Source organism: Scytonema sp. HK-05 (assembly GCF_963872035.1).
Lineage (GTDB): Bacteria > Cyanobacteriota > Cyanobacteriia > Cyanobacteriales > Nostocaceae > Kalymmatonema.
Genome location: NZ_CAWMYC010000116.1, coordinates 1 through 57,671 on the forward strand (window position 1 = coordinate 1; position 57,671 = coordinate 57,671).

48 protein-coding genes and 3 pseudogenes (1 of these 51 running past the window's edge) are annotated in these 57,671 nt (G+C 43.7%); 24 read left to right on the forward strand and 27 right to left on the reverse strand.

Going from position 1 to position 57,671, the window contains the following annotated elements; all coding sequences use genetic code 11:
- Positions 1-52 precede the first annotated feature (52 nt).
- From AACT52_RS23930 to AACT52_RS23960, 7 genes and pseudogenes are all read right to left on the reverse strand, one after another.
- Positions 53-289: pseudogene (locus AACT52_RS23930) on the reverse strand (SDR family NAD(P)-dependent oxidoreductase); the annotation flags it as partial.
- 498 nt (positions 290-787) lie between these two features.
- Complete coding sequence (locus AACT52_RS23935; protein WP_073633561.1) at positions 788-1,387, reverse strand: DJ-1/PfpI family protein; 600 nt, start codon at positions 1,385-1,387, stop codon at positions 788-790.
- Between the two features lie 234 nt (positions 1,388-1,621).
- Positions 1,622-2,071: a nitrate reductase associated protein gene (locus tag AACT52_RS23940; protein ID WP_073633562.1), complete on the reverse strand. Its 450-nt coding sequence runs from the start codon at positions 2,069-2,071 to the stop codon at positions 1,622-1,624.
- Between the two features lie 16 nt (positions 2,072-2,087).
- A complete protein-coding gene (locus AACT52_RS23945; protein WP_073633616.1) occupies positions 2,088-2,543 on the reverse strand; it encodes a phosphate-starvation-inducible PsiE family protein in 456 nt (151 codons plus the stop codon).
- 812 nt (positions 2,544-3,355) lie between these two features.
- Positions 3,356-5,569, reverse strand: coding sequence for a molybdopterin oxidoreductase family protein (locus AACT52_RS23950; RefSeq protein WP_073633564.1), 2,214 nt, complete (start codon positions 5,567-5,569; stop codon positions 3,356-3,358).
- Positions 5,570-6,059: 490 nt separating this feature from the next.
- Positions 6,060-7,562 carry a NarK family nitrate/nitrite MFS transporter gene (locus AACT52_RS23955; protein WP_073633565.1) on the reverse strand — a complete coding sequence of 501 codons (1,503 nt, stop codon included), beginning with the start codon at positions 7,560-7,562 and terminating at the stop codon, positions 6,060-6,062.
- A 176-nt stretch (positions 7,563-7,738) separates the two neighbouring features.
- Positions 7,739-9,313 (reverse strand): ferredoxin--nitrite reductase, encoded by a 1,575-nt coding sequence (locus tag AACT52_RS23960; RefSeq protein ID WP_073633566.1) that lies wholly within the window; start codon positions 9,311-9,313, stop codon positions 7,739-7,741.
- Between the two features lie 380 nt (positions 9,314-9,693).
- On the opposite strand from AACT52_RS23960, the gene AACT52_RS23965 reads away from it, so the two are divergent.
- The 4 genes from AACT52_RS23965 to AACT52_RS23980 all read left to right on the forward strand — a co-directional run bounded on the left by AACT52_RS23965 (position 9,694) and on the right by AACT52_RS23980 (position 13,405).
- Complete coding sequence (locus AACT52_RS23965; protein ID WP_083630507.1) at positions 9,694-9,891, forward strand: QcrA and Rieske domain-containing protein; 198 nt, start codon at positions 9,694-9,696, stop codon at positions 9,889-9,891.
- Positions 9,892-9,961: 70 nt separating this feature from the next.
- Entirely contained in the window at positions 9,962-11,182 is a 1,221-nt protein-coding gene (locus tag AACT52_RS23970) for a HEAT repeat domain-containing protein (RefSeq protein WP_073633617.1), read from the forward strand.
- 103 nt (positions 11,183-11,285) lie between these two features.
- Positions 11,286-12,236, forward strand: coding sequence for a LysR family transcriptional regulator (locus AACT52_RS23975; RefSeq protein ID WP_073633567.1), 951 nt, complete (start codon positions 11,286-11,288; stop codon positions 12,234-12,236).
- A gap of 80 nt (positions 12,237-12,316) precedes the next feature.
- A complete protein-coding gene (locus AACT52_RS23980; RefSeq protein WP_073633568.1) occupies positions 12,317-13,405 on the forward strand; it encodes an anthranilate phosphoribosyltransferase family protein in 1,089 nt (362 codons plus the stop codon).
- 115 nt (positions 13,406-13,520) lie between these two features.
- Here AACT52_RS23980 and rpsU read toward each other — a convergent pair whose 3' ends face one another.
- The 5 genes from rpsU to panD all read right to left on the reverse strand — a co-directional run bounded on the left by rpsU (position 13,521) and on the right by panD (position 16,510).
- Positions 13,521-13,706 carry a 30S ribosomal protein S21 gene (rpsU, locus tag AACT52_RS23985; protein ID WP_041040619.1) on the reverse strand — a complete coding sequence of 62 codons (186 nt, stop codon included), beginning with the start codon at positions 13,704-13,706 and terminating at the stop codon, positions 13,521-13,523.
- A 345-nt stretch (positions 13,707-14,051) separates the two neighbouring features.
- Positions 14,052-14,279 (reverse strand): hypothetical protein, encoded by a 228-nt coding sequence (locus tag AACT52_RS23990; protein ID WP_143172867.1) that lies wholly within the window; start codon positions 14,277-14,279, stop codon positions 14,052-14,054.
- A 211-nt stretch (positions 14,280-14,490) separates the two neighbouring features.
- Positions 14,491-14,817 carry an RNA recognition motif domain-containing protein gene (locus tag AACT52_RS23995; RefSeq protein WP_073633569.1) on the reverse strand — a complete coding sequence of 109 codons (327 nt, stop codon included), beginning with the start codon at positions 14,815-14,817 and terminating at the stop codon, positions 14,491-14,493.
- A 397-nt stretch (positions 14,818-15,214) separates the two neighbouring features.
- A complete protein-coding gene (locus tag AACT52_RS24000; RefSeq protein ID WP_073633570.1) occupies positions 15,215-16,114 on the reverse strand; it encodes an MBL fold metallo-hydrolase in 900 nt (299 codons plus the stop codon).
- A gap of 12 nt (positions 16,115-16,126) precedes the next feature.
- Positions 16,127-16,510, reverse strand: coding sequence for an aspartate 1-decarboxylase (panD, locus tag AACT52_RS24005; RefSeq protein WP_073633571.1), 384 nt, complete (start codon positions 16,508-16,510; stop codon positions 16,127-16,129).
- Between the two features lie 129 nt (positions 16,511-16,639).
- Between panD and AACT52_RS24010 the strand changes: the two genes are divergently transcribed.
- Complete coding sequence (locus tag AACT52_RS24010; RefSeq protein WP_158054758.1) at positions 16,640-16,783, forward strand: hypothetical protein; 144 nt, start codon at positions 16,640-16,642, stop codon at positions 16,781-16,783.
- 15 nt (positions 16,784-16,798) lie between these two features.
- Here the strand turns inward: AACT52_RS24010 and AACT52_RS24015 are convergent, their stop codons facing one another.
- The 4 genes from AACT52_RS24015 to AACT52_RS24030 form a co-directional block, all read right to left on the reverse strand.
- Positions 16,799-17,320 carry an inorganic diphosphatase gene (locus tag AACT52_RS24015; RefSeq protein ID WP_073633572.1) on the reverse strand — a complete coding sequence of 174 codons (522 nt, stop codon included), beginning with the start codon at positions 17,318-17,320 and terminating at the stop codon, positions 16,799-16,801.
- Positions 17,321-18,009: 689 nt separating this feature from the next.
- The gene (locus tag AACT52_RS24020) at positions 18,010-18,198 is read right to left on the reverse strand and encodes a hypothetical protein (protein WP_073633573.1); all 189 of its coding nucleotides are present in this window, start codon (positions 18,196-18,198) and stop codon (positions 18,010-18,012) included.
- Between the two features lie 925 nt (positions 18,199-19,123).
- Complete coding sequence (locus tag AACT52_RS24025) at positions 19,124-20,095, reverse strand: DUF362 domain-containing protein (RefSeq protein WP_073633574.1); 972 nt, start codon at positions 20,093-20,095, stop codon at positions 19,124-19,126.
- Positions 20,096-20,165: 70 nt separating this feature from the next.
- Positions 20,166-21,602, reverse strand: coding sequence for an aspartate ammonia-lyase (locus AACT52_RS24030; protein ID WP_073633575.1), 1,437 nt, complete (start codon positions 21,600-21,602; stop codon positions 20,166-20,168).
- A gap of 227 nt (positions 21,603-21,829) precedes the next feature.
- Between AACT52_RS24030 and pgsA the strand changes: the two genes are divergently transcribed.
- A complete protein-coding gene (gene pgsA, locus AACT52_RS24035) occupies positions 21,830-22,366 on the forward strand; it encodes a CDP-diacylglycerol--glycerol-3-phosphate 3-phosphatidyltransferase (protein ID WP_073633576.1) in 537 nt (178 codons plus the stop codon).
- Between the two features lie 104 nt (positions 22,367-22,470).
- Here the strand turns inward: pgsA and AACT52_RS24040 are convergent, their stop codons facing one another.
- Positions 22,471-23,349, reverse strand: a complete 879-nt coding sequence (locus AACT52_RS24040; RefSeq protein ID WP_073633618.1) for an SMP-30/gluconolactonase/LRE family protein — start codon at positions 23,347-23,349, stop codon at positions 22,471-22,473.
- A gap of 334 nt (positions 23,350-23,683) precedes the next feature.
- On the reverse strand, positions 23,684-24,622 hold the full coding sequence (locus tag AACT52_RS24045; protein WP_073633577.1) for an NAD-dependent epimerase/dehydratase family protein: 939 nt from the start codon (positions 24,620-24,622) through the stop codon (positions 23,684-23,686).
- A 273-nt stretch (positions 24,623-24,895) separates the two neighbouring features.
- On the opposite strand from AACT52_RS24045, the gene AACT52_RS24050 reads away from it, so the two are divergent.
- From AACT52_RS24050 to AACT52_RS24065, 4 genes are all read left to right on the forward strand, one after another.
- Positions 24,896-26,035 carry a glycosyltransferase gene (locus AACT52_RS24050; RefSeq protein WP_073633619.1) on the forward strand — a complete coding sequence of 380 codons (1,140 nt, stop codon included), beginning with the start codon at positions 24,896-24,898 and terminating at the stop codon, positions 26,033-26,035.
- 307 nt (positions 26,036-26,342) lie between these two features.
- A complete protein-coding gene (locus AACT52_RS24055; RefSeq protein WP_073633620.1) occupies positions 26,343-27,107 on the forward strand; it encodes a sugar transferase in 765 nt (254 codons plus the stop codon).
- A gap of 454 nt (positions 27,108-27,561) precedes the next feature.
- Positions 27,562-28,641 (forward strand): GDP-mannose 4,6-dehydratase, encoded by a 1,080-nt coding sequence (gene gmd, locus AACT52_RS24060; RefSeq protein ID WP_073633578.1) that lies wholly within the window; start codon positions 27,562-27,564, stop codon positions 28,639-28,641.
- 23 nt (positions 28,642-28,664) lie between these two features.
- The gene (locus AACT52_RS24065) at positions 28,665-29,609 is read left to right on the forward strand and encodes a GDP-L-fucose synthase family protein (RefSeq protein WP_073633579.1); all 945 of its coding nucleotides are present in this window, start codon (positions 28,665-28,667) and stop codon (positions 29,607-29,609) included.
- 114 nt (positions 29,610-29,723) lie between these two features.
- Here the strand turns inward: AACT52_RS24065 and AACT52_RS24070 are convergent, their stop codons facing one another.
- Positions 29,724-30,197: a GNAT family N-acetyltransferase gene (locus tag AACT52_RS24070; protein WP_073633580.1), complete on the reverse strand. Its 474-nt coding sequence runs from the start codon at positions 30,195-30,197 to the stop codon at positions 29,724-29,726.
- Between the two features lie 80 nt (positions 30,198-30,277).
- On the opposite strand from AACT52_RS24070, the gene AACT52_RS24075 reads away from it, so the two are divergent.
- Complete coding sequence (locus AACT52_RS24075) at positions 30,278-30,865, forward strand: 5-formyltetrahydrofolate cyclo-ligase (RefSeq protein WP_073633581.1); 588 nt, start codon at positions 30,278-30,280, stop codon at positions 30,863-30,865.
- A gap of 4 nt (positions 30,866-30,869) precedes the next feature.
- Positions 30,870-31,700, forward strand: coding sequence for a carbohydrate ABC transporter permease (locus AACT52_RS24080; protein WP_073633582.1), 831 nt, complete (start codon positions 30,870-30,872; stop codon positions 31,698-31,700).
- Positions 31,701-31,873: 173 nt separating this feature from the next.
- On the opposite strand, the gene AACT52_RS24085 is transcribed toward AACT52_RS24080, so the two are convergent.
- Entirely contained in the window at positions 31,874-32,161 is a 288-nt protein-coding gene (locus tag AACT52_RS24085; RefSeq protein WP_073633583.1) for a hypothetical protein, read from the reverse strand.
- A gap of 450 nt (positions 32,162-32,611) precedes the next feature.
- Between AACT52_RS24085 and AACT52_RS24090 the strand changes: the two genes are divergently transcribed.
- Together AACT52_RS24090 and AACT52_RS24095 are read left to right on the forward strand one after the other, a co-directional pair.
- Positions 32,612-35,275 (forward strand): U32 family peptidase, encoded by a 2,664-nt coding sequence (locus AACT52_RS24090; protein ID WP_073633584.1) that lies wholly within the window; start codon positions 32,612-32,614, stop codon positions 35,273-35,275.
- A 154-nt stretch (positions 35,276-35,429) separates the two neighbouring features.
- Entirely contained in the window at positions 35,430-36,371 is a 942-nt protein-coding gene (locus AACT52_RS24095) for a tetratricopeptide repeat protein (protein WP_073633585.1), read from the forward strand.
- Between the two features lie 71 nt (positions 36,372-36,442).
- On the opposite strand, the gene AACT52_RS24100 is transcribed toward AACT52_RS24095, so the two are convergent.
- Both AACT52_RS24100 and AACT52_RS24105 read right to left on the reverse strand, forming a co-directional pair.
- Entirely contained in the window at positions 36,443-37,168 is a 726-nt protein-coding gene (locus AACT52_RS24100; protein WP_073633586.1) for a Nif3-like dinuclear metal center hexameric protein, read from the reverse strand.
- 504 nt (positions 37,169-37,672) lie between these two features.
- The gene (locus tag AACT52_RS24105; protein WP_073633587.1) at positions 37,673-38,110 is read right to left on the reverse strand and encodes a hypothetical protein; all 438 of its coding nucleotides are present in this window, start codon (positions 38,108-38,110) and stop codon (positions 37,673-37,675) included.
- 591 nt (positions 38,111-38,701) lie between these two features.
- Here AACT52_RS24105 and AACT52_RS24110 point away from each other — a divergent pair.
- The 6 genes and pseudogenes from AACT52_RS24110 (at position 38,702) to AACT52_RS24130 (ending at position 42,855) form a co-directional block, all read left to right on the forward strand.
- Positions 38,702-39,715 carry a DUF389 domain-containing protein gene (locus AACT52_RS24110; protein ID WP_073633588.1) on the forward strand — a complete coding sequence of 338 codons (1,014 nt, stop codon included), beginning with the start codon at positions 38,702-38,704 and terminating at the stop codon, positions 39,713-39,715.
- 362 nt (positions 39,716-40,077) lie between these two features.
- The gene (locus AACT52_RS24115) at positions 40,078-40,932 is read left to right on the forward strand and encodes a transposase (protein WP_233154059.1); all 855 of its coding nucleotides are present in this window, start codon (positions 40,078-40,080) and stop codon (positions 40,930-40,932) included.
- Between the two features lie 70 nt (positions 40,933-41,002).
- A complete protein-coding gene (locus tag AACT52_RS41505; RefSeq protein WP_443216666.1) occupies positions 41,003-41,140 on the forward strand; it encodes a hypothetical protein in 138 nt (45 codons plus the stop codon).
- Positions 41,141-41,168: 28 nt separating this feature from the next.
- Positions 41,169-41,648 (forward strand): annotated as a pseudogene (locus tag AACT52_RS24120) (mechanosensitive ion channel family protein); the annotation flags it as partial.
- A gap of 41 nt (positions 41,649-41,689) precedes the next feature.
- Positions 41,690-42,127, forward strand: a pseudogene (gene iscB, locus AACT52_RS24125) (RNA-guided endonuclease IscB); the annotation flags it as partial.
- Positions 42,128-42,309: 182 nt separating this feature from the next.
- Positions 42,310-42,855, forward strand: coding sequence for a hypothetical protein (locus AACT52_RS24130; protein ID WP_073633589.1), 546 nt, complete (start codon positions 42,310-42,312; stop codon positions 42,853-42,855).
- 450 nt (positions 42,856-43,305) lie between these two features.
- Here the strand turns inward: AACT52_RS24130 and AACT52_RS24135 are convergent, their stop codons facing one another.
- A complete protein-coding gene (locus AACT52_RS24135; protein ID WP_073633590.1) occupies positions 43,306-44,451 on the reverse strand; it encodes an extracellular solute-binding protein in 1,146 nt (381 codons plus the stop codon).
- A 781-nt stretch (positions 44,452-45,232) separates the two neighbouring features.
- Between AACT52_RS24135 and AACT52_RS24140 the strand changes: the two genes are divergently transcribed.
- On the forward strand, positions 45,233-45,613 hold the full coding sequence (locus tag AACT52_RS24140; RefSeq protein WP_073633591.1) for a hypothetical protein: 381 nt from the start codon (positions 45,233-45,235) through the stop codon (positions 45,611-45,613).
- Between the two features lie 200 nt (positions 45,614-45,813).
- Here the strand turns inward: AACT52_RS24140 and cobT are convergent, their stop codons facing one another.
- The 3 genes from cobT to AACT52_RS24155 form a co-directional block, all read right to left on the reverse strand.
- Positions 45,814-47,058: a nicotinate mononucleotide-dependent phosphoribosyltransferase CobT gene (gene cobT, locus AACT52_RS24145; RefSeq protein ID WP_073633592.1), complete on the reverse strand. Its 1,245-nt coding sequence runs from the start codon at positions 47,056-47,058 to the stop codon at positions 45,814-45,816.
- A gap of 107 nt (positions 47,059-47,165) precedes the next feature.
- Entirely contained in the window at positions 47,166-47,828 is a 663-nt protein-coding gene (locus tag AACT52_RS24150) for a DUF2232 domain-containing protein (RefSeq protein WP_083630510.1), read from the reverse strand.
- A 103-nt stretch (positions 47,829-47,931) separates the two neighbouring features.
- Complete coding sequence (locus AACT52_RS24155) at positions 47,932-48,630, reverse strand: Crp/Fnr family transcriptional regulator (RefSeq protein ID WP_073633594.1); 699 nt, start codon at positions 48,628-48,630, stop codon at positions 47,932-47,934.
- Between the two features lie 842 nt (positions 48,631-49,472).
- Here AACT52_RS24155 and AACT52_RS24160 point away from each other — a divergent pair.
- Positions 49,473-53,924 carry a hypothetical protein gene (locus tag AACT52_RS24160; RefSeq protein ID WP_073633595.1) on the forward strand — a complete coding sequence of 1,484 codons (4,452 nt, stop codon included), beginning with the start codon at positions 49,473-49,475 and terminating at the stop codon, positions 53,922-53,924.
- A gap of 393 nt (positions 53,925-54,317) precedes the next feature.
- Here AACT52_RS24160 and AACT52_RS24165 read toward each other — a convergent pair whose 3' ends face one another.
- Positions 54,318-55,034 carry a biliverdin-producing heme oxygenase gene (locus AACT52_RS24165; protein ID WP_073633596.1) on the reverse strand — a complete coding sequence of 239 codons (717 nt, stop codon included), beginning with the start codon at positions 55,032-55,034 and terminating at the stop codon, positions 54,318-54,320.
- A gap of 536 nt (positions 55,035-55,570) precedes the next feature.
- On the opposite strand from AACT52_RS24165, the gene glmM reads away from it, so the two are divergent.
- Positions 55,571-57,043: a phosphoglucosamine mutase gene (glmM, locus tag AACT52_RS24170; protein ID WP_073633597.1), complete on the forward strand. Its 1,473-nt coding sequence runs from the start codon at positions 55,571-55,573 to the stop codon at positions 57,041-57,043.
- A gap of 459 nt (positions 57,044-57,502) precedes the next feature.
- Positions 57,503-57,671, forward strand: the 5' end (the start) of a protein-coding gene (locus tag AACT52_RS24175) for a hypothetical protein (RefSeq protein ID WP_073633598.1). 611 nt of this gene lie beyond the right edge of the window; 169 of the gene's 780 nt are visible here — the first part of the coding sequence; its start codon is at positions 57,503-57,505; its stop codon lies off the right edge, out of view.

The window sequence follows — 57,671 nt, forward strand, 5'->3', positions numbered from 1 at the left end:
CACCGCCACACCAAATTAAAAATTATGGTGTGGGGACTCCCGCCTGCCTAGCTAGCGTTTTGCCGACTAGTGCTTCCACATCCTCCGCTTTTGTCACGTCAGTTTGCACAAATAGAGCTTCACCACCTGCATCTTTGGCGAGACGAACGGTTTCTTCCCCCTCTTGAGTACGCCGCGCTGCTACAACAACCGAGGCCCCCGCTTGAGCAAAAGCAACTGCGGTCGCTCGACCAATCCCGGAACTACCACCTGTGACGATCGCAACTTTTCCATTCAGTCCAAAATTCATGCTTCAAATACCTTTCATAAAGTTGCTCCAAGACCTGCTTGGAGAAAGTGCTCATGATTGTCTATTGCTCCACAGATAGGTTTGAAGCAATGCCTTCACTGATTGTCTAACAGCATAACTAGTTATTATATGGAAATTTTCTGTTTTCCCATCTGCTTGATTACCTGCCGCTTTGCGCTCAGCGCGTCCTACGCCCGAAGCACTTATTGGCTCGGTCTTGAGGACGAGCGCTTCTGTAAGCTCTAAAAGCTGCTAGAAATGGAGAATTATTAAGCACAGTAGCGATCTACGCTCCGCGCAGCAGCGAAGCTATCGCCACTAAAACTCATTGCAGTACAACTGAGCGATCACCATGTTCAATTCCCTGTTGACCACACCCTTAAAACAGTGAACAGTACCAGCCGCAGTGGATAGTGGACAGTGGACAGTGAACTGTTAATTGTTAATTGTTAATTGTCAACTGACAACTGGTAACTGATAACTGATAACTGGTAACTGTTAAACAGCAGCCAGTTCTAGATGCTCAATTTTAGTGCCAAGTACCTTGAGGAATTCTGCCAACCAACGGGGATGAGCAGGCCAAGCTGGTGCTGTTACTAAATTACCATCAACAACAACCTCATCGGCGCTTACATCCACATAAGTACCACCAGCACGCCACACATCGGGACCACAGGCAGGGTAAGCAGTGCAGTTCTTGCCTTGCAAAACATCAGCCGCAGCCAACAACTGCAAACCGTGGCAAATAGCAGCAATGGGCTTGTTTGCTTGGGCAAAGTGGCGGGTAATTTCTAGCACCTGCTGATTGAGGCGAATATATTCAGGTGCGCGTCCTCCAGGAATGACCAAGGCATCATAGGTTTCGGCTTGTACCTCAGCAAAAGAGGCATTGAGAGCGAAGTTATGACCGGGTTTTTCACTGTAAGTTTGGTCACCTTCAAAATCGTGGACAGCAGTTCTAACTTTTTCTCCAGCTTTTTTGTCCGGACAAACTGCATGAACGGTATGTCCCACCATTTGCAAAGCTTGGAAGGGAACCATAACTTCGTAGTCTTCTACATAGTCTCCAACAAGCATCAAAATTTTTTTAGCTGCCATTCCTTTGATATCCTCTGTCTTTAGTAATTCGTCATTAGTTATTTGTGAATACTAATTTATTCTAGAGTGAAATTGCACTGACTTAAGCCAGTAAAGAAATTTGGTTCCTTAGCTAAAACCTGTTAAATCTGGTTAAAACTCTTTGTCTTTTAAGGGTTTTTCAGATCCCCGACTTCGCCAAAGTTGTCGGGGATCTTGTTTTTTCACAAATCATTTAGGGCTGCTATATCCAACTTAAATCAAATGGAATTCCTTCAAAGCTTTGGGAAAATTTTGATTTTCATGACTAGGACGGCTGAGTTTAATCAGGGCAAAACGTTGTAGGGGAGTTAATTCTGCCCATTGTTGAGGCGAAAGTGTTACACCAAATTCTTTGGCTTTTTCTTGAAGGTTTATTGGTATGTTAGTATCCAACCACGCGGGATGCGGTTCAATTGGCAATTCGGCAGCCGATGTACCAATACGTTGTAGAATCAGGTTCTGAAGATATTCCCTGTAAGCTTGAATTTCGGTTTCCGTAGAGCAAGGTAATTCAACCAAAGCTTCACGATCAGCTTTTGTCAGATGGCTCCAATTAGATAACTTTAACTTGATGCCACAAGTATCAAGTTTACAGCGTACCTGCATCGGTATACAACGCAGGGAATCAACAAAATCTGCTTCAAATTCAAAGAATTCTGTCATATGTTTCTGTTGCAATTTAAGAATTTTTTTGATTACTGTACCGAATTATTAAATAACTGATTGATAAAGCAAGAATGGCAATACCCAGACCGATGATATCAATACCTGTTACTTTTCTTAGGTCAAGAATAATAATTTTACGAGCAATAGCAATTAAGGAAGTAACAATAACTAATTCAACTTGTAAAACGTGTTTTTTGAGATAACCTGTAATATTTTCTAAAATTTCTAAAGCAATTAAGATATTGAGGAATAAACCAAATATTTCAAATAATATTGCGTTAAACTTACCATGAGGTGTATCAAATAATTCTCTAACAAGAAAAAATCCTAGATCAATAATTGCCGCCACAATCACTACTACCATAAAAAGAGATAGCAATTTGGATACTACCACTTCTATGTTTTCAATGAAGTGCATGAAAATGTCATCTTTGAGGCTTTCTTGAACTCGCTTGAGTAGTTTCCTCATCTGCTGCACCCCCCTAAGAATTAAAAAGTCAACAGCAAAAAGAAAAAAGAAAAACCACCAAGATAAATCTATAGGATGGAAAAAGGATGTTTTGTCGATTTGCCCTTTGTGTTTAAAGAGCACTTTTTTCTTTTGCATAGCTCAAGCTAAGAGACCATCAAGACACAATAGTCAAGAATTACAAACACTATTAACGATTGACTAATTCTTTTTATAGCCAAACATACTCTGGTGTATTTCTAGCAGCTTAACATTCTTAGGGTGACAGTTGATAATGCTTCTTTCAATGCATAATATAATATTGATTAATTGATATCTTGCACCTATCCGTGTAAACTACGATTCACTAAAAAGCGCCGAAATAAAGATACATTTTCTTATGGGGTTTTGATCGTAAATCAGACACCTCAGGCTTAATACTTAGTGCTTAAATAACATTCAATTTTTCAGGTGCATTCCGGTGAGCGCCCCACGAGGGGGAAGTCACGCATTCAAAAGTATTAAACCCCCTCGCAACTTTTGAAAGAAGCACCTGCATTCTTGACTTTCTGAAACTCTTGCTGGATAAAGATTTTAAAATGTGCTTCTAAAGAATAAATACAGAACGGCTGCCGCAACTTAAGACTATATACTCTCCTATTCGAGCCGCCCTGTATTTTAACTAGTAATAAGTAGGTTTGTGGAATGAAAATGAACCATCGTAGGATGGAAAGCCCGATTGCGTAACCCATGCTGTTCAAGAAATTGATGCGTTACGGCTGCGCCTAACACATCCTACGTTTCATTATGTCCGCTTACTTAATCTATATGTATCAGTTCACAGATCCACTAGTCAATGACACTTGGTTACGCAACTCAATATCAACAGTAACTGGCACTAGCTGCACCGCGCAAGCTTTTAACTCCGGTTGCAGTGAGTCGGGGCAAGATTCTGGATGAGTCAGGGCGTTGGCTTCGGCATTGTCAGCCCACAGCGCACCCCAATGCATAGGGACAAACACTGTACCAGGTGCGATCGCTCTTGTGACTTTCGCCGGAAATTTAGCTTTTCCCCGACGCGATCGCACTTCCACCAACTGATTTTCTGTAATTCCTAAATGTGCAGCATCACGGGGATGAATCTCAATAAACGGTTCGGGATGTAAAGAGCGAATTTTTTCAATTCGACCAGTGCGTGTTTGGGTGTGCCAATGTCCATAAAGTCGCCCAGTTGTCAAGACAAAAGGATAATTAGGATCTGGTGGTTCTGCCAATCCCCGCGAGTGATATGCCCCAAAGCGCGCGCGTCCATCTGGGGTGTGGAAACGGAGGTTGGTGTAGAGTCGTTTGGAGTTAGGGGCACCCTTATCTCCCTCATCTTCCCCACCCCTCTGTTTCGGGTGGGGCCATTGTGTGGGACCTTGCGCCACCAGTTGCTCGTGGCTGATCCCGGTCATATTGCAAGGGCGATCGCCAGTCAGTTTGACAAACTCAGCGTAAACTTCAGATGAGTTAGCAAAAGCAAACTCTTGCACAAAACCTAGCCTACGACCAACTTCTGCAAAAATTTCCCAATCTGCTTTCGCTTCTCCTGGAGGTTGGCGGAATGCTGGACACAGCGTGACCATTCGTTCGGAATTGGTCATCACGCCAGTTTTCTCACTCCATTGGGCAGCTGGTAGCAGAACGTGAGCGTAAGCAGCGGTTTCTGTGGGGTAGTAGGCGTCTTGGTAAATGGTAAAGGGCGATCGCAACAAAGCCTTCTTAGTCCGCTCCAAATCCGGCATACTTACAGCAGGATTCGTTGCAGCAACCCACAATAACCCTACAGTCCCATTTTCTAGCCCAGTAATCATATCCCAAGCCGTCAGACCAGGATTGGGTGAAATTTGCCCTGGCTTCAGCCCCCAAAAAGCCTCAACTTCTGCGCGGTGCTGAGGGTTTTTCACGACCCGATAACCAGGTAACAAGTGCGCCAAACCTCCGGCTTCCCGTCCTCCCATTGCGTTTGGCTGACCTGTAAGCGAGAAAGGTCCTGCTCCTGGTTTGCCAATTTGTCCGGTCATTAAGTGCAGGTTAATGATAGTTCTGACTTTAGCTGTACCTTCTGAAGACTGATTTACGCCCATTGACCATAGAGACAGCACCCGCCCAGATTGACCCCAGTATTTGGCTGCTGTTTCTAAATCTTCAACGCTGATTCCACATTGATGAGCTACCACTTCTGGAGAATAGTGGCGAATCACCTCAGCGTAGGCGGGAAAGTTGGTGGTGCAGTCGTCAATGAATCCAGCCTCAATGTACCCCCAGCGCATCAACAAGTGAGCGATACCGTTCAACAAGTCGATATCTGTACCAGGACGAATCGCTAAATGGAGATCAGCGGCTTCTGCGGTGGGTGTGCGCCGGGGATCAACCACAATCATTTTGACTTTGCGGTTCTTTTTGTGGTATTTCTCCAGCCTATTGAAAACAATCGGGTGACATTCCGCCGTGTTGGTACCAATTAAAAACGCACAGTCAGTTAACTCCAAGTCTTCATAACAGCATGGAGGACCATCCGAGCCAAAACTTTGAATGTACCCAGCTACAGCACTGGACATACATAAGCGCGAGTTAGCATCAAAATTATTGGTTCCCAGACACCCTTTGAGGAGTTTCTGAGCTGTGTAGTAGTCCTCAGTTTGAAACTGACCGGAACCATACATACATATAGCTTCTGGTCCGTGAGTGAAGCGCACAGTTTGAATGCGGTTGGTGATTATATCAAAAGCTTCATCCCAACTGACGCGCCGAAACTCCTGATCCAAAGAGTCTCGTACCATTGGGTAATGCAGTCTGTTTTTGTCTAACGATTCTGCGATCGTCGCGCCTTTAACGCAAACCATACCCTGACTTGAAGGGTGGGCTTTATCGCCTCGCACGCGCCAAATCGGATTTCCTTGGCTATCTCGATGAGTCGCTTTGCCATGTTGTGCTGGCGGAGAAACTTCGAGCCCACAGCCAACACCACAGTATGGACAGAGGGTTTTGGTAAATTCCGTCATGGTAATAGCACCATGTATGTTTATAAATTGTTTAAATGTTTAGTTTGTAGAAGAGCAATTTCATCAAATTGCTATGTTTTCAAACATTTTCTATTCAGTTGACAGCAATAACACAATTGTCGAATCTTGATTGAGAAAACCTTAAATTTTAGTGAGCAAGCTTTACTTAATCTGGTTTACTTATTCTCAGTAACCGTTGGCAGAAGTATTTCTACTTAATTAAATATGATTTGACAAAATTAAAATGTTATTACAGATACATTTTCTCTTTTTTTGACTTATTAAATAGCTTTTTTAAGAAAATTCATGAATAGCAGAATTTTCTTAAAAAAGCTATTGTTGAGAAAATTAAACCACAGATGGACACAGATGGACACAGATGGACACAGATAATTTATCTGCTATAGGCTGCGGTTTCAAAGTCTCTTCAACCAGGCTTATGTAAAGATTTTGTTCAAAAAATGCAGGTTAAGGCATCAATCGTTCCGTCTTATTCCTTAGCTAAGATGCCAGTATTTTGAGGTGCTACTTCTGGTGATTCACCTTCATAAGCACCAGCAAAGGAACCCTTTGGTTCTTTGAGGAAGAAGGCACACATAAAAGCGCAGATTAGAGCAGCTACACCCATTGTGGTAAATAGTATTGGTGCATCGGTTAAGCTGAAAATTGTTAGATAAACGACGCCTCCAAAATTACCGTAAGCTCCTACATTGCCGGCAATTTGTCCAGTAGCTTCCTTTTTAATCAGAGGTACAATACCGTAGGTTGCACCGCAACCAGCCTGAGCAAAGTAAGCGGCAACCATAGTGACTGCAATTGCCACTGGAAGTGACCAACTGCCGTTAATATAATGCGCCATCAAATAGCTAACACCAATGCCAGCACTGATAATTGTCATTGTCCATTTACGAGAGCCAAACTTATCAGAAATTAAACCACCGCTGGGACGAGAAATTAAATTCAAGAAGGGATAAGTGGCGGCAATCATACCAGCTACCACGTGTTCTAAACCAAAAGTTTTTTCAAAAAAAGCAGGCAGCATGGAAACGGCTGCAAGTTCAGAACCAAAGCTAATTATGTAAGTGAATTCGAGTAAAGCAACTTGACCAAACTGATAGCGTTCGGAGGAAGCGTAAGTTTTCTTGCCAATAAGAAGTTCTTTGTTAACCTGCCAAGCTTTGTAGGTTTGGTAAGCAAATAATCCTGCCAACAGTACCCAAACCAGATACATTTGGCTCTGATTTAAAAAGTGAATGTTCTTTTGTTCCAAACGCCAAGCTAATAAACCCAAGGCGAAAATCAAACCAAAATTCGAGATAATCATTGCCCAGAAACTTTTGACACTGGTTACTTCCAAGGCACCATTTTTCTTAGGTCTTTTGTAAGCTTTGCCAGGAGGAGTATCTTGGACGCTATTGAAATAAATCACGCCGTAGATAGCAGAAATGATCCCCGTGAGGGCGATCGCAAACCGCCAGTTGGAAGCGCCACCAGTCAAAAAGCTCGCAGCAACCGCAATTGTCGGGAGGGTAAACTCTGCCCCAAAAGCACCAAAGTTACCCCAACCACCATAAATACCTTGGGCAATTCCAATTTCCTTTGGTGGGAACCATTCCGACACCATCCGAATACCGACTACAAATCCAGCGCCAACAATTCCCATCAGCAGGCGACTGATCACAAGATGGTTAAAATTCTGTGACAGCGCCGTTGCCAAACAGGGAACAGCAGCAAACATCAACAGCATTGAGTAGGTAATTCTCGGACCAAAACGATCCAGAAGCATACCGATGATGATTCGCGCGGGAATTGTCAGGGCAAGGTTGCAGATACCCAAAGTTTTAACTTGCTCTGGCGCTAGATGAAGCTGCTTGCCAATGGTTGTAGCGAAGGGCGCAAAGTTAAACCAACAAACAAATGTGAGAAAGAAGGCGAACCAAGAGAGATGCAGGATGCGATAGCGACCGTTAAATGACAATAACCCTTTAAGCATTGAGCTTTCCCAAGTACAGAACAGAAAAATTGCATAGAGAAATCTAGGGGCAATGGTTGCAATTGCCCTAAACGAATGGTGCCAAGCTGTTAATTTCCAGACAGGAACCAGCTAGGATGCTTGTAAGCATTCAGCTTCACCATTCTGAATTTTGAATGAGCGAATTTTGAATTCTTTTAGACTGTGGCTGGTTGTGGCAAGCGTGCACCAAAGTGTTCAATCAGGAGTTCGCGTAATACTAGCTGCAAGTCCTCGCAGGGAACGCCTTTGGTAACACAAGTTCCCAGTTGTGCCTCCTTGCCAACTTTACCGCCCATGTAAATATCAACCCCATCCACGGCTTTACCATTTTTGCGAGCTTTGGTGCCCATCAAGCCGATATCTGCTACTTGCGGTTGTCCGCAGGAGTTCGGGCAACCTGTCCAATGAATTCGCACAGGACGAGTCAGTTCTAACTCCGCTTCCAATGCTTTAATCATTGCCAAGGCGCGGTTTTTGGTTTCAATCAGGGCAAAGTTGCAAAATTGTGCGCCTGTACAAGAAACGAGCGATCGCGTCAGCGGTTTGGGGTTTATTGTAAACTTATTCAGTAAGTCTTCTGTTAAAAATACTTCCAAACGCGAATCAGGAATGTTGGGGATCACAAAGTTTTGCTCAACCGTCATCCGGATTTCACCGCTGCCGTAAACTTCGGCCAAACGGGCTATTTCAAACATATCCTCGGCATACAACCGCCCTACAGGAACGTGCAGTCCTACGTAGTTCAAGCCTGGTTGCTTTTGTTTGTATACCCCAATGTGGTCGCGTTTTTCCCAGTCGATTTCGTCATGCGCTGCTGCGCTGATCAATGACTTACCAAACTGCTTTTCGACTTCTGCACGGAACTTTTCAAGACCCCATTCGTCAATTAACCACATTAAGCGTGATTTTTGCCGATTGGCGCGTAAGCCGCGATCGCGAAAAACTTCCAAAACAGCTCTACACAAAGCGACGACATCCTCTGGAGGAACCCAAGCATTCAGGGGAATAGCCGCGTCACAACGCTTGGCAGAGAAAAAGCCCCCGACGAGGACATTGAAGCCGAACTTTTGTTCAGATTCTTCCCCTTGTCCTTCTTTGAAGGCGGGAACGAAAGCCAAATCGTTGATTTCTGCGTGAACGGAATTATCGCGTCCACCTGTAATCGCAATGTTAAACTTCCGTGGCAAATTGCTAAACTCAGGGTTGCCTTCACCTTGGTTGGTGATCATGTCTTGAATTTGTTGCACCAACTCTCGCGTGTCGAACAATTCATCCGCATCTAACCCAGCAAGTGGATCACCTGTAATATTGCGGACGTTATCCATCCCTGACTGCACGCTGGTTAAGCCAACTGCACGAAATTTATCAAAGATATTTGGTAAATCTTCAATTCGGATACCCCGTAGTTGGATATTCTGTCTGGTTGTAATGTCAGCGCAGGCGTCATCACCGTAACGCTGAATTACTTCAGCGAGTACACGCATTTGCTCGCAACTGAGAATACCATTAGGCATCCGCAGCCGCATCATAAACTTGCCGGGAGTGACTGGGCGAAAAAACACGCCCATCCACTTCAGACGATGATCCCGGTCAGTTTCATCCATCGCCTCCCAGCCAAGAGAGGCAAATTTTTCTATTTCTGCCTTAACGGCAAGTCCATCTTTTTCTGCCTTGAATTTCTCAAACTTGTTTAAGCTGGGTGTGGTGGTGGTAGTTGCTGCTTCTGTCATGAGTTAAACTCAACTGCAAATTGCTAGTTCCAGAAAACTTCTGGTGGTCGTTGCTCAACATCAACTTGTCACCTCATAACATCCCGCTTTTATAGGTTTATGAGGTTTATAGTAGAAGAAAGTGTATTTTATGGTGTTTACATACTTGCTAGAAACAATCTGTCTCTGCACGCTTTGCATGCAGATTGTGTAATTGCTCCGATACACATACCTTACTGTTACAAAGCTATTCAAATCGTATACTTCGTTACGAAAAATTATATAAATTGCAAAAAATGCATCAAATTGATACATTTTTTGCATAATAATAAGCGCACAACGGACGGAAAGCCCTTTATTAACTGGGCTTGCACTTCATTTCAACCGGAAGAACATTTGAAATGGCAGTTCCCAACCCTACTTGTACTCATGCGGGTTGCACGGTGGAATGGAAAGATGATGCAAAAAAATTTTCCTCTCCCTGTCATGGCTCGGAATTTGGAAATGATGGTAAGGTGCAAAAAGATCCAGCTACAACACCGTTAGCAACTTACACAGTCAAGACAGAGGAAAATTCGGTATTAGTCATGAGTCTCTAGTCATTTATTCTGGAAGAACATAGGACAAAAGCTGATAGCTTCGTAAATCTAGCGGGGGATTTTGTCAATTGTGGATAACATCAACCAGCTTTTGGTGCAGGCGCAAGCAGCATACAATGTGTGTGACTGGTCATCGCTGATTCAATGCTTGCAACAGTTGATTCAGAGAGAGCATTTAGAACATCCAGAGATATTGAACAATCGTGAACATCTGCTGGAATTAGCACTCTCAGTTTTAGAAACAGGCGATTTTCAGGAACGCTGGGAGATTGCTAAGGTGATAGTTCGCCTTAACAGTATTGCCATCCCCCGATTGATAGATATTTTGAAAGATGAAGACGCAGATGAAGAGTTGCGCACTCATGCAGCACGAATCTTGGGGGATTTGAAAAACCTAGATGCCATCCCACCTTTGGTGGAATTACTGAAAACCAATGAAAGTGACGAACTCAAGGAAATAGCAGCGGCTGCCCTAGGGCAAATGGGTAGTGTTGCGATCGCCCCCTTAACGGAACTTTTAGCAGAGGAACAGACACGGTTGTTAGCAACTCAAATGCTTTCCTTGATCCGACAAAAAGAAACTATCACACCTTTGTTGAGCGTCGTGCAAGATCCACAAGTAGCTGTACGCGTTGTGGCGATTGAAGCACTCAGCAGCTTCCACGATCATCGCGTGCAAACAGTGCTTCTCAATGCTTTGAAAGATGTCGCCGCCCCAGTGAGGCGGGAAGCAGTGCTTGGTTTAGGTTTTCGCCCTGAGTTACGCGAAACATTCGATTTGGTGGCAAAACTGCAACCGAGGCTTTATGACATTGACCAAGAGGTTTGTTGTGCCGCCGTGGTTGCCCTTTCTAGAATGGGTTGTGACGCTGCGGCACAAGCATTATTTCAGGTTTTAATATCGCCAAATACACCGAGAAAGCTGCAACTAGAAACTATCCGCGCTTTAAGTTGGGTGGGGACACTATCCGGCTTAGAGTATCTACAAACAGCACTTGCTCAACTACAAACAGCCGTTGTATGGCAGGAAATTGTTACCGTTTTGGGGCGAGTGAGTGGTTCTTTAACCGACAAAGCCGCAGAAATTTTGCTGGGAATGTTGCAAGACAACCATCCAGGAGTTGAAATTGCTAGCATAAAAAGTGCGATCGCCTTATCTTTAGGGCAGTTAGGGAAAATGCAGGCAATGAGTGCATTAACCGAGATGTTAACAGATAACGATGTTCAAGTCAGACTACACGCCAGCGCTGCAATCAAGAAACTAGATTCTGAAACCCAATCAAGTGAGTAAAAAAATTTCTTGGCAAACATTGAGCGGTAACAAACAGTACTAATTTACGCCGGGAACTAAGTTAACTTAATGAAAGCATAAGTGTAATTCAGGCTACATCAACATGCGATTAGAGCAGTTGCAAGCCTTTCTGGCGATCGCAGAAACCGGCAGCTTTCAGGGGGCAGCAAGAAAATGTGGTGTGACTCAATCGACTATCAGTCGCCAAATCCAGGCAATGGAAGAAGATTTGGGGTTGGAATTGTTCCACAGAACAAGTCAAGCAAAGTTGACATTGGCAGGTGAACGGTTGCTACCTCGCGCCCGTAAAATTTGCCAAGAGTGGCACAGTGCTACGCAGGAAATAGCTGATCTATTGGCAGGAAAACAGCCAGAACTTTGTGTAGCAGCAATTCACTCGTTATGTGCTTATTATCTGCCACCAGTTTTGCAAAAATTTTGTCATAATTATCCAGATATACAATTGCGCGTGACCTCATTAGGTAGCGATCGCGCATTAAAAGTCCTCAAAGATGGACTAGTAGATCTGGCAATAGTCATGAATAATCGGTTCTTAACCGCTGGTAAAGAAATGGTGGTAGAAGTACTGTATGATGAACCGATAGAAGTTTTAGTCGCGAACAATCACCCGCTAGCGCAATATGAACGCATCCCTTGGTCGGAGCTGATTCGTTATCCGCAAGTGGTGTTTAAGGATGGTTATGGGATGCAACGCCTGGTACAAGATAAATTTGATCGCTTAGAAGCCACACTACAAGCAGCTTTAGAAGTCAATACCCTGGATGCTTTCCGGGGAGTCGTGCGCCAAGGAGAACTCATAGCCATGCTGCCGTATTCCGCATTAGTCGAAGCACGTATTGACCCTAGCCTTGCCGTTCGTCCCTTAGCGTGCAACAGTCATAGTTCTTTAGCCGACAGTTCTAGTTTGACTCGACAGGTGGTTATGGTCACGACTCAAGACCGACTTCAAATTCCTCCAATTAAGCACTTTTGGCACTTGGTTAAGGACAATGTACCACCACTATTTGGCTCTGTTGCACCGTCGGCTTGTTAGCAGTTGTTAGTTATTAGTCATTTGTCATTTTTCATTTGTTACAAATAATAAACTTTTGACAAAAGACAAAAAATAAAAATATGAGCAAAGTATTTAGGGATTTACTGAAAAAGGTAGGTGGTGGGGAGCATACTGCACAGAACTTAACTCGTGCTGAAGCCGCCACAGCGACCAAGATGATGTTGCTAGGAGAAGCGACACCAGCCCAAATCGGGGCTTTTTTAATTGCTCACCGCATCAAACGTCCTACAGCAGATGAGTTAGCAGGAATGCTGGATGCATATGATGAACTAGGACCCTCACTGCAACGAGTCTCCTCCGAAAAACCAGTAATAGTTTTAGGCATACCTTATGATGGCAGAACTCGCACTGCACCCATTAGCCCGATAACGGCTTTGGTTCTAGCAGCAAGTGGACAACCAGTGGTTATGCATGGTGGAGATTGTTTGCCCACAAAATACGGAGTACCACTGGTAGATATTTGGCAAGGGTTAGGAGTTGATTGGACTGGGCTGTCGCTGGATAAAACCCAGCAGGTGCTTGAAAAGACTGGAATTTGCCTTGTTTATACTCCTAAGCATTTTCCCCTAACAAATAGTCTATGGGAGTATCGTGACCAACTAGGCAAGCGTCCGCCTTTGGCAACAATGGAACTCATTTGGTGTCCTTATGCGGGGGATGCTCACATCATCACTGGGTTTGTTCATCCTCCCACGGAAACCTTGTTCCAAACCACCTTAGGATTGCGAGGAGTGACGAAGTTTACAACGGTGAAGGGGCTGGAGGGTAGCTGCGACTTACCACGCGATCGCACTGCTATCATCGGCTTAGCAACAACTCCTAAGCCAGATGACACAGGGATTATACCGATAGAACGCTTACACCTAAGCCCTCGTGATTATGGCTTTACGACGAAGAATGTACCCCTCGCTACCACTGAAGAATTAATTGCGGATATGCAAGGGGTATTGGATGGCAAACCCTCCGAACTTATGCAAACAGCCTTGTGGAATGGAGGGTTTTACCTCTGGCGTTGTGGAATTTGTTCAGATATGCGTGAGGGTATAGCCAAGGTAGAGGAATTGTTAACTCGTGGTGTGATTGCTCAGAAACTACAAGAACTTTCTGGGGCAGTCAATTCAGTTTCCACAGTGTTTCAGCCCGTCTAAGAGGTTCATCTTCCTGATGGCATTGCGCTCACATGACTTTTGCTTGGTTAATGTCAACATGACAAACCTCACCGAAGCCATCAGAACAAAACACACAAGCTTTCAGTTGTTTTGATTAGCGGAAACGGCTCTTACGCTGCTTTGATCTGGCGACTGCTTTACGCTTAAGTTTTTGCAGAGGTGTTTCAAAGTGACGATGTTTCTTTAAATCTGGAAAAATTCCCGCCTTGGAAACTTGTCGCTTAAATCGACGTAAGGCTGACTCAATTCCTTCATTTTCGCCCACAACTATTTGGGTCATTCTCTCTCCTACTAAATTGAGTTAATTGGTATTTGGGTACAAATAATATAGTAACTCGTGAGCAAAAAGGGCAGACTCTTTCTCTGCTCTTGCGACCCGAAAGTTAAATCCTTTAGTCTAGGTTGACACTGCCGGTGAAGACAGCAGGGGGAATTCTTAAGATATCGCTATCTTAATATCCTGATTGCTCAGGTTAAGCGGCTCACCACATTTACCGTTTCATCGCGCGTACTGAAAAACTGCGGGGCCTCATTACGAGTTAACTGGTAAGAAGTCCACGACCTTGACGGAAAAATCGCCCCGAAAGTACTGGTATACAAAAATCACAATCTTTCATACGGCATCTTACGTCCGAGTGCAGATTTTTCGCTCGTTTTTACCCAACCCTTCAGGTATGCCTACGGTACGCCAAAGGAGAACGCAGTCGCCTGGGTCGGGAAACCCTACCAAGAGCGCTGTCTCACCAGAAGGGTGTAGTGATATCTCCGTGGCGGTTGTTCCCTTGCGTCTACTTTCGGTGCAGTCCACGGGTAGGATTTTTAAATCTGAGTCTGATGGAAAATAAGATTGCATATTTGACCCAACCCTAAAGGCACTTTCCTGGCGCTTTCATCCTTGGGCACCCATGCACAAGGTTGAAGAGCGGGAGCATCCTTATAAAACAATTGGAGAAGGAGCCAGGCAGGGTATAGCCAGTCTCCTTCTCCACGAATAATAGCGAGGGGCTAGTCTGATAACCCAAAAAACCTGGCTCCTTCTCAAAGTACATAACTTATCTCAAAGCTTAGTAGCGTCCACCACGAGAGTATCCTCCTCCTCCTCCTCCTCTATTATTTCCGCCCCGTCTATTACCACCCGAACCTCCTTCGGTCTTGGGCTTAGCTTTATTAACTTTGAGGTTCCGACCCATCCATTCAGCGCCATCTAGGGCATCAATCGCCGCTGCTTCTTCAGCCTCTGTTCCCATTTCTACAAAGGCAAAACCTCTCTTTTGACCAGTTTCCCGGTCTGTTGCTACTTGAACTCTCTTAACAGTTCCATATTCTAAAAAGACCTCTTTGAGGTCTTGTTCTTCTACATCATAAGATAGATTGCCGACAAAAATTGACATAGAACCTCTCCAGAATCAGGGGTGTAGAGATTTAGATTCGGAGAGACGACTATAATACTAGTCACACAGCCGAAAATAATTCTCACTTTTTTAAAGATAACATAGAAAACGTGATTTCACTTGCGCAACTAGGGTCAAATATAGTAAAGTTATTATAAACTGTGTACTATTATCAAATACAATTTGAAGCTACAAATTCTATGAAATAAGCGTTTTTGAAGCAACTTCTTTGCAGATGCTGAAATCCTTGCTATAGTAGCCCTACATTGTGCTGTGGTAGTTAAAAAACTGCAACCACCAACTCAATTAGTGAAGGCGGTTTCAGAATTAGTTAATATCTATAAGCTATTATTTATTATTCATTATAAATCATTAACTATTAACAACTAACAATGAATTAAAGAACAGGGAAAACTAAACCTTCTTGGGCTAGTAATCCTTTAGGAAAGATAGATTGGATTTCTAACTGAACTTGATCGAGAAAATCATCATTGTCATCTGGATGATGATGAGAGATGATTAACCATTTCACTTCAGCAGTTTTAGCCAAATCCACAGCAGTATCCCAGTGAAAGTCAGGTTCATGATGATTACGTGCTGCTGGAGGAGCGTAAGTTGCATTAGCAATCAGCAAATCAACACCTTTTGTGAGCTGTGCTATGCGTCCTCGATCCACTTCATTTGGACTTTTAGGCAAATCTGTGACATAGGCAACACTGTACTCTTTCCAAGTGACTCGATAGCCAACTGATTTTTGATGGTGATTAATGATTGCCGTTGTAATGGTAACATCATCTATCTTCACCGCCTTACCTGATGTCAAATTATGGAAGTGCAAGTCAGATTGCATGATCTGCAAAGGGTAAGGGAAGTGCGGCTGGAGCATTTGATCACACAGGCATTGTTTGATCGAGGCTCCATTTAAGGCGGCTGTCCCGTAAATGTGGAGGCAATTTTCGCTCACAAATGCCGGGCCAAAAAAGGGAAATCCTTGGATACGATTTGATTGGGAGTTGGTAAAAAATAAATGGGCTTCTAACGGCGGTTGCAGGTGCAGGCAACTTTTGCCAAGTACGCGTAAACCAGTACCCCCATCAAAAATCAAATGTTTACCGGCTACCTGCATTTCTACACAAGCAGTATTGCCACCATATCGGCTGGTGGGGCTGCCAGGTGTGGCAATTAAACCCCGCACACCCCAAAATTGCACTACAAATTCCCACCCCGGGCATAGATGCTGTAGGGGTTGCTTTGAAATTACGTGGTTATGGGAAGGCGACAGCTCAAAATTTGACATCTTTGCTCGAAACTAAGTCTGACTAAGCAGGTCATCGTAGCGTCGCACTTCCAACAGTCGATTTCTGTCGTTTACAATGACTACTGTGGGAGAGTATGTTTTTAACTCTTCCAAAGTGAACTGCCCGTAAGACATTATAATCAAGCGATCGCCAATAATGCCTAAACGTGCTGCTGCTCCATTCAGTTCAATTGCTCCTGAATCAGCTGCCGCCGGGATCGCATAAGTGATGAAGCGCTCACCATTAGTAACATTCACTACTTGCACTTGCTCGTAAGGTAAGATACCCGCTTTATCCAATAAAACTTGGTCTACGCTGATGCTTCCTACATAGTTGATGTTTGCCCCTGTGAGCGTGCAGTTGTGAATTTTTGCCAAAAGAAGCGTGCGCTGCATTGAGTTTCAGTTATCAGTTATCAGTTATTAGATACCAGTCTAGACAATAATTAACTCATTACCCTTCGGGTATGTCCTATGCCCAGTGGGTACGGCCACGGCTATCGCCGTAAGTCCTAAAGGAGGCTTGTGCCAACACGTAGTGTGCGCTTGCGCTTACGGCAGGCAACAGCAGCGCAATTCGCAGTTCCTCATGTGCGGAGGCACACCAGCACCTACGGCGGGAAAGCCACCGTAGGTGCTGGTTCAGTGTTCACTGTTTACTGGCTTTAGGAACGTGGAAAGGTTTCAGGTCGTTTTTTCGCGACCAGCTTTAACGCACTTTTCTACTAAAGGTAAGACTTGATCAACATCTTGCCACCCACGAATCTCCGTCACCTTTTTCTCTAAATTTTTATATGTGCGGAAAAATTCGGCTATTTCTTCTAGTCGGTGTGGTGCAAGGTCTTTCAAAGATTTGACCGCAGCGTAACGCGGGTCTTTGTCAGGAACGCAAAGGATTTTCTCATCGCGATCGCCACCGTCTATCATCTCTAGCATACCGATTGGTCTTGCTGCTATGACACATCCTGGGAAGGTTGGCTCATCGATAATTACCATACCATCCAATGGATCGCCATCATCCGCCAAGGTGTTGGGTACAAAGCCGTAGTCATATGGGTATTGTACTGACGAGTAAAGTACTCGGTCTAGGGCAAAAGCTTGCAGTTCTTTGTCGAATTCGTATTTGTTTTTACTCCCGCCTGGAATTTCAATCAGAACGTTAATCAGACCTGGTTTAGGTTGGGCAGGAATACGGGATAAGTCCACAACAAAACTCCTCAGATAACAGTGAATTATGGTAGCTCCATGCTTAGCTCCCCGTGTAGAATTTTAGGCTAAGATGGGCTGCTGCTATGTAAAACTTATACAAACGCCCTACATTATTGCATTTTTTGAACGTTAAGTTGACACTTATCGGAATTAGCCCCCCCCTTTTTAACAGTGAACAGTAAACAGTTATCAGTTAAATCCTTGGGTTTAAGTCCCCCACCAAGAGCACCAGAGAGCGTTGGTGGCGGTGAGCGCATCCCCCACCATACGCCGTCAGGACTCAGGACTGATAACTGATAACTGATTTAAGCAGCCTTGGGGGGAGCAAGTCTTCTCCCAACCGTATCGCGAGAGGAGGATTTCCCCTGACGAAAGCAAAGTGTCCATTGTTTCGTCGCCAAGGACGCAAAAAAATGAGAAAACAAGAGAAAAAGATAATGACACAACTCCTGCTCGGATTTTTGTCTCTTATTTCCCTTGTTTTCCTTTTTATGTGTTTATTTTTCCCGAATTAATTAACACGAATGCAACTCTACTTGATGTAAAGTCCTACTTTTAACGCAAAACAAAATCTCACATTGGATTATTCCTGATTATCTCTCTACAAGCTCTTTGGCTGAAAATTCTGTTTTCTGTTTTTGCTTTCAATACTTTCCTTGCTGAGAGTTCATCTTTTCAACTTTTATTTAATCTGCATTTGTTTTTACATTATATGTAATGGGTAGCTGGTCATTCTGAACACTGCTTGAAGAGTAGTGCCCAATCACAAACAAGGGTAGCGTCAGAGTTAAAAGACCGATTGCAGTTCCCACAATCTCTGCCAATCTATGGGAATATGTATCAGCAGAGTTGGCAGATTGGGTATTTGAATGCATAGAAAATCGAATTTCGTTCCCTGAATTTTAGTTTGGCTCTCTTTAAAAGAGTCTTGCTACTATTTTAGCTATTTTTTTAGCTGATACTGTTTATTAATAAATAATCTCAATCATTTTTACAGTCAACTATATTATTTTTTTTATACATCCTACACTTGATAAAAAGTTGGCATGAAACATTTTATTTTTCACTTTTTAATTAATTTCCCAAGCTGCTTTACTATGCAATTTCATGATAATTCTACGTATTTTTTAAAACTATTTAGTTAAAGTTTACACTTAATTACTTTTGATTATATTCGTTGTGGAATTAGAGGTAGGTCATATTTCCTCCCCCCATTTCAACATCCCCAAACTCGTAGATGAAGCAAGTTTTGCTACCATTATTGGTTGTTTAATACCTTAAATGCCTACCGAATAATCACTCTGTAAGCATACGTAGAGTGAAAAGATTTTAAGTAAATATACTTAAAATCTTTTAGACTTTGGGATTCTGAGGCTATTAATGAGTTTTTTGACTGCAGGTCCACACAGAATAAGTACAGATAAATGAGCGATCATATTAACTATTTGTCAGTAATAGCACCTAAAAAATATTTTTAACTATAGATGAATAAATTTGATAGTTCGTCACACAAACATTGATGGGTCAAGAGTAGGGTGTAGAAGGTAGTCAGAATTGATGATTTCCCGTGCACCCCACGCCCTACGTCTAGAGAATGACTCCACACCCAAATATATGTCATTTAAATGTGCTTTGACTCTAATCACCAATGACTCATGATTAATAACTCATGAAAAAAACCGCCACTTAATTAGGGCGGTCTGGTTAAGCAATCGGAGGGTATTTATAGCTTACTGTGCCAATTTTAAAATTGTTGTAACAGAGTTTGCACTTGTTGCTAGCATGAGGCGCTGAGTGCAACTATCGCCTGGCATATGCACTCATGCGTTCTTTAATAAATCTTATGTAAAGATGTTTGAACGTAGACTTAATCACGCGGGGCATTCCAAAATCGATGGGTAGGAACTTGTCTGGTAGCCGCCAATCATCAATTTTTAGTAAGTCGGGATGCAGGTGAGGAAAGTGGATGGCGTCCAATTCACCAACTAACCCCAACCGCATTGATGCAGCCACGGTGGGTACTTGTTCTGGTGGAACATTGAGGATTTCCACCATTGCCCGATCCAAGGCAAAAACATCTGATGATGCTGCCAAAACACCGAGTGGACGAGGTTCACCGCCACTGGGACCATTGCCTTCATGACCAATGATCCCGTCTGTTATGGTTAAGTCGGGATCAATTGCCCTGGCGGTTTCCACCAACATCTCACCAAATCGGTTCGCGTCTTTTCCTGCTTCCATGTGCCACCAAGCTTTCATCTTGCCTGGAACGCAACCAAATAGGTTTTTTACCCCCAAGGTTAGCACCAGTTGGGCATGGGATTTCACCTTGGGCAAGTTAATCACCATATCCGCCTCCATCGCCTCTTTGCACAGCAGCAGATGGTTAAAGCCTTCGTTGACTGTTTCGTAACGCTGACCGTGAAATTCGATAATCGGGAGATTGAGTTCTTCTAAAATAGGCAGATAACCATTTGCCACTGCAACTCCCTTGGCACTACCAAAAGCAGGACTATCCCCCAAAAATGGCTTTCCGCCTGCTTGCATTACCATCTGGGCGATCGCGTAAACGAGTTCTGGGCGAGTCGTACACTCTTTGCCAGGACGTGCGCCTGTCAGCAGATTTGGTTTGAGTAAGACGCGGTTTCCTGGTTTCACAAACGCCGCCATTCCTCCCAAAGGTTCCAGCAGCGTTTCTAAAGATTCCCGGAGTGCTTCCTGTTCGTAAGAAGTAGCGCGAATAAGACTGACAGACGGTGTTTGGGTTTGCATGATTAAGTAAAGAACAAAGAAGAAAAATAAAGAAGGAAGAATTCTTTCTTATATCTTCCTTCTTTGTTCTTTAATCCGATATGCCGTCGTCTATACTTAGAGGCAAAATCGCACTCATTTGTTCCAGGTCTAACACTTTGGCTAATTCTGCTTCACTCATGAGTCCGCGTTCCAAGACAATCTGCCGTAGAGACTTGCCAGTTTCCAAAGATTCTTTGGCGACAGCAGCCGCATTCAAATAACCAATGTGGGGATTTAATGCCGTTACTAAAGCTAAACTGCCTTCAGCATATGCCAAACAACGTTCCTGGTTGGCGGTAATTCCCTTAATACAGCGTTCGGTGAGTGCAGCAATGGTATTGCCCAGAATTTCGATACTGTGAATCAGGTTATAGGCAATCAGGGGCATCATCACATTCAGTTCTAGTTGTCCTGCTTGTGCGGCAAGGGCGATCGCACTATCGTAACCCATCACCTGAAAGCATACCATTGATGTCATCTCTGCCATCACTGGGTTGTACTTCCCTGGCATAATCGAGGAACCTGGTTGTACTGGCGGTAGTTGAATTTCTTTTAAGCCAGTTTTTGGTCCCGAATCCATCAGACGCAAGTCATGAGATATTTTGACTAAGTCTTGAGCTAAGTTGCGTAAAGCACCGGAAACATTAACAAACGGTGCCATACTCTGCATTGCTGCCATAAGATGGGGTGCGGGTTCTAGAGGGAAATTAATTAAATCTGATATAGTTTTTACCACACGCACCCGATACTGGGGATGGGTGTTTAACCCCGTACCCGCTGCACTCCCTCCCAAACCCAGCACCATTAAGTCAGAAGAGGCTGTGTAGATGCGGTTTTGGTGTTCTGTGAGGATGTACGCCCAAGCGCGGAAATTCTCACCCAAACGCACGGGTACGGCATCTTGCATATGGGTTCTGCCTGATCTAACGATATCTTTGAATTCTTCGGCTTTTTCTTCCAGTGCTGCTATTGCCTTTTCTAAAGCTGGGTGTAGCGTTCTTGATAATGCCAATAAGCCACCAATACGAATTGCTGTCGGAATCACATCATTGGTAGACTGCCCATAGTTAACGTGGTCGTTGGGACTCACGCGCTTGTAATTGCCTTTTTCTTCGCCGAGAATTTCTAAAGCGCGATTTGCCAGGACTTCGTTGACATTCATGTGATGGGAAGTCCCAGCACCAGCTTGATAGACATCTACCACAAATTGGTCGCGAAACTTGCCAGCAAGCACTTCATCTGCAGCTTGTACAATAGCCTGACTAATATCTTGGGGGATACAGCCCAGTTCACCATTGACTATTGCTGTAGCTTTTTTAATAATTATGCCAGCGTCTACGTAAGTAGGTAAAGGCTTAATGCGGCTAATGGGGAAATTTTCTGTTGCCCGCAGCGTTTGAATACCGTAGTAAGCAGTACTAGGTAGTTGGCGATCGCCCATCGAATCGCGTTCTATTCTCACTCCAGAATCCGTTTGTTGTGTCATGCTATTTTTTGGAATTAGTCATTTGTAGAGACGCTTCAAACAGCGCGTCTGTACATCTTCTCATTAGTCATTAGTCAAGAGGTGTGGTCATAAGTAGTTGGTTAAAGAAGGCTTCCTTGTCCTCCCTTGTCCCCCTGTTCCTAACCTCTTACACCTATAGTTAGCAACTAGACGCATTATCAGCATTGGGTTTTCTAATTTCTCATTTTGCGAATTTTGAATTGCTTATGACTTTACCTAACTGGATTACCTTCTCTCGCCTTTTGGGAATACCATTTCTGCTGTATGGTTTACACAACCCAACACCCGAAGCTAGGTGGATTTGTTTAACAATTTTTCTCATCGCCTCGCTGACGGATTGGTTAGATGGCTATTTAGCACGGAAACTTAACCAAATCACCGACTTGGGTAAGTTTCTTGACCCTTTAGTTGATAAATTACTGGTGCTTGCGCCGTTACTGGTTTTAATAGAACTAGGGCAAATTCCTGCTTGGGGAGTGTTTCTGATTTTGGCGCGGGAGTTAGCGATCGCAGGTTGGCGCGTCAGTCAACCTAAGATTACGGGAGCAAATATTTGGGGTAAGCTCAAAACTGTGAGTCAAATTGTGGCGATCGCACTTTTGATTGCACCATTACCTCAAGCGTGGCAATTACCTTCTGTGATTGCCTTCTGGATTTCTGTGATCCTCACTTTAATTTCTGGGGCAATTTATCTTTTGCCCGAAAAAGATAACATGACTACCCCAAAAGAAGAAAAAATTTAACATTGGGTAAGGGACACCAAAGAAAGAATCAACCACTTATGGAACACTTATGCGACACAAATAAATAATTACTTCATCCAAACGAGAAGTGCTATATTGCTGTTCTAGCCCAGAAAATCATATGTGGGCAATCCAGCAATATCGGTCTGGAGAGCAAACAAATCACCAGAGTAGAAACTCTTTTGGATCTCCTCTTCACTCAGTCCGACTGAGGCAGTAGTGATGTAAAGTGTCTGCAAATCTTCACCACCAAAGGTGCAACTCGTGGGGCGCTGCACGGGTAATTGTATCCGCAATATCTCCTCACCTTTGGGGTGAAAGCGAATCACACACCAACCATCCCACATGGCAGACCAGATATATCCTTCACTATCTATAGTCAGCCCATCGGGATAAAAAGACTCACCAGTTAAATCTACAAAAATCCGGCGATCGCTAATATTGCCTGTGGCTGCATCAAAGTCATAAGCATAAATTTTTTGGTGGGCAGAATCCGTCAGGTAAAATGTCTTTTCGTCAGGACTCCAACCCAAACCATTAGAAATAGTCAGTCCCGTTTCCATCATATGCAATGAACCATCAGGGTCATAGCGATAAAGGCTACCCTGACTTTTATTAGGACACATCGAACCAAACCAGAAACGACCTTGAGGATCACATTTGCCATCGTTAAAGCGATTCTCCGGCATACCTGCTTCCACCTCGATGATCGGCGTTACCTCACCTGTTTGTGTATTGAGAAATGCCAGGCGATCGCGCTGTCCCATAATCAAGCGATTTGCACCTGCTACGGCAATACAACCGACCACGTCCTTGACATCAAAAAACAAGTTTTGTCCAGTGGCAGGATTGAATTGGTTAACCCTGTGGTTATAGATATCCACCCAGTAAAGCAGCTTATCGGTTGAATCCCAAGTTGGACCTTCACCCAGACGGGCACGCGCCGCTAAAACGTTATCGAGGTGGTAGTTAGGTGAACTCATATCAGCAAAATCGTTCCAAGTGCGAGTTAAAATGTGCGACCGTTTGCCCACTCACAATTTACACCAGCACCGCAACGGGCGAGCGCCTACTTCCATTTGCACAAATTCAAATCCGCAATTTGTCAAGATTATTAATTGCCTTTTCTGAGATCAAGCCTCGAGTTGCAACAGTGAGTCGTCAGAGGCTCCAAACCCTCGTTACCAGGTTGAACCTGGTAACTTTGATATTAGAGCCAGAGGCTCTTGTTGGGTGCAAAATCTGAGTTTTGGCTTTTTACTTTTAACCAAAGAAGTCGTGCTAGTACGGAGACAGTTAACTGTCAAGCGTCAACAATTAGCTGTTAGCTTGCAAAATCTCGTCATCGACTGAAAAATCAACTTCGGCTTTATCCCGCCCAGAGGCAAGATAGTCATTTTCTAACGAGTCTTTTAAACCAGAAATCAGGTCATACTCGGGTTGCCAATTTAATTCTGTTTTCGCTTTATCCACTGAAGCAAAGAAGTGTTGCGCCCGCAGGGGAAAAGCTTTACGCTTGCCGAAATCAAATTTTTTCGGGTCGTAATGCACAATTTTTATTTCATCAGGAGATTTGCCAGCAGCCACAGCACAGGCGCGGGCTAAACCATCAAAAGTGACGAAGCGATCGCCGGACACGTTGTAAATTTGTCTAACCGCCGTAGAATTGCCCAAAACTTGCGACATTGCCCTTGCTAAGTCTTTTACATGACCAAGTTGCGTGATGTGCAAGCCATGACCTGGAATCGGAACGGGACGATTACGTACAATTCTGTCAAAAAACCAGGCTTCCAAATCGTTATAGTTCAACGGACCGTAAATGTAGGTGGGACGAATTGAGGTGAAGGGCAATTTCTGTTGGGTTAAGTAGGCTTCGGTTTCATGCTTACCTAAGTGGCGACTTTTTGGATCGATAGCATCGCCTTCCACATGAGGCATTTGGTCTGATTTGAGATACACCCCAGCAGAACTCATGTACACAAAATGTTGTACGCGGTCTTGAAAAATTTCTGCCAATGGTTGAGTATCAGTAAGTTCCCGTCCATTGTTATCAAAAATGGCATCAAAATTTATTGATGATAATTTTTCTTTTAACTGGGCAGCATCAGTGCGATCGCCTATAATTTGTCCTACCCCTTCAACGGGTGTAGGATGATTTCCACGATTAAACAGTACCACTTCATGTCCTTGTTCTACCAGGAGTTTAGTTAGGTAGACACCAATAAACCGCGTGCCACCCACAATTAGAATTCGCATAAATTCCCAATCTTAAAGTTGCCTTATCAAGGGGCTAGGGACTGTAATGGTGGTGAGTAGCAACTGGAATCAATACCCAGTACTTACTACCCAAGACCTAGTATTCAGTCCCCACTTTGAGGTTATCAGGTTGCGGCATTTCCTTGGAACCTCTTTAAAAAGGATTACGTCTTCCGTTAAAAGTGGGGCGTTGCCCATTCATTCAGTGGGAAACTTTCAGTCAACAAACCTCTAACTCCCGCCTTGCGTGTTCTCTACCAACTACAGTTAGCTGTGTCCTTGAAATGTGCCCTTGTTCATGAATGGCTGACACCTAAAGCCACTGGTGGTTCAGAGCTCGTTGTGCGAGAAATTCTCAACCACATCGATGCTGATTTGTTCGCCCTCATCGACTTTGAATCAAGTAACCCAGAAAGTTACTTATATCAGCAGAAGATTGGCACAACGTTTCTTCAGCACTTTCCTTTCGCCCGTAATGGCGTACAAAAATACTTACCTTTGTTGCCATTGGCAATCGAACAACTAGATTTACGGGCATATGACGTCATCTTGTCTTCATCCCACGCTGTTGCTAAAGGAATCCTAACCACTCCTGAACAGTTACATATTTGCTACTGTCACAGCCCCATGCGCTACGCCTGGGACATGACTTTTGATTATCTGAGGCAAAGCAAACTGGGAAGCGGTTTAGCTGGTTGGATGACGCGGTATGTACTGCATCGTCTGCGTCAGTGGGATGTATTGACAGCAAATCGAGTTGATTACTTTATTGCTAACTCAAAGCATACTGCTCGTCGTATTTGGCGCTGCTATCGAAGAGAAGCAACAGTCATTTACCCGCCAGTTAATATCGAGAGTTTTCCATTTGTACCTCAAAAAGAAGACTATTATCTAACCGTTTCCCGGTTGGTCAGTTACAAACAAGTATGTTTAATAGTCAGGGCTTTTAATAAATTGCAACTACCTTTAGTAGTAATTGGGACAGGACCAGAGATGAAAAAAATCCGGAGGATAGCAAAATCGAATATACAAATACTCGGGTGGCAACCTAATGATATGGTAAAAAAATATATGGCTAATGCCAAAGGTTTTGTATATGCAGCTTGTGAAGATTTTGGCATTGCCTTGGTGGAGGCGCAAGCTTGCGGCACTCCGGTGATCGCCTACGGTGCGGGTGGTGCTTTAGAAACTGTGCGAGATGTACGCGAACATGGCGATCAAGGGACAGGTCTATTCTTCAAGGAGCAAACAGAGGAGGCATTGGTAGACACGATAAAACAGTTTGAAATTTATCAAGGAAAATTGAATCCTGAATGTGCGCGAGTGCACGCCGCTCAATTTTCCCCGCAAATCTTTGCACAGCGCTACCTAGACTTTTTAAATAAGTGTACACAAAACTTGACCATCACCTGAATGATGGTCAAGTTTAGCAGGCTTTTGGAAATTTGACCCCAGAAGCACCTCCTTTTGGCTTTAAGATTGGGACTATGTGTGGTGTGGATTGTTAAGGAGTATGATGACTGCCCAGAGCTCACTCCTCTCCGGGAAGCGATCGCGTAGTACGCCCGGTACTGGCCGCTGTTTTAAAAGCAGCGTCCGCCTGTCCCAAGGACGGGCACAACCAACTGAAGCAAGGTTGCCGTTGATCGGGCGATTGCCCTTTAGGGCATTGCGTTCCGCGCAATCGCATAGAGCGTCTTTACGCCCAAGTCGAAAAAACGTGGCTGCCCTATTACCGCTCCCCAGGGCAGGTGTTTCGGAGACAAACGCCTCGGCAACATACAGACGCTCGCGTACTTTCTTCAAACGCGGTCAGCAGAAAAAGACGCCTAGAGTTCAAACCAAAGGTTTGTCTTTTCAGGTTTTAAACGGAGAGTTTACTAAGCGACTATTCGACATTGTGTTTTCGCTGTTGGTGCTAATTTTGTTTTCTCCCGTGTACTTAATTTTGGCCTTGCTGATTGCTTTAAGCTCAGAAGGTCCGATTTTTTATATACAGGAACGGGTTGGTAAAAATTACAAACCCTTTAATTGTATTAAATTCCGAACAATGGTAACTAATGCCGACGAAGTCCTAGTGCAAATGATGGAAACATCTCCTCATTTGCAGCAAGAATTTGAGGCAAATTTTAAACTCAAGCACGACCCGCGAATTACGAAAATCGGTCGTTTTTTGCGAATTACTAGTTTGGATGAATTTCCTCAATTCTGGAATGTTTTAAAAGGAGACATGAGTGTTGTCGGTCCACGACCTTTAGTAGCAGAAGAACTACCCAAGTATGGTTGTCACATAGATCAGATTTTAACTATCCGACCAGGAATTACTGGATTGTGGCAAGTTTCTGGACGCAATGATATCCCTTATCCTAGACGGGTTCAAATAGATCTGTATTATGCCAAGTTCAGAAATTTTGCGTTGGATTGGTGGATAGTTTTTAAAACTATTGGTGTTGTCGTTATGCCCAAAAATAATGGGGCATACTAAGCAATAAAAAGTTCAAAACTGGACTTGCCAATAGTAACTAACATCCTGTCGGTACCGTTACAAATTAAATTCGTAATCGTTAACCCGTGATTTCTAATTCGTAATTCGTAATTGAAGTCGTCATTATGAATTACGAATTTTTAATGAGAATTTGTCGCTCACCGGCAATTTGACTACTCACTTACATTTTCTCTAATTTTAAGATATTTTTAAAATTTGCGCAATTTATATAAAGTTTTGATAAAGATAAAAAAATTTTACAGAATCAGATGAAACAGCCTGGATAGGGTAAGAGGGGCTGATTGTAAACTTACAAATCAGCAGGTTTACTTATATCATCGCTGATCTACAAGCGAGGCTCGTAGTTTTCCCGTGGGAAATTGAGCAATTACCTGTTAGGTTGTACCAGGTCGCCTGTATTGATCTATTCAGTAACGACAAGGAATAATAAAGCATGACGCAAAAGAAGCGAGCGTTAATTACTGGTATTACCGGTCAAGATGGTTCATATCTCAGTGAGTTTTTACTAGAGCAAGGATATGAAGTTCATGGTATAATACGCCGGACATCCACTTTCAACACCGATCGCATTGATCACATTTACGAAGACCCTCACAAAGAGGGAGTGCGCTTATTTCTACATTATGGTGATTTGACGGATGGTACCACGCTGCGCCGCATTCTAGAGGAAGTTCAGCCAGTAGAAATTTACAACCTAGGGGCTCAATCCCATGTACGGGTAAGCTTTGATTCTCCTGAATACACCGTAGATTCAGTCGGAATGGGAACGCTGCGTTTGTTAGAAGCGATTCGTGACTATCGGCATCGCACAGGTATTCAGGTGCGGTTCTACCAAGCAGGTTCTTCAGAAATGTATGGCTTAGTACAAGAAGTTCCCCAGAAAGAAATAACTCCGTTTTATCCCCGTAGTCCTTATGCTTGTGCTAAGGTTTACGCTCATTGGCAAACAGTAAATTACCGTGAGTCTTACGGTATGTTCGCGTGTAATGGCATACTTTTTAACCATGAATCGCCTCGGCGGGGTGAAACATTTGTTACGCGTAAGATTACAATGGCAGTTGCCAGAATCGTTGCTGGCAGACAGAAAAAAGTTTACATGGGTAATCTGGATGCCCAGCGGGACTGGGGGTATGCGAAAGACTACGTTAAGGCAATGTGGTTAATGCTACAGCAGGAGCAGCCGGATGATTACGTCATTGCTACTGGTGAAACCCATTCCGTGCGCGAGTTTCTCGAACTGGCGTTTGGTTATGTGAACCTCAATTGGGAAGATCATGTGGAGTTTGACGATCGCTATCTTCGTCCAGCTGAAGTAGATTTGCTGATTGGTGATTCTAGTAAGGCACAACAAAAGTTGGGTTGGAAACCATCAGTAACATTTAAGCAACTGGTAGCCATTATGGTAGAAGCTGACTTGCAAGCGTTGGGACTGACTTCGCCAAATGGTAAGGTCGCTTCATTGTTGCAGGATAATGCCATGATTCGGCAAGAACTGGGTGCACTCCACTTGTGATATACACCAACGAGGAAGAAAATATGAACGCCTTAGAACTGAAGAACAAAAGAATTCTCGTAACTGGTGGATCTGGTTTTTTGGGGCGTCAGGTGATAGACCAGTTATGTAAGGCTGGAGCGGATCGCGATAAAATTACAGTGCCGCGATCGCATGATTGCGACCTGCGTGTCCTGGAAAATTGCCAACGAGCAGTAGATCAGCAAGACATCATTATCCACTTAGCAGCTCACGTCGGCGGTATCGGTTTGAACCGTGAGAAACCGGCTGAATTGTTCTACGACAACTTAATGATGGGAACCCAGTTGATTCATGCATCCTATCAAGCGGTCGTAGAAAAATTTGTCTGCGTTGGCACCATCTGCGCCTATCCCAAATTTACCCCAGTTCCATTCAAAGAAGATGACCTGTGGGAGGGCTACCCAGAAGAAACCAACGCCCCTTACGGAATTGCAAAAAAATCCCTTCTCGTCCAACTACAGGCTTACCGCCAGCAATACGGCTTTAATGGCATTTACTTGCTACCCGTGAATTTATACGGACCAGAAGATAACTTTGACCCCAGAAGTTCTCACGTCATCCCAGCGCTGATTCGCAAAGTTCACGAAGCGCAGATAAAGGGAGAAAAGAAACTCCCAGTTTGGGGTGATGGTAGTCCCACCCGCGAGTTTCTGTATTCAGAAGACGCAGCGCGAGGTATTGTCATGGGTACTCAGTCTTACAATGACCCTGAACCCGTCAACTTGGGAACCGGTTATGAAATCTCCATCCGTGACTTGATTAATTTTATCTGTGAGTTGATGCAGTTTGATGGCGAAATTGTTTGGGAAACAGATAAACCCAACGGTCAACCTCGTCGTTGTTTAGATACGGAACGGGCGAAGAAAGCTTTTGGTTTCACCGCTCAAGTGGACTTCAAGCAAGGGTTGAAGAATACGATTGAGTGGTGGCGTCAGCACGGCGCATAGTTGACCTGAAAGGCTCAGATTCCCGACTTCTTAAAGAAGTCGGGAATCTTGTTGTTGAAGCGTCTCTACACGCATAAAATTGTCACGAATACCCCTTAACTGAACGGTATTGATTCAAAAGTTTAATTTTAGGAAAATTTCAGATTTGTGCTGTCTAGCCCATTCAATGTCCCAATCCACAAATCCAAGGCTGCGGTAAAGTTTTGATGCTACCTCGTTAGCTGTCTGATGGCTCGTCGCGATTAACTCAACTTCTGGGTGCAGCTTGAGACGCCTTATCACCTCTAGCATAGCCGCTCGTCCGTAGCCCTGCCCCTGATATTTGTGGTCAATCATGAGGCGAAGAATAAAACCAACTCCAGCCGTGATTTCGTACATTGTAAAGCCGACCATTGCTAACTGAGGCTGTTCCCAACCCGCAACTTTGGCATCATAAATAGCTAGGGGAAACAGATTCGGGTTCACGTAAGCCTCAGCTAATGATTTCACGTTTGATGCCACAAGCCCTTTTTGAGATTCGTCCACTTCCAAGCTGATGCATTCTCGGAAATTATCGAGCGTGACGTTTCGTAAATGAACCTTAGCCAAGCATCCTCCTTTTCTTGGATACCTAATTTACAATGAGAACGCACAATGCCATCTAAGAAATAAGCTTTTTTAATAAACCTGTGGAGAAAGTTGATAATCAACTAGAGAAAAAAGAATTACGCAAATCGCTGCTCAAAACACGTCATTCAATGTCTGTGGCAGAGTGGAAACAAAAGAGCGATCGCATCTGCACGCACCTTTTAACCTCTCCCCTGTTTAACCAAGCAAAAACAATACTTGCTTATTTTAGCTTTCGCCAAGAACCAGACTTAAGCCTATTATTTACAGATACCTCTCACCGATGGGGTTTTCCTCGCTGCGTTGGTCAATCGCTTTTTTGGCATATTTGGACACATGAAGAGTCTGTAATAACTGGGAGTTATGGAATTGCGGAACCCCATCCTGATGCGCCAATTGTAGCTCCTGATGAAGTTGATTTAATTCTCATTCCCTGTGTTGCTTGCGACTATCAAGGATATCGCTTGGGGTATGGCGGGGGATATTATGACCGTATGTTGAGTTCTCCTGAATGGGCAAACAAGCCTACCATTGGCATTGTCTTTGAATTTGCCTATTTGCCAGAATTACCTGTTGAACCGTGGGATAAACCGTTACAGGGCGTGTGTACGGAATTTGGGTTGAACCCACTACAAATCATTGAATTTTAAGCAGATGACTAATTTGAAAATCCAAAATCGGGTATGGACTTATGGACTATTAGGGGCTGTCGCACTCGTAACGCTGTTTCCCCTGTTTTGGCTGATCAGTACAGCGTTGAAATCCTCAACAGAAAATATTTTTCAATTTCCCCCGCAGTTGTTGCCAAGTCAACCAACCATCGAAAATTTTGTCAATGTTTGGCAAACCAACCCCTTTGGACAATACCTGTTTAACAGTACCTTCGTAGCAGTGCTAACTGTGTGCCTGAATCTGATTTTTTGCGCTTTGGCTGCTTACCCATTGGCAAGACTTTCATTTCCTGGAAGAGACTGGATTTTTATTGCGATTGTTTCCACGATTATGATTCCCTTCCAAATCGTGATGATTCCGCTGTACATTTTGACAGTCCAGTTGGGTTTGAGAAATACATATTTGGGAATGATTTTTCCTAGCTTGGCTTCTGCTTTTGGGATTTTTCTGTTACGACAAGCTTTTATGAGTGTCCCCAAAGAGATGGAAGAAGCTGCACGCATGGATGGTTGTTCGGAGTTAGGCATATGGTGGTTCGTCATGCTTCCAGCAATTGGTCCAGCACTTGTCACTCTGGCAATTTTCGTATTTATCGGCTCTTGGAGTGACTTTCTTTGGCCCTTAATTGTCATTCAAGACGAAAACTTATACACCCTTCCTTTAGGAGTCGCGAAGCTGGCGGGTACATTTTCCTTGAACTGGCGCTTGGTAGCTGCAGGCTCAGTCATTTCTATCGCTCCAGTATTATTATTATTCCTGTTTGTACAACGCTACATTGTCCCTACAGAAACTGGTAGCGGTGTTAAAGGGTGAGGACAAGTCCATTCCCTTGTCTTTGGCAACGACTTGTTGAGGTTCGACGGGCAGCGATCGCTCAATTAACGTCTGGTGTTCTTTGAGTGGAATCAAAGGTAGCAAAGAACCATTATCAGGGCTTTTGTCTTTGGCGAGGATTTCTTCAGGTTCGACCGGCAGCGATCGCTCAATTAACGTCTGGTTGCCCAGGCTGTACTGCCACCGTATTTGAATGAGCCGATTGGCATATTCGCAACTGTCCCAAAGCCTGAGGTATCAATTGAGGCAGTGTTTGAACTTTGACTAGATATAGTGTTGCTGCTAACCCACAAGCGTGGTCGTACCAGCAGCCAAAACAGTCCGCCAATCACCAGAATTGTCAAGACTTTGCCAATAATTAAGCCTCTGAGAAAGAGTGCGATTTCTGAGCTAATTACGAGTTTTTTTCGGTTTGTATGATCGATATTCTTTGTATTCACCCTCCTAGGGGGAAGCTACAGGGTAAACGCATCTTATTTTTCAAGCGCCCATTGAACAAGATGAGTTATACCGTCGCTACTTTTCGCCCCAATCAATGCAGAAATGATTTCTTTTCTAGATTTGTTAAAAAAGTTTAAAAAAGTGATTTTCGGTCGGAAAAGCCACTCTCAATGTTGAAGTAAATACACGCTTTTTTGTGCCAAGAGTTTGACTTGGTAAATTGTGTAGGCAAGTGTTGAACTTTAGCCTACTTCTATTGCCTATAAATATATGAGAGTATTATATCTTGCATCAAAGAACCAGAGTTGAGAAAAAAAGGGGTAGCAAACAAACCGATGAAAATCTTCCTCCCCTGCTCAAGAACTGCTTATTTTGATCACCTTCTCCCCACCATCAATAAGCACAAACGATAGAATCGCAATGGTGCTCTCTAATCCATCCCCAAGTTGATGAAAGCTGATCGCAAACCAACCCCCCAACTCACCTTACCCACCTTTCAACGCCCTGAATTACTCGCCCCCGCAGGTAATTGGGACTGTGCCAAAGCTGCTGTGGAAAATGGGGCAGATTCTATATATTTTGGGTTGGATCGCTTCAATGCGCGAATGCGGGCGCAAAACTTCACTGAGGCTGACTTACCCAAGTTGATGCAATTTCTGCACTGTCGAGGTGTAAAGGGCTATGTCACCCTTAATACAGTTGTTTTTCCGCAGGAAATCAGAGAGGCAGAGCAGTATTTACGCTCAATTATTGCCGCAGGTGTGGATGCGGTGATTGTCCAAGACGTAGGAATTTGTCGTCTTATCCGTCACTTGTCGCCAGATTTTCCTATCCATGCTTCCACGCAAATGACCATCACCAGTGCCGCAGGGGTGGAATTTGCCAAATCCTTGGGTTGTCAGTTGGTAGTACTTGCTCGTGAATGCTCCCTTCAGGAAATCGAGAAAATTCAGCGCCAGCTGCGTGTAGAGAGGTTGGATAAAACGTCTTTACCTTTGGAGGTCTTTGTTCACGGTGCCTTGTGCGTGGCATATTCCGGTCAATGTTTGACGAGTGAAGCGCTAGGGGGGCGTTCTGCCAACCGTGGCGAATGTGCCCAAGCTTGCCGGATGCCCTACGAATTAATATCTGATGGTCAAGCTGTAGATTTGGGGAATCGCAAATATCTGCTCAGCCCTCAAGACTTGGCAGGGTTAGAGGTGCTGCCAGAATTGGTGAAAGCAGGGGTCAGTTGTCTCAAGATTGAAGGTCGCTTGAAAACGCCTGAGTATGTGGCAAATGTTACACAGGTTTATCGACAAGCGCTGGATAAGGTGATGGCGGATTTAAAAAATGTAGAGACGCCCCACCTCTCGTCTGTACAAGCGCCGGAACAAGAACGCTACAACTTGGAGATGGCGTTTTCTCGCGGACTGTACACAGGTTGGTTTCGCGGAATTAACAATCAGGAACTGGTTCATGCTCACTTTGGTAAAAAGCGTGGAGTTTACTTGGGCGAAGTCACCCGCATCAGTAACGAAAAGGTGATAGTACGGCTACAAGCCCCAATTAAGCCTGGAGACGGTGTTGTTTTTGATTGCGGTCATCCGGAAGCGCAGGAAGAAGGTGGTCGAATTTATGCGGTGGAACATAAAGGAAAACAAGCTGCACTAACCTTTGGTCGCCGTGACCTCAACCTACGACGGATACACGTAGGGGACAAGGTTTGGAAAACTAGCGATCCAGAACTTGATAAGCAATTGCGTCAGAGTTTTGCTGGAGAAAATCCGCAATTTCAGCGTCCAATTCACATAGAGGTTTATGGAGAAGTTGGTCAATCCTTAGGGGCGATCGCCCGCGACGAACTAGGTCATGTTGTCCAGGTAGAATCTGCAATGCCCCTTGAAGAGGCGCACACCAAACCCCTCACCACAGAACGTTTACAAGAACAGTTTGGTCGTCTCGGCAACACTCCCTTCTGTTTGGGAACTTTGACAAATCATCTCAAAGACCCAGTCATGGTACCCGTGAGTGAGTTGAACCGAATGCGGCGGGAAATTGTGACGCAGCTGGAAGATTTGCGTTCCCAACCTAAACGCTGGCAATTACACTCAAGCGCTTCTCTAAAAGACTTACTTCCTTCCCCCTCTGTCCCTCTGTCTGTCCCTCTCTCCCTCTCTCCCTCTCTCGTTGTACTCGTGCGAAACTTAAAACAACTACAAGCTGCACTGTCTGCGGGAATCGAAACACTCTACTGTGAATTTGAAGACCCCCGTGCTTACCGCGAAGCAGTCCGGATGGTACGTCGGTCAAAGAATGAAGATGGAAGGATGAACAATGAAGATGGAAGGATAAAAAATGAAGATGGAAGAATGAAGAATGAAAATGTTTCTTCCTCTTCAATCTTCTCTGCTGACTCTTCATCTCCCAGTATCTGGGTTGCGCCTCCAAGAATTACCAAACCAGGAGAAAACTGGATTTTGCAGCAAGTCCGTTCCTGCGAAGCAGATGGCTATTTGGTGCGGAACTATGACCAACTCCAGTTTTTTGCTAATGACCGTTGCATTGGGGATTTCTCTCTCAACGTTGCCAATGCCTTAACAGCAGACTACTTTAAACATCAATTTGGTTTGGAACGGGTGACAGCGTCTTACGATTTGAACATCACCCAATTGCAAGACCTGCTGACAAGTTGCCCACCCCAGTGGTTTGAGGTGACAATTCATCAACATATGCCCATGTTCCATATGGAACATTGTGTATTTTGTGCCTTCCTATCTCAAGGAACTGACTACACCAACTGCGGACGCCCTTGTGAAAAGCATTCTGTGAAATTGCGGGACAGAGTGGGGACAGAACATATCCTCAAAGCTGACGTTGGCTGTCGAAATACTGTGTTTAATGGCACAGCGCAAACTGGAGCAGAATACGTACAACACCTGATAGAGTTTGGTGTACGAAATTTCCGTATCGAATTTGTGAATGAGACACCGGAGAAAGTGATGCAAACAATACACCACTATCAGCAACTATTGCGGGGCGAGATCACAGGCTCTCAACTCTGGCGAGAGTTAAAATTGCAAAATCAGCTTGGTGTGACTCGCGGTCCAATGGGAGTGAATACAAGTCGCTGATCACGCGTAGACAGTGAAAATCAAGACAAAACACACAAAACCCTATCCCTAGTATTTCCGCTACTGGATCTCTTTGTTGAGCCATGTTATTGTTTTGGGCATCTAGAATAGAAAATATATCTAAAGTATAATCAAGGAATATATCTAGAGCGGGATGCCAAAGTTTATGAAATTGACCCTCAACCTGGAGGCGGAATTTTTTTTCCAACAAGGATTACGCCGGAATAAAGCAGCAAAGTTTGAAGCAGCAATAGCGAGTTTCGACAAAGCTCTTAGGTGTAAACCAGATTATCCGGAAGCCTTATCTCAGAAAGGCTTTGCTCTAGGTTCCTTGGGTCGTCATGAAGATGCGATCGCTTGCTTTGACCAAAGCCTGAAATTACAATGGAATGGTTGCTGGGTTTGGCACAACCGGGGAATTGCGTTAGGCAAGTTAGAACGCTACCTTGAAGCAATTAACAGCTTTGACTGTGCCTTAGAGTTGAATCCAAATGCCGCTACTATCTGGCATAATCGCGGTATTACCTTGTGCGATTGGGGACAGTATGCAAAAGCAGTGAAGAGTTTTGAGCGCACTTTGTGGTTGCAACCAGATGCTTATTGGGCATGGAACAACAAAGGCAATGCTCTTAAACAGCTAGGATATTATAAAGAAGCTCTTGACAGCTACGACCGTGCTATTGAATTTGACCCTAATAATGTGATGGCGTGGCAAAATCGAGGCATGAGTTTGCTCGAATGGGGGCGTTACGAAAAGGCGCTTGCAACCTTTGATCGAGTTATAGGAATTCAACCAAACCACGAGAAAGCTTGGTTAAATCGGGCTATCGTTTTGGAAAAATTACGGCGTTATCCGGAAGCGATCGCTAGCTACAAACAAGCTTCCCACTTACAACCATGCGATGATACCATCTGGTACAACAAAGCTCGTTGTTATGCTATGGAAAACAATATCGAAGAGGCAATTAACAACTTACAACGAGCAATTGATTTGTGTCCAGACAAATACCTATCAATTCTCAAAGATAACTCAGAATTTGACAAAATCCGCAAGGATGAACGCTTTCAGGCTATGTTTCAAGAGCAAAATTATTAGCCTGTTGACAGTTGACAGTTAACAGTTAACTGTCAACTACCCTAAGACTAATTTTCCTAAGATTAACTTAATTAAAAATTTTGAAGCACAACCACTTCTAAACTAGAGCACCGTTCGCGCAATACTCCAGCAAGTGCGCGTAAACCCCATACTTCACCTTGACGATGACCGACGGCGATCACCGCAATTTTCGTTTCTTGCATTGCTTGTTCAGCTGGCTGTCGTAACTGTCCGGTAATGTAAACATGAGCACCACGGCTTGCTGCTTCACGCACGAGCAAGTCCGTCATCGCACCAATAACAGCAATTCGTGTCACTTCAGTGGCTTCTGCTGGACGTACTTGCTCATATCCGCCAAATATTTGATTGACACAATTACATAAATGAGCAAAGCTTTGAGTCGGAACATCTCCAATCATACCGATTGCTCTGCCGTCTTTGTCTCCCAGCACTTCTAAACCAGACATTCCCAAGACTTCTGCCAATCTGGAATTGAAAGAAAATGTCAAGCGCTCATCAAATGGTAAATGATAAGAAATGACGCCGATATCTGGTGCAAGTTGTTCGGGTTCAAGTTTCCAAGGACGATGTAGGAACAGCGCGTCTAAGTTTTGAGTTCTTACGCATTTGTGTAACTGCGCCGACGGTTCTAATAGCAACCCCAAACGTTTAACAGCACGTGTTGAAGGCAAATACACACCGCCTCTTTCCTCTTGAGAGTAGCGCTCAACAGCAAAGAATTGGTTGAGAAATTCTGCTATATCTTCTAAAGAAATTAAATTGCTTCCAGCCGTCATTAGTGGTGAATTGGAATGGTGATGTTGTTACGTTACTCGTAGGTCTTTACATAGCTTTACAAATGGTGCCCGCATTTCCAGGGTTACGTCCAAAACTATCGAAGCTCAGGGACTCAACATTCAGTGAAATGAGTTTGCCAGAATCCGAATTTTGAGATCTCATAAATTTCTCCTGAAACTGTTTTGTTTTTAGAGATAAAAAACCTGAAATTTTCTCTTCAAGACTGCATCTGTCCTCTTGTTGAACCTAACTCAACTGAGTGGTGTTGACTGGACAAGCTGGACTTGCTTCAATTTCTTCTACCTTGCGAACTCTGCGAATAATCGTAATTTCTTCTTCTCGACAATAAAAATGCAGGACTTACGCAACTGGCATCGCGAAGTGTTTCTTAAGAGTTATCAGACAATGGGGTATGAAGAGACTAACATCGGTAGCCTCTTCATACCCCTTAATGTCATAATTTTATGAATTACTGTCTTTTGCGAGACAGTCAAGTAAACAACTTAATTTAAATCATTAAGTTCACCAACTTTTATCACTGAAACTGTCACATCTCCATCGTTATCCCCAATTTCAACATCAAAAAAGAAGGCACAAAGTGTTGACGTTTCTGATACAGCTAAGGTCAGGGTATCGTCATAACCGTTCAAAGTTGACCAGCCTGCTGGAACCTCTATATTAGTTTTTAGATTCTTGAACTTCCCACCATAAATCCAGAGCATTACTATGGGTTCACCCTTCTGAACATCGCCTTGAACGTAATCAAAAGAACCTTTCCGAATTCTAATAACGTGAATTCCTGGCTTTAGTTCTGTGTTAACTCCTGTGTTTTGAATCTCAGTCATACGCTGAGAAAAGAGGTGGTAGCAGTTCTTTTTACTGTTAACCACTAAATCTGTAATATTAGTTGTTTGAGTTGTTGCTTGACTTGCAGTTGTCATTGTTTTTAATTCTTATGGAGAATGTAATTGTGTAGAATTGCGTTGTTAATTGCAAAAGAAGGGAACGGAGAACAGGGAACAGGGATTCTCTGTTCTTTGTTTTCCGTAAAGAAAATGCGCGTTATGGGTTTAAAGCGAATTTAGAAAAAAGATTTTTTTCTAGACGTGGATCGCTTCGGAAAAACGGCTTCCAAGTTTCAATCCCACACTTTTTAGTGCGCCTCCCTGTTCCGTCTGAGTTCAATTTCATACCGTACAGTAAATCAGCATCAAAAATCCTGCTCTTTATACAGTTTTAAGATTTTTTTGACCTCTGATATCATGTCTGGGTAATCGCTTACGATAAAAGAAGTAAGAGACCATTTATAAGAGATACACTTGTCATAAATAAAACTGATAAATCGGAACATGTCGCGCCTAGTACAGAGGCGATCGCTTCCGAGCCGCCTATTGCCGAAGCCACCACCATAAAAATATTCTTGGCAAAATTCATCGTAAACAGTAACCAGACTAATTGTAGATGACACGATCTCTTGGGTGAAACTTAAATTAAATAGCTAATAGGCGTTAGCTATGAGCTTTATTAGGAGGATGGTCTTGGCAAGAAACATTCGAGACCGCTTCAAAAACTTTAGAAGTAATGGTGCTGAACCAAACCAACTCCACCAGCTACAAACAGAGTTGCTTGCAGAATCAACTTTAGACCTGTCATACCTGACATTGATAGTTGGCTCCTGTGTCATCGCCACCTTTGGTTTACTCTCCAACAGTACAGCTGTCATCATTGGAGCCATGATTGTTGCCCCGTTGATGCTGCCTATTCGGGGGTTAGCCTTTGGTGCTTTGCAAGGCAATGTCACTCTATTTCGTAAAGGAGTGATTGCCGTTGCGGTGGGAACACTGATAGCAGTAACAATTGCCTGCTGCCTGGGTTGGATTGTACGGATACCTAGCTATGGCAGTGAAGTGTTGGCACGTTCCGAACCAACACTGTTAGATTTAGGTATAGCCGTGGCGGCTGGTGGTATCAGTGCCTATGCGAAGATTGAACCGAAAATTTCTGGAAGTTTGGCGGGGACGGCAATTGCTGTTGCCTTGATGCCACCGATTTGCGTAATTGGTTTGGGATTGGCACAGGCTAACTGGTCACTTAGTTTGGGAGCAACTCTGCTTTACCTCACTAATCTACTAGGCATAGCCTTATCTTGTATGCTGACCTTTTTGGTAGCAGGTTACACTTCTCTAGCACGGGCGCGGAAACCCTTGGTTTGGACTTTAGCTTTGATGGCAATCCTGGTGATTCCTTTGGGCGTCAGCTTTGCCCGACTCGTGCGACAAGTGCAACTAGAAAGTAGTCTTCAACGGGCGCTGTTAAACAAAACTATCACCTTTCAACGCTTGCAGTTACTCGACAGTAATACTAACTGGCTAACAAATCCGCCCCAAGTGCGCCTGAGTGTGCGGGCTAAGGAACCAGTAACCCCTCGGCAAGTGCAGTTGTTGGAAGAATTTATTGAACGCGAGATGGGACAACCCTTCACCCTAATATTTGAAGTCGGTCAAGTGGAAGAAGTGCGGCGAGAAGAGGAAACCAATCGACCATAATTGGGGAACGAGTAACATCCGGCTTGAGCTGTGTTCCTAGCCACACAGCCAAAACTAACTACAGGTGGAGTTGAATCTCACGACTTTTTACCTAAAACAGCAAGAAGGCTCACGTCTCACCCGTTCGCGCAGCGTGCCGTTCGCGTAGCGTCTCCGCTACTGAGAAGGCATAGGAGAGCGTCAGATGAATTGCTTTGTGAGTTGACGACAGTTCCTCGAGGGCAGTTGCTCATGGGGGAAACCCCCAAGACCGCACTGCCTCACCAATGCGACAGCGAGGGAGAGGAAGAGTTCGGAAACGAACAATTGTTTGTATATCTGACTTAACTTTAAGTTTTTATTATCCTCAAAACGTAAAATTAATGCCAAAGGACTCTGTGATTAAGTTTCCGGGGTTATTGGGGATGGTTAAAGCCGTGTTTCACAGAGAACTACCCGACGGAAAATTCACAACTGTAACCATATCGAAAAATGCGGATGGTAGATATTATACTTCTATTCTGTTTAATCAAAAAGACAATCCAGTAGTTTCAGTTAATGAAGCTATTGGGGTTGACCTTGGCTTGAAGAATTTTGCTGTAACTTCTAATGGGTCAAAGTATGACCTTCCAAAGAAGCAGTTAGCAAACTTAGAAAAGAATAGAAAGCGCAAACAAAAGAAATTATCTAAAAAAACGGACAAGACCTCTAACAAACGTCGCAAAGCTAAACGTTTAGTGGCAAAATTCACGAGCATTATAGCTAGGCTTCGAGAAGATTTCCTACACAAGCTATCTCGCAAAATAGCATACGAAAACCAAGTGATTTGTGTAGAAGATTTGGCAGTTAAAAATATGGTGAAAAATCCCAATTTGGCAAAATCTATCAGCGATCAAGGATGGGGAATGTTTTTAACCATGTTGAAATACAAGGCTGAGAGATTTGGGCATACCTATCTTGAAATTGGTCGTTTTTTCCCATCTTCTCAACTTTGTAGTGAGACTCTACTACCAATGCCAATGCTTCAAAAAGGTTATGATTCATTAGGTGTCAGGTTTGTAGACTGTCCACACTGCCAGAAACAGCATGATAGAGACATTAATGCTGCCATAAATATTAGAAATGAAGGTTTGCGATTATGGGCGTTAGGAACTAGCGCTTCTGCCCACCGAGGGGATGTAAGACCAAAGACTTCTGGACGTAAAAAATCCACAAAAGACAGAGGCAATCCCCAATGAATTGGGAAGCCTACACCTACCCTCCAGGGGAACCCGTTAGGGCAGTGTAGGTAGTTCACTGCCCAATATCGTGCTGGCATTGATTGTTTTTGCAATTTTCTTCTTTGCTGCAACAGCCATAAGGAGACTAGTACCGCTGCGCGGAAGTCAAAAGTCAAAAGTCAAAAGTCAAAAGGCTGATTCTGTGGGCTTTTCGCGCTATGAGTGAATGGTAGCTTTATTTCCGCCGTCGTGTACTAGTCAGGCGTTTGACCGGCAATCCCCACCATGCTCGCAATCTGGGATTGGTACTGGGACGCTTGGCACAGGGTGCAACAATTTTGTTGGGTCTATTTGTTTCTCTGTCCATTGTGATTCCCACATTTCGGGCGGGCGATTTAGTGCAACTGCTAGGAATTAGCGGTGTGGCGATTGGCTTTGCTTTCCGCGACATTTTGCAAAACTTTTTAGCCGGCATTTTAATCCTGTTGACAGAACCATTCCAAATTGATGACCAGATAGTCTTTAAAAACTTTGAGGGAACTGTAGAAAGTATTCAGACACGAGCTACAACAATCAGAACCTACGATGGTCGCCGAATTGTGATTCCCAACTCTGAGTTGTTCACTAATTCTGTCACAGTAAACACCGCCTTTGAAAACCGCCGCTTGGAGTACGATATCGGCATCGGCTACGGAGACGACATCGACCAAGCCAAGCAGTTAATTCTGGAAGCCGCTCAAGAAAAACTAGATATCGTCAACCACGCTTTTCTAATCGTAGCCGTAGGCAAGGTTGGCTAGCTCCTTCTCTACTTCACCGCTTTCTTAGTATAGAAACTTGGGTCAAAAGACTTTGCAAATATTCACCCATCACAGAAATAGTGATGGAATTAGTGAAGTTCGATACCCAAAAAATGCAAGCAGAAACGATAGAAGGTGTACAGTATCAGCAAGGAACTCTCTGGGGTTATCAAGTTCGTGAGTATCTGTTAGAAAAATGGGGACGTTGCTGTGCTTACTGTAATTCTTCTGGTGTTCCACTTCAAATTGATCACATCAAACCAAAAAGTAAGGGAGGCAGCGATAGAATTTCAAACCTAACGTTGGCGTGTGAACGTTGCAATCTCGCCAAGGGAAATAAACCAGTTGAAGACTTTCTAAAAAAAGATTCTGCGCGACTAAGTACAGAATTTCACAAGTTCGTAACGAATTAATTTCAGAAAGGCTCTGCGTTACTCCCTTCGGGTATGCCTACGGCACGCCTGACGGCGAACACCAGTCGCCTGCTGTCGGGAAACCCTACCAAGAGCGCTGGTTCACTGCGTTGACTCCGCGTCCCTCTGGGTTTTAAAACGCTACGAATTAATGCAAAGCTGTACTAAGGAAGATAAGATCGATGGCGTTGCAGCCACTAAAAGATGCGGCAGCTGTCAACTCTACCCGATGGGCTTTATATAGTACTCTCAAAGCTCTTCTACCAATAAAAAGTTCCAGCGGAGCGCAAACTAAATACAATCGCCTTCGGTTTGGCTTAGTCAAGGAACATTGGATTGATGCTTCGTGTACGGGCGACTTGAACCACATTATCTTCAGCACTCAGCAACCATTACTCATCAAGGCGTCGGGTTGGGGAAAGCGTCAAATGGTTACAAAAAATAAGTACGGCTTTCCTGTGCTGAACAAGGAAGGCAATCAAGCACTCAAAACTCGCAGTCCTGTCCAATATGGCTTTAGGACGGGCGATATTGTTCGCGCTAACGTTCCCAAGGGCAAGCATCAAGGTGTTCATCTAGGGCGTGTTTCTGTCCGAGAAAGCGGTGCTTTTGATGTGACTACTCCATTAGGAAAATTGCAGTCTATTCGTCACAAGCATTGTCAGCCAATCCATCGCAAAGATGGTTACTCGTACAGTTTTCAGCCAATGTCCACTATTGTCCAGTAAAACGTTGTTTAGAGGCGTCGCGATCGCAACACGATGACAATGGCAAACTAGATTGAACGCACCCCAACTAAACTTGCGTTATGGTTGGGGATTCTTGCGCTACATAGCCATAAAACTACATAACGTTTCCGGGTGCATTGGCGTTCCCAATGAACCGTAGAAACTTTTGTCTACGTAAACCCCAGAAAAAAAGCAAAATCTGAAGTAGATAATTGCGCGGAAAAAATGGTAGTGCCGATACGAAAGTTCGTTTTGCCTTACCATTTTTATCTTATCATAATGTTGCTGCGCTTTTCTATAATATTTATTTCGCTAACCGCTTCCAATTGGGGATATTTTTTTAGTATTTTTAGCTGGGGACTGCGCTCAACATTCTACGTTCAAAAACTGCTAACGACGAAAAATGAGAATCGGGTATAGTGCATATCTACTATGTATAAGCCCTAACAATTACCCCTTTATTTTGGCCAATAAAGACTCATACTGATTAGCGACTGGTTGGGGTAGAGGAAGTAAAAATTCACTTTTCTCTAATACTTCAGAATTAACAAGTAACAAACTGCGTAATGATTCTTGGAAATCAGATGCAGCAATCTTTGTAGGAATCGGTGAATTCGTTTTGGTCAGTAAAGAAATTTGTTTAGCAATGCCAGGCTTTAAACAAAAATCTAACCATTCATATAACAAAGGTTGCCTGTCTTCACCAACAGGATTTACCCATACGTCTGACCAAAGTGCTGTTCCTGACTGGGGAACAACTGCCGCAAGTTGCGGGTAGCGCCCAATCACTGGTACTACATCGCTTGACCAACCAACTGCTAGCCAAGTATCGCCAATAATCAGAGGTTCCAAATACCGAGTAGAACCGTAAAATTTTACTTGTTGGTTTAATGAGTCCAGTTCCTTTTCCAAGTTTGGAATGTTTAAATTCTTTGTGTTATAAGATTTTCCCAGCTTTTTTAAAACTAGACCAATCACTTCTCGTGGTTGATTCAAAAGAGAAATGCGCCCTTGCAGTTCATTTCGCCACAAATCACTCCAATCTTTCGGTGTCCAACCCAATTCTTGGAACTTGTCTCGGCGATAAATCATCACCGTACTACCCCAACGGTAAGGAACAGCCCAAACTTTTCCTTGAGGATCAACTAGACCTTGGTCGTTGCGCGTCACCAATTCCTGCCATTGTTTGGGTAAAGCAGACCACTGTTTTATCTTTGCTACTTCTAGTGGTTGTATAAGTTTTTTCTCAATGGCTAAGTCTATCCAGTAATCTCCCAGTGTTACTAGGTCAGCTTTGGTGGCTTTTTCGGATTGGGCAAATGGTAAGACGCGACGCCATCCTTGCTCATCGTTGGTATTTGGTTTCTCCTGCAAGGACTGCAATTTTTGAAATAAATCCTGTAACTTCTCTACAGGAGCAAACTTTAACTCCACCTTTTGCTGCAAACCTTTGCTGAATTGATTAACCACCTGACCAGGGATAGAACCTTTCAACAGTTGCACGTTTAGTGTCGCCTGTTTGTTGCCACCACACCCAACAAGCAGTTGTGAAAGCGCTACAGTACCTATACCTAGCAAAAAAGAACGTCGCTCCATTGATTTTGACTTTTAGAGTGGAAAAGCGTGATTTAGTAGCAGTTTCACCAAATCCAAGTGTAGCAAGAATGAAGCCAAACGTTGTGATTGCTTCTATCTTTGGGTGTCTCTTTTGTGATTAGGTTTTAGTTCCTTGTTGGCTTAAGTTATATCTTTGATTTTTATTTTTAAAAAAATATTTAGTTTGGGTCAATACTAATGCAGCGGGCGTCGAAATAACAAAGGCACAAAAAAAGCCAAACGATTACTTAGTCCGAGTTTGTTGATGACTTGATTTAAAATTTTCTTTGTCAACTTGATACCAGTACAAATCATAAGTGAAATTTTACTTAAGTAATTATTCACAGAAACATTCCTGAGCGTTGAGTGCTTGGTATGTCATTTTTTGTTTTACAGTCTCCAGAGTCAAAGGCGTTCAGGAAAAGGTCTGACGCCGTAAATTTATTTGGCGAGAAAAAGAGCCTTTTTTTGTCTACTTTGCCAGTTTTATCCGTGGGATTTTACTTAGATATTCCTACAGGCACAAGGCTTTGCGCTTATTGTAACTCAGCATTGATGAAATATTAAGCACAAGTACTTATGAAAAATCATCTAAAAAATTAATTTTTTTAACACAAATGGTTTAGTAATACTTCTATAGAGTGTGTAGATATATTTCCAATTTCAGATTTAAGTATTGCATTTCAACAGAACATATCAAAAGTTAAAAAAATCATAAGTATAGTTAACCTTGCCAAGAGATTGAATACTATAGAGATATATAAACGGATGAGGGTATTAAATGGAGCCATTACAAAAGCAGGTCCTGACTTTGAGTCAAAAACTGGATGCCCTCTACGAGGTGATTGGGCAGCTTGATAGTAAAGTTTCTCGAGCTTTATCAGAAAGCTGCTTAGTAAAAACACAAGAGGCTAACGATAACTTAAGCGAAAGCAGTGACACAAGGCGTTATCAGTTAAAAGGACAGATAAGTTTCAATTCACAGCTTGAACATAAGGATGTCATCGCAGATGGCATGTATTTAGACACTAATCTTCAAGGCGGAGATAGACATTTAACCCCAGAAATTCAAATCCAACGGCTGACAGCGCAATTAACAGCCGCATACAATCGCATTGCTGCTTTGGAAGAGCAATTATTGCTAAAAAGAATTCACTCTTAAGCACAAAAACTCACAAAGGCGTCAAAACTCAGAATGGCTTTCTTACCATTTTTTTTATGAGTTGACTGTATGCTTGCTGACTTTACAAAAATTACACGGAAAACCCACCTCACGCGCGGGATGTAGATTAATCTGCAGATCTTAAAGGGGCTGTTATTAAGTAAAAAGAAAATTCTTTTAAAGCTTGAACCAAGCATATTCTACGCTTGGTTATATTCCGAATTGTAAGTTCGCAATTCGGAATTCTTTTGATATTGCTCTAATTGAGCTTCAATGGCTTCCAAAAGTTGATGTTGCTGCCAACCTCGGCTCAAATGAGCAGCTATACAAGCGCCTCCAGCGCCCACACCTTCTTTGACAAAACCCTGCTCATAAGCTCTAAGTTGGGGATAACGGGAATTAGTAAAACTCAGCCCTGTCGCTAGTAACGGCGGAGTCACTCCGTCAGGAGTAATGCTGCTGCTACCCACTAGCCGGGCTAATTCTATTGTGGCACCCGTTGGGTCTTCTGCTACCCAACGGGTTGTTCCTATGACGACTTCTTCTGCTCGCCAAGATAAGGTGTAAGCTTGAGCAATGGCACAGATCAGAGCATAAACGGCAAGCATTTGCGTTCCACCAGCAAGCAAAACGCCACAACTGCGACTCAGAGCGATCGCCATCCCAGCGACTACAACTTGCATGGGATCGCCTACTGCAGCCACGAGTTCGAGGGGATCATATGGGGGAGATGAGGAGGATGAGGAGGATGAGGGAGAAACTCCTAATTTTGAATTTTGAATTTTGAATTTTGAATTGATTTGTCCCCTCATTCTTTCCAGCCCAGCTTGCACGACCGCCCACTTTTGCTCGTGATTGCAAACGGGGTGACTGCTGTTGACTTTTCCTCCTGCTGGTATGCCTAAGCCAGTTAAAATTGCGAGGGCGGTTGTCGTTCCTCCTACGACACACTCGCTTAAAATGAAGTACCCGTTTTCGATTTTGCTACTTAGTTGTTCACCCCAAACCAGCCCTTGTTTGAACAAGTGGTCTACCGTTGCTAGTTCCATAGCAGCACCTTGACTCAAACACTGAGCGCTATAGCCACCTAAATCAATGGCTGGGACAGCAGGGGGCTGAGGTAAACCAGCATTGAATAAATAAACCGGAATATTTAGTGCCTCAACCACGGCGCGGGAAATCAGAACGGGGGAAGCCCCAGCCGCCAATGGTGGTAAAGGGTACTTCGGCTTATGTGCAGAACCGTAGTATAAAAATTCAGCATCCGCACAAGCCGTGTATTTCCTATCTTCTGGAGTGCGACCTGCTGCGGAAATTCCTGGAATCAAACCAGTTTCGGTAAATCCTAAAACACAGACAAATACGGGTAAAGTACCGCGATACTTAGCTGTCCATTCCTGAGCCTGTTCAGTCTGAGTATAAATGCGAATAAAGTCATTAGTCATTAGTCATTAGTCATTAGTCAACAATTATTCAAATAATGACAAATGACCGAAACAATTTTATTTTGAATTTCTCCTGAATGCGAATTTTGAATTCCCCTAAGCGGTGACTATTCTTCATAATCCATGATCACTTGCACCCAACGTGGAGGGCGAGGGATGGGGTTGCCTAGGCGATCCAACAGCAGCCATGCTGCTATATGTACCGTGAATAGGTAGATAAAGTTGTTGACAAGAATTAAGGCGATCGCCCCAACCTGAATAAAAAACACGCTGGGATTCGCCAAAATGCCCAGCCTAAGGAATATCCACTCGATAAAATCCGTCACCTGGTTAATGACGTAAATCCAAAGGTCTTCATTAGACAGCACCGACATCAACCACACCCGAAAAAAGACTCCTATGGTGCCTAACAACGCCCCCAAGGTGATGGAAACAATCCAAGGAACACGTCGATTCCATGTTGCTCCTAAAAGTACGCCCATGAAGGCAAAAGGCATGACAAACAGCACACTGCGGACTGGTCCCATCAGCACCGAAAGCAGCAAGCCGCATGTCACTGCTGCCATCCATGCCGCTCGTTTGCCCCAACGGAGGTACACTAGAGCGATCGGCACGGGGAAAAATATCCGTAACAGAGGTCCTAAAGGAAAGTAAAAATTAATAAACCAGATTAAGCTAGCGGTGCTAGCTAAAAACGCCGTTTCCACGATTCTCAACGGCGCTTCCAGTTTCATTGAGGTCTTGTTAAAGTCTTTTGTTTGCCTAACCATTCATTTACTCGGGGGTTAAAATCAGAAGAACACAGAACTCACTGATCAATTCACTGTTGACTGTTGACTGTACAGAGTTCTGAGTTCTTTGTTGAGAAGACTGTTAAACTATCATTCTTTCTAAGGCTGACAAATCGGGAATACAAATTACGTCCTGCTCCCGTTTAATCAAGCCTTTTTTTTCCAGCCTTGTCAATACTCGTGTGACTGTTTCTCGTGCCAGTCCACTCAAACTACTCAATTCCCGGTGAGGTAAATTGGGAATTTTGGTTCCCCCTTCCCCTTTCTTTCCCTGTCCCTCGGCTAAAAACAATAACGTGTCTGCTACCCGCGACTGACTGTCAGATTCCCTTAACCGCAATCGCCGATTTACTTGCCGTAACCGACGTGCCATCAGTTGCGCCAATCGGACTCCCGCCATTGGTTCTGTTTGAAGTAACTTGAGAAAATCTTGTGCTGGCATACTACCAATCACTGTGGAAGTCAGGGTAATGACATCGGTGGAACGAGGCACTTCATCAAGAGCTGCCATTTCACCAAACAATTCTCCCTTGCCGAGAATATTTAGTGTTACTTCTTTGCCTTCGAGGTTGTAAGTACGTATTTTTACCCACCCTTCTACAATAAAATATACGGAGCCCCCCCAGTCATTCTCCAACAAAATCACTTGATTAGCTGGGTGAGTGCGGCTTACTAAATGGGTAAGAGCCTGCTCTACAACGGTTTCTGGTAACCCTTGAAAAAACGGTGCTAAGTGCATCAGAGGATTGGTAGTTGCTTGTACGCTATACCGGTCTTCCATTACGAGATTTTTCTAATATAAGCTGCAATATACAAAAAAATAACAGTACCTTTATTAGCCTAAGCTATCAAAGTACAGCCACTAGAATCTAAAAATAGACTATGTTACACAATAAAGCGAGCCAAGCGTTTTTTATAAAAAGTATTAAGTTACAGCTTAAAATTTGGCTAAAGTTTTGCAACAAAGGGTGTACGGCTTGCAGTTCGGTGGTTGGGGAATAGCAGCAGTATCACTAACCCCTGCCCTACCGCTTGGGGCTTGTAAGAGACAAGTATAGCCGTGTGTGACTAGCAAGCGTGAGCCTAATTCTGGCACAGACTTCCGAATACTTCCCCAGAAAAAGTATTCTGTAGGGTGGGCAATGCTCAGCAAAACCCAGATATAACCCAGATATAGTAGGCATTGCCCACCCTAGGTGTATTTCTGACTCCTGACTCCTGAATTCTTCTTAGTAAAGATTACTACTTAAAACTATAAACCAATTAAATTAATAATACTCATAGTAATTAATTTTTGCTAATCTATAATTTTTACCTGTTTTCGGTAAGCCACGACCCGCTATTTCCTGCGGCAAAGACTGTCCACTCCTACGAAAAGCCGCCATGCATTATGTAGATCAAGGTTAATTGACAAATTTAATTGACAAATATAACAGTTCTTCTTTGGATGAAGTACAAGTTCGTAGTCATCGCTGTCTTCGATTAAAGAACTAGGGTGTATTGCACTCAATTGCAAATCGCCATAATATTGCTGGACGCCCACATGATGCATAACGAATAGTTGCAACCGTTGAAAAATTTCTATAATCACCTGACTTAAAGTTCTAGATAAGGTAAATTAACGTGACTTCTCGCGCAGCAGAAACTCAACAACTGATCGCAGATATTGACCGCTTAATAAGCAACAAGCGCCTGTCTAGGTTTCTCTCCACTCAAGCGTCAGAACCACGACAGGTTTTAGAACGAATTCGCGATTTCTTAGTCAGTTTATCGGAAAATGATGCCCAAACCCAGCCACAAGAATCGCCTCTGGTGGCAAAATTTGTTGAACACGGTTCTCACCAGTCCTTACCACAGCAGAATGAAAAGCAAGAGGAAGGTTCTTATGTTGTAGCGGGACAAGAAAGCAACCCATTGGCGGCAGTGCTTGCGCCTTTGCAAGAAGAAATAAAAACACTGTTGCAAGAACGGGCAAATCTTGTAGAGGAAATCAGGCAATTAGAACAAAAGCGACTACATAACTACTCTCTAGCACAGCAATTAGCGAATCAGGAGCAGATAATTTCAGAATTTTTGCAGGTTCTCAGCAGTCGTGTTGTGCCTAATTCAACACCACAACTTGCGGAAACTACAACAAGTTCTGAAATGCCGCAGTTTTTCAAAATTGATACTGCTCCTTCTTTGTTTCCAAGTCATGAGGATTATACAGAACCTGCAACCTCTGCGACTCCACCCGATCAAATGGAGCACTTATCAAGACTTGCTAGGGATCTGGATCAAAAGTTACTCGCTCTCGATGGAACTGTGAATGTTGTCTTTGAGGCATTACAGCGCAATATTCACACCTATGACGAGTCCTTGTCTCAAGCACTGGCAAGAATGCACAGCAAAGGAGTGCAAGGCGAACAGTTGTTAGCAAGCTTAATCAGTAATTTGACTTCTCAGTTGCAGCAACCAACTGTGATCAATCAACCATCAAAGGATCTAAAAGATGAAAGATCCGCAACAGAATCTCAGGAGTTAGGTTCAGAGTTAGCTGAATTTCAACAAGCAGAAGCTTCATCCTCACTCACGCAAAATCAACCTGTAAGCCTGGAAGCACAAGAGGAGGCTGCTAGTACATCTGATTTGGATGCAGTGTTTCAGCACAGGGAAGACGAGCAAAGCTTTATAGAAACTCCTACTAATACGAGTAGCATATACCAGCTGAGTTCCCCGTTAATTCGTGATGAAGTAGACCAACTTTACGCCAGTTTGTTTGGTGTTGAGGTAACAGATGCCACGGAGAACTTACCTGCATTAAGCAATAATGAAGTTATAAATATAAATGAGTTCTTTGAGCCAACAGTAACCCCATCTAAGACAGATGAGGTTACAGATGTAACGGATGTGGCAACAAATGAGGCTACTGATAGATTATCTGCGCCTGCCTCCACTGAGATCAATCAGTTATTTGAAGAGCCAACGATAACCCCACCTGCTGTAACAACGCATCAACAGACGGATGTCACAGATAAATTATCTGCGTCTGTCAACAATGAGATTATAAATTATATCACAGATGACTTATTTGAGGCAACACTAACCCCACCTGTGACAACAAATGAGGTTACAGTAACGGATGTGGCAACAGTAACCCCGCCTGCTGACACTCCACCAGCAACTGCGACTGATCAAGTGCCATCAGAGGGTTTTCTGTATGAGGTCACTTTTGAGGCACCGGAAGTGGCTACGCATGAAGTCACGGATGTTACGGATGAGTTATCTGTAGATGTCACAACTGCTTCTTCGGTGTCGAAGGTCTCTGAAACTTCACTAGACGTTGCAACAAATCAAGAAAAGCCAGTTATTGCTGCTGTTGAGCTTCCAGATCCTTGGTTGGAGGAACCCGAAGCAGGTCTTTTGGAAGCAAGTACCAATGACGCCAAAGATACAGAAAATCTTCCATTAGAACCCACAGAACAATCCTCCACATCTCAGGAAAATACGTTTGCAGAGTTACCGCCTGGAGGCGATCGCCCTCAGGTTGTTTCTTTGGCAAGCAGCAGTAGCTCAGTTAGTCCAGCAAGTGAAGATACAATTACAGTGCTGAGTGAGCTACTGCTTGCTATAAGTGAGGGCAAACAGTTGCTTGAAGTGCCATCTTCTGCTGAAGGACTAACCACAACTCCAGCGACTTCAGAAGTTGTAGAAACTCCCAGCCAGACAACTTCACGCGAAACTTCACAAGTCGATATTCAAAATCGTGATGGAGAGGAATCTTTAGACAACGACATTCCCGCTTCGCCACAGGAAAATTTGCTATTTCAAGAAGAACAATCTACAGAAATGCTTGATATTTCCTTGGAAGAAGCGCAGTTGCAGCAATTGGAACAAGATTTAGCGAGTTTTGATGGGGAAATCAATGCTCTGTTGCAGCCCTTAACTCAACCAGAAAATCTAGAAAATCCACCTGAGAGTTTATCTCCCTTACCACAGCAAGCAGAGACTGAGTCAGATCCAAGCACAACAGAAGCGCATGCGGCGGAAATTGAAAATAAAAGTATCGTCAAAGAAACAGTTGATGGTTCTTCTGTTTCAATTTCTCATTCAACCAACGATACAGACGTTCCACACGAACAAAATACTCCTAAATCTGTTTGGTATTTAGGAATTGATTTGGGGACAACTGGAATTTCTGCTGCTCTGTTAAATCGCTCCACAACAGAAGTGTATCCTCTTTATTGGTCAGCCGAAACGCAACCGGAAGCAACTTCTGTAAAAAGGTCGTTTCGTTTACCAGCAGAAGTTTATTTGCCAACGGCTTCTATGACTGCTGGGGAAATAGAAAGCAAAGAAGCACAAGAGCAAACAGCACCAGCGGCTGTGGCTGAAGAAAAAGTTTCTGAGGGTATACCGACTGATTCTACAGTACCTGAGTCGGCTGCAGTTCCAACGCAAAACTTATTTTCAGCGCAGTTGAAGCCTTATCTGCAAGTTGCTCTACCTTACAAGAGCGATCACCAAAAATGGGAACCAGTTTTGCAATTAAACGAATTTTCCACGGTTCCATTAGTTTGGGTTGTGCGATCGCTCTCAAAATTGCTGTTAACATTTACGTCGGATCGCAGTAGCACAACTTTGGGTTTAACTGCGGGTGCTGTTGGTCTAGACCAAGAAACTTTCCAAAGTATTATCAGCAATATTACAGGTGTCATTTGCACTTGTCCATCCAACTGGTCGGAACAATATCGCTTCAACATCCGCGAAGCATTACTCATCAGCAAATTAGTCCAGCATCCGCAACAAGTCTTTTTTGTGGAGGAAGGGATTGCTTGTTTGCTTTGCGAACTCGATGGTGCTGAAGGTGAAATCGTCAAAATCAGAGGTCGTCAAGGTTCTCGTCCTGCAAGAAGCAGCGATCGCCCTTTAGTTGGCAATACCCTCGTGATCAATATTGGTGCTGCTGCAACAGAAATGGCGCTGGTTGATTTGCCAGAAAATCTGGAAGACCTCAGCCACACTAATTTCATGCTCCACGGTTTTGCTTATGCTGGCAAGGGATTAGAGCAAGACATTATCTGTCAACTACTCTTCCCATCAAAATGGCGACAATCACGTATGCCTATGCAGGAAGATAACAAAACTGTTACCAGTAATCCTTCGCATTGGCAACCAGCAATTCCTGGTTTAGAACAGATGCGCTTTTCTAGTTTGGGGTTGGAAGAATTGAACCTGCCTCGACCTGGGGAAGCTGATATCATGGAGCGCATTCGCCTACAGCAGCGGTTGGAAAGTTCTCTTTTAGGAAAGGCAGTTATAGATTCAGCGATCGCCCTCAAGCTGATTTTGCAACATCAAGAATCTTTTACCTTAGAACTGGCAGATCAGCGATGGGTGTTGCAGAGACGAGACTTAGAAAGCCAGGTGTTTGTCCCATTTGTGCGCCGCCTTAATCGAGAACTCAACAAGTTACTGGTTGCTAAAGGCATACCCACAGAAGCAATCAATCAAGCTATCTTAACAGGCGGAGTTGCTTCCTTAGGGGCGGTGAGTCGTTGGCTGCGACAAAAACTGCCCAACGCCAAAATTATCCAAGATGTGTATCTCGGTGAAAATGGCTCTCCCTCTTGCAGTCGGGTTGCATATGGTTTGGCGGTACTCCCTCTGCATCCTCAGGTTGTAGAAGTCCCCAGACAACAGTACACCGACTATTTCCTGTTCACAGAATTGCTGCGAATCTTGCCAAGCAGAGCCATATCCTTTGGCGAAGTTATCGAGTTATTTGAGAATCGTGGCATTAACACGCGCAGTTGTCAACAACGCCTGCTGGCTTTTTTGGAAGGTGAGTTACCGCCTGGTTTAATCCCCACCAGCCTAGATGCCATCAGCCTCACCCAAGCTTCATCTGAAAATGCTGATTATAAGGCAATGAGCGCTGCACCACTTTTTGAAAAGCAAGGAAGTCTCACCTATCGCCCTAATGTCGAACAACTGCGAGCTGTTACTCGTTATCTTGATTGCTTAAAAGCGAGTATTCAGCAATCTCTAGAGGAACCTTATACGGTTAATTTCGCCTTGGGGGTTGTTGATTAAACTTTTGGCAGAAATTGATAAACACTTCAGACTTTGACATCTCCCGTCCTTTTTAAAGAGGGGATTCTACATTCAATACGGTTGGTTAGCTTGTTTATCTCAAGGGAGCTCCCCCCAACCCCCTTAAAAAAGGGGGGCTATTTTAGCCATTTACCCCCTTTTTAAGGGGGTCGCCGCAGGCGGGGGGATCTTATGCGAACCGTATTGATTCTACATTGATGAAGCTGTACTTTATTCGGGAACCGCTATACAAGTCTGGGGATGAGTTGAAAATGAGGAGATTCCTTGTGACTAGGGGCAACTTCCCCGCGACCCCCTTTCTACAAGGGTAATCCCAGGGACGCTGCCCCTAGCAATTGATAAAAATGTTGTGTTAATCGTATTGACTCAGCTTTACTCAGCAGTTGCGAGTTCCGTGCTACCACGTGTGCGACGCCTTGTGATACTGTTGTACACCATTACCCCAATGGCTTTAATGAGATTGCCTTCCAATTCTTGGAACATCTTCATGTTCATGCCAAAGGCAGCGTTTGCTTCATCGACAATGCGATCGCCTGTAGCATCATCTATTGGCAGTTCATCCAAAGCTTGACGGTATTTGACTTTAAACGCCTTTTCATCAGCAATATCATCAAATTCGTAAAAGGCGAGACCTTGTCCATCAGAAAGGTTCATCGCAGTTTGGGCAATGCCTTTGAGAATTTGCCCACCAGACAAATCTCCGAGGTATCGGGTATAGGAATGGGCAACTAACAGTTCGGGTTCTTTTTCAGACACTTCCCGAATCCGCTGTACGTATGCTGCCCCCGCTGGAGAGAGTTTGATTTCCTCTCGCCAGTTTACACCGTAGTAATAACTTAGGTCTTGCTCTAGGCTGTGCTTGCGGTGAAGTTCTACAAAATTAATTTTTGAAACAATCGGATGATTGCGGAGCTTTTCCATCTCCTCTTCCATCGCTGAATAGGCAAAGTAAAGGTTAGCCACCAGCTTCCGATAAGAGTTTTTTTCTACGACTCCTTTTAAAAAACACTTGACAAAACCTACATTTTCTGCCATTGTATGGGCTTTTTTCGTCCCTACACGTAATTTTGTTGCTAAATTACTGCTCATGCTAAATTGCTCGACTTTAAAAGGTCAACTGCTGGAGTTCTAATTTACGAACGGCTACAAAAGCCACTAAAACGTTACAGTAAAACCATTTGATGAGAATTTCTATTAATATTTTTTAAGTTTAGATGACCACATTGAGGACTAGGGACTGCTGGGCTTTGAATACAGATGTTTTGCAATGATTTCACAAGACAAGGCAGATCAGGGGGATGAGGGAGTGAGGGAGATGAGAGAGAGGCTTCTAATTTTGAAGTTTGAATTTTGAATTGATTTGTCCCCCTTGTCGCAAGTGGCGTACGACTGGCATTGCTGAGGCGAACTTGACAATTTACTTTAGTATAAATACTGATTTTACAATATCTTTACAAACGTTTGAAAAGACTTATAAGTAATTTTGCTGAAAGGATAGAAGAATCAGAGTAGGTTGTAGGAAGAAAAAATACCAAAATGTCCCGATTAAAAGGTAATCAGTAGGAATTGTTCAATAAAGTTTAAAGTGTTATTCTCCAGTTTAATTATGTGGAGCTTTTTTTATTATGGTTTCATATATAACTCCGACTCAAGGAAGCATTCCTGCGAGTTCTGATTCTGAAGTTAAGAAATTGGAAAAGAAGGTAAATGAAGCTAGTTTGGGGCTTAACTTGATATCGCTTCCAGCAACACCCCTATTTGGCACAGATGGTATTCGGGGACGAGTAGGAGAATTGCTGAGTGCGCCTTTGGCATTACAAGTGGGCTTTTGGGCAGGTACTGTTTTGCGTAGCCATGCTTCAAATCCAGGACCAGTTATCCTTGGACAAGACTCCAGAAACTCCAGCGATATGCTAGCGATGTCCTTGAGTGCAGGGTTAACAGCAGCAGGGTTAGAAGTTTGGTATTTAGGACTATGTCCTACTCCCTGCGTTGCATATCTCACCAGCGTCACCGACGCCATCGGCGGAGTGATGATTTCTGCTAGCCACAACCCGCCAGAAGACAACGGCATTAAAATTTTTGGCGCAAATGGGATGAAGCTATCCCAAGGGTTGCAAACAGAAATAGAGGCTGGACTGCGTGGTGTGGGTTCTGCTGACTGTAGTCATTGCGGACGGCATTACTCGCGCTTGGACTTAGTAGAAAATTATGTTGAGGCGTTGAAAAAACCCCTGCACGGTGCCATGAATTTTCAGGGCATGAAAATTGTTCTAGATTTGGCATGGGGAGCAGTCGTTGGTTTAGCACCATCCGTATTTACGGAGATGGGGGCAGAAGTCATCTGCTTGCATAACGAACCGGATGGCGATCGCATCAATGTCAACTGCGGTTCAACTTACCTAGAAATTCTACAAGCAACGGTACAAGAACACAATGCTGACTTGGGCTTTGCCTTTGATGGTGATGCCGACCGCGTTTTAGCTGTAGATAACACTGGAAGGCAAGTCAATGGAGATTATATCCTCTATTTGTGGGGACACAGCTTGCAACAAAAGCAAGAACTGCCCCATAATCTGATTGTTTCCACTGTCATGGCAAACTTAGGTTTGGAAAGGGCTTGGAAGCAAATCGGTGGTCAATTTATTCGCACAGCAGTAGGTGATCAGTACGTTCAGGCGGAAATGCTCTTAACTGGAGGAATGCTAGGCGGTGAACAATCTGGTCACATCCTTTGCCGTCACTATGGTATGACTGGAGATGGCTTGTTAACAGCCTTACATTTAGCAGCTTTGGTACAAAGGGCAGGTGTTCCTCTATCAGAAATGGTGGATCAAAGCTTTCAAACGTATCCGCAACTGTTGCGCAACGTGCGAGTCGAAGACAGATGCAAGCGTTTGGCATGGAAAGATTGCCAACCTTTGCAACAGGCGATCGCCCGCGCCGAAGCAGCAATGGGAGATTCTGGCAGAGTTTTAGTTCGTGCCTCCGGGACAGAACCACTCATCCGAGTTATGGTAGAAGCCGAAGCAGCCGAACTTGTTCATTACTGGACAAATGAATTAGTGACGCAAGTCCAGCAACACATAGCCGCTTAAAAATAATCCCTCATTAGATATATTTAACTAGTTAATTCTCACTTGCAGTCAAGAAACTCTGCAAGTCAATAACTCCAACAAGCCCGCCGACGCGGGCTTTGTTCTTGTATCGACATTCCAGCCTGTAGGATGTACAACCTACTGTTAAAAGCACAAATTTTGTAAAATTTATATAAAAATTTTCTAGTTTAATTCAAAGTTTTAACGATAAGATTTTATTAATATGGTCATCTCCACTGTACAAAACTGATACACACATCTGTACTTATATCTCAATACAGTTCAGATAAGATAATCAACCTTCTAACAAACCCTGTCGAGACGCAAAATTTCGCGTTTCTAGAAATCTAAAATTCCTATTATTAACCCTTAACTGAACGGTATTGACCCATATCCAGGTTTAAAAAAATTTTGATAGTCCTCATCCGCTCAAAAAGTTGTATATTAGCGTAGCGGCTCATGCTTGTTTTTGTCATACCCCTCAAAAGCCCGCAAGTTTCCAAATCTTGGGAGCTTGTAACCAAGTTATTTGAAAGAACCATTAAATCAATTTGCAATCAGACTTCATCAGAGTATAGGGTGATTGTTGTTTGCCATGAGCGACCACGACTAGAATTTCATCATCCCT

Bases quoted from the DNA above. Each gene is read 5' to 3' on its own strand.
- AACT52_RS24105 (WP_073633587.1), bottom strand. From the start codon at position 38,110: ATGACAACTGCAAGTCAAGCAACAACTCAAACAACTAATATTACAGAT.
- panD (WP_073633571.1), bottom strand. From the start codon at position 16,510: ATGCAGCGCACGCTTCTTTTGGCAAAAATTCACAACTGCACGCTCACA.
- AACT52_RS24020 (WP_073633573.1), bottom strand. From the start codon at position 18,198: ATGCATTCAAATACCCAATCTGCCAACTCTGCTGATACATATTCCCAT.
- AACT52_RS23955 (WP_073633565.1), bottom strand. From the start codon at position 7,562: ATGCTTAAAGGGTTATTGTCATTTAACGGTCGCTATCGCATCCTGCAT.
- cobT (WP_073633592.1), bottom strand. From the start codon at position 47,058: ATGACTAATGACTTTATTCGCATTTATACTCAGACTGAACAGGCTCAG.
- pgsA (WP_073633576.1), top strand. From the start codon at position 21,830: ATGACTTTACCTAACTGGATTACCTTCTCTCGCCTTTTGGGAATACCA.
- AACT52_RS23965 (WP_083630507.1), top strand. From the start codon at position 9,694: ATGGCAGTTCCCAACCCTACTTGTACTCATGCGGGTTGCACGGTGGAA.
- AACT52_RS23990 (WP_143172867.1), bottom strand. From the start codon at position 14,279: ATGCAATCTTATTTTCCATCAGACTCAGATTTAAAAATCCTACCCGTG.
- AACT52_RS24090 (WP_073633584.1), top strand. From the start codon at position 32,612: ATGAAAGCTGATCGCAAACCAACCCCCCAACTCACCTTACCCACCTTT.
- AACT52_RS24065 (WP_073633579.1), top strand. From the start codon at position 28,665: ATGAACGCCTTAGAACTGAAGAACAAAAGAATTCTCGTAACTGGTGGA.
- AACT52_RS24110 (WP_073633588.1), top strand. From the start codon at position 38,702: ATGGTCTTGGCAAGAAACATTCGAGACCGCTTCAAAAACTTTAGAAGT.
- AACT52_RS24030 (WP_073633575.1), bottom strand. From the start codon at position 21,602: ATGACACAACAAACGGATTCTGGAGTGAGAATAGAACGCGATTCGATG.
- AACT52_RS23940 (WP_073633562.1), bottom strand. From the start codon at position 2,071: ATGACAGAATTCTTTGAATTTGAAGCAGATTTTGTTGATTCCCTGCGT.
- AACT52_RS24100 (WP_073633586.1), bottom strand. From the start codon at position 37,168: ATGACGGCTGGAAGCAATTTAATTTCTTTAGAAGATATAGCAGAATTT.
- AACT52_RS23950 (WP_073633564.1), bottom strand. From the start codon at position 5,569: ATGACGGAATTTACCAAAACCCTCTGTCCATACTGTGGTGTTGGCTGT.
- AACT52_RS24040 (WP_073633618.1), bottom strand. From the start codon at position 23,349: ATGAGTTCACCTAACTACCACCTCGATAACGTTTTAGCGGCGCGTGCC.
- rpsU (WP_041040619.1), bottom strand. From the start codon at position 13,706: ATGACCCAAATAGTTGTGGGCGAAAATGAAGGAATTGAGTCAGCCTTA.
- AACT52_RS24150 (WP_083630510.1), bottom strand. From the start codon at position 47,828: ATGGTTAGGCAAACAAAAGACTTTAACAAGACCTCAATGAAACTGGAA.
- AACT52_RS24025 (WP_073633574.1), bottom strand. From the start codon at position 20,095: ATGCAAACCCAAACACCGTCTGTCAGTCTTATTCGCGCTACTTCTTAC.
- AACT52_RS24000 (WP_073633570.1), bottom strand. From the start codon at position 16,114: ATGTCAAATTTTGAGCTGTCGCCTTCCCATAACCACGTAATTTCAAAG.
- AACT52_RS24130 (WP_073633589.1), top strand. From the start codon at position 42,310: ATGGCGTTGCAGCCACTAAAAGATGCGGCAGCTGTCAACTCTACCCGA.
- AACT52_RS24135 (WP_073633590.1), bottom strand. From the start codon at position 44,451: ATGGAGCGACGTTCTTTTTTGCTAGGTATAGGTACTGTAGCGCTTTCA.
- glmM (WP_073633597.1), top strand. From the start codon at position 55,571: ATGGTTTCATATATAACTCCGACTCAAGGAAGCATTCCTGCGAGTTCT.
- AACT52_RS23935 (WP_073633561.1), bottom strand. From the start codon at position 1,387: ATGGCAGCTAAAAAAATTTTGATGCTTGTTGGAGACTATGTAGAAGAC.
- AACT52_RS24080 (WP_073633582.1), top strand. From the start codon at position 30,870: ATGACTAATTTGAAAATCCAAAATCGGGTATGGACTTATGGACTATTA.
- AACT52_RS23975 (WP_073633567.1), top strand. From the start codon at position 11,286: ATGCGATTAGAGCAGTTGCAAGCCTTTCTGGCGATCGCAGAAACCGGC.
- AACT52_RS24140 (WP_073633591.1), top strand. From the start codon at position 45,233: ATGGAGCCATTACAAAAGCAGGTCCTGACTTTGAGTCAAAAACTGGAT.
- AACT52_RS24115 (WP_233154059.1), top strand. From the start codon at position 40,078: ATGCCAAAGGACTCTGTGATTAAGTTTCCGGGGTTATTGGGGATGGTT.
- AACT52_RS24095 (WP_073633585.1), top strand. From the start codon at position 35,430: ATGCCAAAGTTTATGAAATTGACCCTCAACCTGGAGGCGGAATTTTTT.
- AACT52_RS23960 (WP_073633566.1), bottom strand. From the start codon at position 9,313: ATGACAGAAGCAGCAACTACCACCACCACACCCAGCTTAAACAAGTTT.
- AACT52_RS23980 (WP_073633568.1), top strand. From the start codon at position 12,317: ATGAGCAAAGTATTTAGGGATTTACTGAAAAAGGTAGGTGGTGGGGAG.
- gmd (WP_073633578.1), top strand. From the start codon at position 27,562: ATGACGCAAAAGAAGCGAGCGTTAATTACTGGTATTACCGGTCAAGAT.
- AACT52_RS24045 (WP_073633577.1), bottom strand. From the start codon at position 24,622: ATGCGAATTCTAATTGTGGGTGGCACGCGGTTTATTGGTGTCTACCTA.
- AACT52_RS23995 (WP_073633569.1), bottom strand. From the start codon at position 14,817: ATGTCAATTTTTGTCGGCAATCTATCTTATGATGTAGAAGAACAAGAC.
- AACT52_RS23945 (WP_073633616.1), bottom strand. From the start codon at position 2,543: ATGAGGAAACTACTCAAGCGAGTTCAAGAAAGCCTCAAAGATGACATT.
- AACT52_RS24165 (WP_073633596.1), bottom strand. From the start codon at position 55,034: ATGAGCAGTAATTTAGCAACAAAATTACGTGTAGGGACGAAAAAAGCC.
- AACT52_RS24155 (WP_073633594.1), bottom strand. From the start codon at position 48,630: ATGGAAGACCGGTATAGCGTACAAGCAACTACCAATCCTCTGATGCAC.